Raw genomic sequence first — 57168 nt, 5'->3', positions numbered from 1 at the left:
CGACCTCACCTCCGCCTTCGGCTTCGCCGCCCCCGCCCGCAAGCCGCCCCGCCTGCCGGCCGACACCCGCGAACAACTGGCGGAGGCCCGACAGGAAGTGGCCACCCTCCCCAAGCCGGCCTTCCCCACCACCGGCCAGACCCCGCCCCGCCAGGAGCAGGGATCGCGCCGGCACCGGTGAGCAGCAGCACGGCCCGCGTCAGAGAAAGTGCCCGCTGGCGAGATACGGAGCCGGCTCCCTCATCCCCCGGACCGCGAGGTATCCCTCCTGGCCGATGTCGAGACGGGCGGCCAGACCGACGTCGACAGCCCACTCGTTGGCCGTGGTGATGCAGTTGACGAGCGTGTCGCCGCGCGACGAGGCCAGGGCCTCCCACAACAGCTGCCTCGCAGTGTCCGGGTGTGCGGCGGCCAGGAGCAGCGGACGCCCCCGGTCGTCGAGGTAGACGTACCCCGGCCTGTCCCCGGCCCGGGAGACCACCAGCCGCAAGGAACCGAGCATGTAGCGGTGATCGGGGCCGTGACCGGCTCCCCGGAGGTTCTCGTCGAGCCGGTCCATCCACTCCAGGTCGTCACCCCCGCCGTCACGCAGCCCCGTCACCGCCGGCAGCGCGGAACGGTCGACCGTACCGACCATGCGCATCTGCGGGAGCAGCGAGAAACCCGCCAGCCGGTACCGGCGGGTCGCCGCGGGATGAACGGTCGAGGAGAACAGGCCCCGGCGGCCCTCCGCGTGCACCAGGACGACGTCCAGCAGCCGTTTGCCGATGCCCTTGCCCTGGTGACCGGGCAGCACCCCGTAGGTCGCCAAGTACCAGAGCCGGCCGCGGTTCTGCGAGACCGCGAAGCCGACGACTGCGCCTGCGTCCGTCGCCACCCAGCAGCCTCCCGGATCCACGGAGAGGAAGTACCGCATCCGGTCGATCCACTGCTGCGTCCCGGACGCCGGACGGGGCTGCACCTCCGGTTCACCGGCCCTCCGGCCGAGCCGGTCCGCTTCGAGGAACGTCACTGCCGAGGCGCGCTCTGCGGCAGGGAGATCGCTCTCCTGCATCGGCCTCACCTGCACGGAGTCCATTCCGCCAACGTACCGGCCGCTCCGGCCGGTGGGCACGCGAATTTTTCCCGGCCGGAGCTGCCGAGGCGCCTCAGCTCCCCAGGTGCCCCAGCACCGAGCGCATCGCGCGCTCCACCGCGCTCCGGGCCTGCCCGGTGTGGTCGATCGTCTCGAAGCCGTGGTGCGCGTCCGGCACGTCGATCACCTCGACGCGGGCTCCGCAGTCCCCGGCGGCGGCGAGGAACTCCTCGACCGTCGCCGTGAACTCCGCCTTCTCCAGCCCCACCCGGGTCAGCACGACGGGAAGCCGCCCGGCCGTCCGCACCCCGGCCGCGGGACGGAAGCGGTCGTCGGCAAGACCCCAGCCCGGCGGCGGAGAGAACAGGGGATACGTCGCCGCCACGCACCGCAGCCACGGCGGGGGAGCGGCAAGCCACTCCGCCGACAGCAGGGCGCCGCCGGAGAAGAACCACAGGGCGACGCGGTCCGCGTCGACGCGCGGATCGGCCCGCACGAGGTCGACCGCCGCGGCGACGTCCTCGGCGGCACGCCCGTAGTCGCCGATACCGTGCAGCCGGTGGTCCACCACCGCGCCGACCGCCCCCAGATGCGCCGCGTACCGGGCGTAGCCGACGAAGGCCGGCCAGTTGCGCGGCGTCGGCTGCACGTGCTCGGACACCGGGCCGCCGTGGACGAACACCACGGCCGGGCAGGGGCGTTCCGCATCCGGCAGATGGAGATCGACGCGGCCCGTCCGCTCCCGGGGCCGACCGGGCACGTCCATGAGGAACCGCCCGAGATACGCGGGCCGTTCGGGTGCCGCCGCGGTCAGCCGGTGCCCCTCTCCGGCGGCGGCCCGCAGGAGCACGCCGGCCAGTTCGGCGGGGGCGGAGAGCATCGGCCAGTGCCCGGTGCCGAGTTCGAGGAAGCCCACCTCCGGGTCGACGAGGGCACGGAACCGGGGGTCCCCGAGCCGCACTTGTGCCTCGACCATGGTGATGCTCGACCCGTTGGCGGTGCACAGGATGCCGGTCGTCGGCAGCCCGGCCGCGGTCCCCGACAGCCGCAGCGGCTGGGTGAGCGTACGCACCGGCTGCGGTACGGCCAGGCGGGTCAGGCGCGCCAGCGCGTCCTCGGGCACGTCCGCGATGCTGCCCCAGCGCTGCCAGGCATCGGACGCGGGCGGCGGCACGGGCCGGCTGTCCCCGGCCGGCTGCTCCGCCAGCCGGTCGCGGATCGCCTGGTCGGGCACGAGCCTGACGGCCGGTGCGCCGTCCTCGGGCATCCCCGCGTCCAGGTAGACGATCCGGGCGACCCGCCCCGGGCGCCGCTCGGCGGCGCCGAGCACCGGGTGGATGCCGTAGCCGTGACCGACCAGCACCAGGTCGGGCGCCTCCGCGTGGTCGACGAGCTGCACCACGTCCTCGATGTGCGTCTCCAAGTCCGTGTCCGGACGGGCCAGATGACGGCGGTCGCCCATGCCGGTGAGGGTGGCCGGATGCACCTCCGCCCCAGACTCCCTCAGCCGGGCGGCGGTTTCCCGCCAGATCCAGCCTCCGGTGCAGATCTCCGACACCAGCACGAATGCCGTCATGGGCCTCTCCTCGTCCACTCGGTCCGCACGGCCGGCCCATCGGACCGCCCGCGTTCCCGTGCACGCTAGGAACTCCCCCTGGGGGAGATTCAAGGCACCCGCAGCCGGGGAACGAGGAGAAGGGTCATGACCGGCACCCGTCCGTGAACCGCAATGCGCAGTGCAGCGTCCGGTCCCTCTTCACACGGCACGCCCGTCGGCACCCCGGTCGACATCACCGTCGACCGGGGTGCCGACGGGCGTGCCGTCGCGCTTGTAGGTCGTCAGCAGGACGACGCGCTGCTTGACGAACGGTGCCAGGTCAGGACTCGTCGGCTCTGCCGTACGGCCATCCTGCCCGGACGGGGGAGGCTGTCCGACCCATGCGACCGCCCCGCCCCGGACGGAACCGGGGCGGGGCGGGGCGGTCGCGGGGCGGCGGATCAGGCCGTGGCGCCGATGGCGTCGCGGACCTCGCGGAACGCCGCGACCGTGCGCAGGACGTCCTCGCGGGAGTGCGCGGCGGACAGCTGGACGCGGATACGCGCCTTGCCCTTGGGCACCACCGGGTAGGAGAAGGCGATCACGTAGATGCCCTTCTCCAGCAGCTCCGCGGCCATCCGGGCGGCCAGCGCGGCGTCGCCGACCATCACGGGGGTGATCGGGTGCTCGCCGGGCAGCACCTCGAAGCCGGCCTCCGTCATCTCCTTGCGGAACAGCGTGGTGTTCTCCCGCAGCCGGATGCGCCGGTCGCCGGACTCGGCCAGCAGGTCGAGCACGCGCAGCGAGGCGCCGACGATCGACGGGGCGAGGGAGTTGGAGAACAGGTACGGGCGCGAGCGCTGCCGCAGCAGCTCCACGATCTCGGCACGCGCGGCGACGTAGCCGCCGCTGGCACCGCCGAGGGCCTTGCCGAGGGTGCCGGTGATGATGTCGACCCGCTCGGTCACCCCGAACAGCTCCGGCGTGCCGCGGCCCTCCTCGCCGACGAAGCCGACGGCGTGCGAGTCGTCGACCATGACCAGGGCGCCGTAGCGCTCGGCCAGATCGCAGATCTCGTCCAGGGGGGCGATGTAGCCGTCCATGGAGAAGACGCCGTCCGTGACGATCAGCTTGTGCCGGGCGCCGGAGGCCTCCTTCAGGCAGCGCTCCAGGTCGGCCATGTCGCGGTTGCGGTAGCGGAAGCGGGCCGCCTTCGACAGGCGGATGCCGTCGATGATGCTCGCGTGGTTGAGCTCGTCGGAGATCACCGCGTCCTCGGCGCCCAGCAGCGTCTCGAAGACGCCGCCGTTGGCGTCGAAGCACGAGCTGTAGAGGATCGTGTCCTCCATGCCGAGGAACCGGGAGATCTTCTCCTCGAGCTCCTTGTGCGGGGCCTGGGTGCCGCAGATGAACCGGACGGAGGCCATGCCGAAGCCCCAGTCGTCCAGCGCCTGCTTGGCGGCCGCGACGACCTCGGGGTGGTCGGCGAGGTCGAGGTAGTTGTTGGCGCAGAAGTTCAGGACCTTGCCGTCGCCGACGCTGATGGCCGAGGACTGCGGGCTGGTGATCACGCGCTCGGACTTGTACAGGCCCGCGTCGCGGATGTCCTGCAGCTCCTTGCGCAGGTGCTCGCGCATGCCGTCGAACATGGGGGGACTCCTCGTGTGGTCGTGCGTCAGGGGTGGCGGCGTCAGGGGGCGGTCGGCCGGGTCCAGTCGATGACGATCTTCCCGCACTGGCCGGAGCGGGCCGTCGCGAACGCCTCGGCGTGCTGCTCGAACCCGAAGCGGTGGGTTATCACCGGCGAGATGTCGAGGCCGCTGCGCAGCAGGACGGACATCGCGTACCAGGTCTCGAACATCTCGCGCCCGTAGATGCCGCGCAGGGTCAGCATGCGGGTGACGACCGTGGCCATGTCGATGCTGACGTCGCCCGTGGGCAGACCGAGGGCGGCGATGCGGCCGCCGGGCGACATGGTGGCGATCATGTCCTGCAGGGCGTCGGCGCGGCCGGACATCTCCATGCCGATGTCGAAGCCCTCGGTCATGCCGAGCTCCGGCATGACATCCGCGATGCGCCGGGCGCTGACGTCGAGGGCGACCGTGGCGCCCATCTTCTGCGCCAGGGCGAGCCGGTAGGGGCTGACGTCGGTGATCACGGTGGAGCGGGCGCCCGCGTGGGCGGCGACGGCCGCGGCCATCATGCCGATGGGGCCGGCGCCGGTGATGAGGACGTCCTCGTTGAGCACCGGGAAGGAGAGCGCGGTGTGCACCGCGTTGCCGAACGGGTCGAAGATCGCGGCGACGTCGATGTCGATCTCGTGCCGGTGGACCCAGACGTTCGACTCGGGCAGGACCACGTACTCGGCGAACGCGCCGTCGGTGTGCACCCCGAGGCCGACCGTGCGGATGCACAGGTGGCGGCGGCCGGCCATGCAGTTGCGGCAGGTGCCGCACACCAGGTGGCCCTCGCCGCTGACGATGTCGCCGACGCTCACCGCGTTCACGCCGGGGCCGGTCTCCACGACCTCGCCCGCGAACTCGTGGCCGACGACGAGGGGGGCGCGGACCACACGGGCCGCCCAGTCGTCCCAGCTGTCGATGTGCAGATCGGTACCGCAGATACCGGTGCGCAGCACCTTGATCAGAACCTGCCCGGGACCCGCCTGCGGCGTCGGTACCTCGGTCAGTTCGAGACCCGGCCCGGCCTGGGTCTTCACCAATGCCCTCATGGAACATCACTGTGCTCCGTGGACCGCTGTGAAGTCCATCAACATTTTTCCACACCACTTGTGAAGCCCCGCTTCATAGAGACGGGGGGCGAATGCCATAGTGAACGGGTGATCGACCCCCGCCGCCTGCGTGTCCTGCGCGCCCTCGCCGACCACGGCACCGTCACCGCGGCCGCCCATGCCCTCTACCTCTCGCCCTCGGCCGTCTCCCAGCAGCTGGCCGCCCTCGAGGCGGAGACCGGGCACGCGCTGCTGGAACGCCGGGGCCGCACCGTCCGCCTCACCGCCGCCGGCAGCGTCCTCGCCCGGCACGCCGACGAGATCTCCGCCCAGCTGGCGCGGGCCGAGGCCGACCTCGCCAAGTGCTCCACGGGCCTGGCGGGCGAGGTGACCGTCGCCGCCTTCGCCACCTCCATCACCGAGGTCGTCGCCCCCGCCCTGGCAGCCCTGGGCCGGCGCGCGCCCCAGGTGCGGGTCCGCGTCAAGGACGCCGAGGGCCACGCCGCCGCCCGGCTGCTCGCCGACGGGGAGGCCGACATCGCGGTCGCCGTCGAGCACCGCGACTCCCTCGCCCCGGGCGGCCGCCAGCTGCTGTACGCGCCGCTGTACGAGGAGCCCTTCGACGCCGTGCTGCCGCCCGGACACCGGCTGGCCGGCAAGTCCGAGGTGGACCTCACGGACCTGCGCGACGACCCCTGGATCACGCCCTGGCCGGGCAACCCCGTCCACGAGGCCGTCCTGCGCGCCTGCGAGGAGGCCCGCTTCCAGCCCAGCGTGGAATGCCTCTCCGACGACTTCTCCGCCGTCTGCGCCCTCGTCGCCGTCGGCGCCGGTGTCGCCCTCGTCCCGCGCTCGGCCCTGCACGGCATCCGCCCGGCCCTCACCCCCGCCGTCCGTCCCCTGCGCGGACCGGGCCCGACGCGCCGCGTCTTCACGGCCGTCCGCCGCGGCAGCGAGGGACACCCCCTGCTGAAGATCACCCTGGCCGAACTGCGCGACCGGGCAGCCGCGCTGACGGCCTGAACAGCCCATCCGTACACGCCATAGACTGCTCCCTCCCGCCAAGAGAGGCCCAACACCGTGTCCGCTGACGGCATATGGAGCATCGGAGAGCTCGCCGAGCGCGCGGGCGTCACCGTCAAGACCGTCCGTTTCTACTCCGACCGCGGCCTGCTGCCCGAAGCCGGCCGCAGCGCCGGCGGGCACCGCCGCTACGGACCCGAGGCACTCGCCCGGCTCCGCATGATCCGCTCGCTGCGCACACTCGACCTGCCCGTCCCCGACGTGGGCCGTGTCCTCGACAGCGAGGACGCCCTGGAGAACGCCATCGCCGCCCAGTTGCGCGAGCTCGGCTCCCAACTGGCCGCCCTGCGCTGGCGGGAGGCCGCCCTGCAGCTCCTGCGGGACTGCACCCCCGAGGAGCGCCCCGAACGGCTGCTCCTGGTCGGCGCGATGACCACCCCGCCCGACACGGCGCCCATGGCGCGCTTCTGGCGGCGCTGGCTGCCCGCACGGCTCCCGGCCCGGCTGGTCTCCGCCATCCTCGAACGCGCGGTTCCGGACCCGCCCGCGGATCCGGAACCGGCCGACGTGCTCGCCTTCGCCCGTATGCACGCCCTCGTCTCCGCCCCGTGCACCGGTGACGGCCGTCACCAGCCCGAAGTGCACCGGCCCGACGGCGACTACCGGCCGGCCGTGCTCTACGAAGGCCTCATCGAGGCATTCGCACTGGCAACGCCCGACCTGCGGGCCCGCCGAACACCCCACGAGGGTGAGGCACTCGACGCCTTCGTCGACGCCCACGCCCGCGCATCCGGCACGCACGACACCCCCGCCTTCCGCCGCCGGCTCAGCAGCCTGCTCGCGACCGAACCCCGCATCGACCGGTACTGGCAGCTCAAGGCCGAACTCTCCGGCCCGTCCGCGGAACCCACCCCCGGCGCCGCCCACGACTGGCTCCACGCCGCCCTGGACGGACACTCGGCCCGCGAGGCCGCCGCCTGACCAGCCTGAACAGCCTGAACAGCCTGAAAAGGCAGCCAGTTCAGCAGCCAATTCATTTGCATCTGCATGGATCCGCAGCAGACCATGGCCCGCATGTTCGCACGCAAGAAGAACCCGCCGCAGACCCCGGAAACGGCCGAGGCCCTGGAACTGATCGCGGCCGGCGACGTCCCCGGTGCACTGCGTCTGGTCCGCGGCCGGGAGGAGGAGCTGCCGATCGGTGAACTGGCCGGACTGCTGTCCCGGGCCGCGGCCGCAGCGGGGTTCGAGGACCTGGAGCAGGCGGCCGGCCGGGCAGCCGCCGACCCCGAACACCCGCAGGCGCTCTACGCATACGGGTACGCCTGCATCGAACGCGGCCTGCCGGCCGCCGCCGTGCCCGCCCTGCGGCGCGCACTGGAACTCGTTCCGGAATCAGGAGCCGTCCTGCGCGAACTGGTCGCCGCATACGAGGAGACCGGCCGCCACGACAGGGCCGCCGCGGTCCTCGAAACCCGCGAGGAGTCGCTCGCCGACTGGCCCGATCGCTACCTGCTCGCGTGGAACGCGGCCATGTCCGGCCGCCTCGACGTGGCCCGGCACCAGACGGCCCTGCTGTCCGCACCCGACGACGAGCGGTGGCAGCCCGCACACCGACGCGTGCAGGACATCGTCCGGCGTGCCGAAGTCCTGCGTGTCGCCGCCGCACCCGTGCCCACACCCCTGCTCGGCGAACAGGACCTGCGCGGCTGGCAGTTCGTCATCGCCGGAACGGTGCTGGGCACCCTTTCCCCGTACGGTTTCGACGCGGGGATGAACGGCCGCTGGGCCTGGCTCCAGGACTCGCCGGAGCAGTGCCGCGAGGGGCTGCTGCGCCTGCGCACCGCACTGTCCGCCGCGGACCTGCACCCCACCACGGTCTCGCTCCTGCCCGACCGCTCCAGCCGCATCCTGGGCCTGGCGGCGGCCGAGCTGCTGGGCCTGCCCGCCGTGCCGTTCGAGCCTGCGCGCACCGATACCGTCGTGATCGCCTACGATCTCTCCGAGGTCGACGCCGAATCGCTGATCGCCCTGCGGGATCGTACGCCCGGGCAGGTGCTGCACGAGCACGCCTCCTGCTGGACGGACACCCCGCCGATGACCCCGGACAGTGCCGCGCTCCTGGTCCAGAGCGTGGTGCCGCCGTGGGGTTCGGGCCTGCGCATGGGGGAGGACGGCGCACCGGAGCGCATGCCGGAGGACTCCCGCCCGGTCGAGGAGATCGCGGCCGATATCGTGGGGGCCGACGCCGTCCTGCCCGACGGGGACGACGAAGCACCGGAGGACGACGAGGCCTTCGTCGCCTTCGTCCGTGCTGCGGCCGCCCACTGGCTCCAGGGTGACCGCACACAGGTCCCGTCCAGCGGCCCGGTGCCCGGCGCCCGGTTCGCATGACCCGTGCGGGGGCTGCACGCCCGTAAGGCGCCGTCGGAGGCCCCGGGCGGGCGACGGACCGACGGAAAATACCCAGTGGGAAATCGTTGCCGTCTTATGGCGGGAGTACAACCGTCCGCGCCACAGACGTAAGTTGAGTCGAGTACGTACCACACGAGACTCAGGAGGCACAGATGCCCCGCAGTGCACCGGTGGACGGTTTCCAACTCGCCTACGACCGAAGGGGGCCGGGCTCCGGCGACGCCGTCGTGCTGCTGCACGGCTGGCCGGGCGACCGCACCGACTACCGAGATGTCGTCCCGCTGCTGGCCGGGACGCACGACGTCGTCGTCCCGGACCTCCGGGGATTCGGCGACTCCGACAGGCACACCGCCCACCGCCCGGAGCTGTACGACGCCGCGGCCCAGGCCCGCAGCGTGGTCGGGCTCATCGGCGAACTGGGCCTGGAACGGCCCGTCCTGGCCGGATACGACATCGGCAGCCGCATCGCGCAGGCGGTGGCCCGCACGTACCCGGAGCACGTGCGCGCCCTGGTGGTCTCGCCGCCGCTGCCCGGCATCGGCGACCGCATCCTCGACCCGCGGGCGCAGCGGGAGTTCTGGTACCAGCCGTTCCATCAGCTCGCCCTGGCCGAGCAGCTCCTCGACGGCAGACCGGAGGCGCTGCGCGAGTATCTTCGCCACTTCCGGGCGCACTGGTCCGGCCCGGCGTACACCCCCGACGAGGACACCCTGGAGCACCTCGTCGACGCCTATTCAGCTCCCGGCGCGTTCGCGGCCTCCATCGCGTGGTACCGGGCGGGCGCCGGGGCGGTGGCCCTCTCCCAGGGTGAGAAGCCCCCTGCCCGCGCGGACCGCATCGCCGTTCCGACGACCGTCCTGTGGCCGGAACACGACCCGCTGTTCCGGCGGGAGTGGTCGGACCGGCTCGGGGACTTCTTCCGCGACGTCACGCTCGAACACGTCGACGGCGTCGGCCACTTCGTACCGGTGGAGGCCCCGGACCGCTTCGCGGAGGCGATCCGCCGGACCTTCTGTACCTACTAGTATGTACGATCATGGTCGTGAGCACGGGGGGAGTGGCACGCCTCTGCCCTCGCATACCTGAAAGAGGAGTACTGGCATGCCATTTGTCCGCATCGACGCACTGGGAACCGACGCCGACCGTCTGGAGGCGCTCGGCCGGGCCGTCCACGACGCCCTGGTGGAGACGATCGGCATCCCGGCCGACGACCGCTTCCAGGTCCTGACCGGGCACGACGGTGTCAACAGCACGCTGCGCTACGAGGATTACCTCGGTATCCGCCGCGACGAAGGCGTCGTGTTCGTCGCGATCACCCTGCGCTCGGGCCGGACGCCCGAGCGGAAGCAGGCGCTGTACCGGCGCATCGCCGAGCTCGCCCAGGAATACGCGGGCACCGAACCGCGGAACGTGCTCGTCACGCTGACCGAGAACGAGACGATCGGCTGGTCGTTCGGCAACGGGGTGGCCCAGTACGCCGTTTCCTGACCAGGTGCACGACAAATCAAAGGGATATCCGCTCCGCCGCCATTAGCCTGACCGGTCAAAATGACGAGTCATTGCCGGTGATGTGAGCGTTCCGTGACAAGATCGAAGGTGGTCGGCAACGGCTCCGGCGGTAATTCCTCCGACGGGAAATCACCCCGCAATTCATGGAACCGCCGGGCCTGCCGTGGCGTTTTGTCCTTCCGAATACCGTGAACTCAGGGAGGAACGGCGTCTTGCACACCTTTGGAGCGCGTACGGAGGCAGAGCGGTGACCACCCCCGAATCGACCGGGCGTCAGGGACGCGCGCCCGAGGCAGGTGCCCCGCCTCAGGAACCGCCCACCCTTACGGCCGAACCGGCGAATACGCCACCGCCTCCGCCGGCCGCTTTCCGGCCGGCCGGAAAGCGGCCGCGGATCTGGGCGGCGTCGGCCCTCCTGCTCCTCCTCGTGGCATTGGCGGTACAGGCCCTGCGCCCCCTGCCCGCTCCGACGCTCTCGCTCTCCGCGGACGCGACGTACACCTTCGAGGGCAGCAGCCCCTCGCTGCCCTGGCCCACCGAGGGGCAGGGCTGGATGTCCGTCGCGGGCCTGGGCACCATGGACCGGTTCGGCGAGCAGAATCCCGTGCCGATCGGCTCCGTCGCAAAGGCCATGACCGCATACGTCATCCTCCGCGAACACCCGCTGCAGCCCGGTGCGGACGGCCCGTCCGTCACCGTCGACGCGAAGGCCCAGAAAGAGGGCGGTTATGACGCCGCGGGGGAGTCGACGCTCAACACGGTGAAGGAGAACGACAGACTCTCGCTGAAGGACGCCCTGTCGGCTCTCATGATTCCGTCGGCGAACAACATCGCCCGCCTGCTGGCCCGCTGGGACTCCGGATCCGAGGAGGCATTCGCCGGCAAGATGAACGCGGCGGCCAGGAGGCTCGGAATGGACCGCACCACCTACACCGATCCGTCCGGGCTGAAGGAGACCACGGTCAGCACCGCCGAGGACCAGGTGAAGCTGGGCAACGAGCTCGTGAAAATCAAGGCGTTGACGGACATCACCAGGCTGCCGCAGTGGAAAGACCCCTCGGGCAGGACCTGGCGGAATTTCAACAGCCTCGTGCCCTTCGACAATGCGATCGGCATCAAGACCGGGTCGACCACCAAGGCCGGCGGCAATCTGCTGTTCGCCGCCACCAGGAAGACCGGCCGGCAGACGGTGACGGTCGTGGGCGCCATCCTGGGCCAGCACAGGGCGCCGGTCATCGACACCGTCAACGCGGTCAGCAAGAAGGTGATGGCCGCGGCCCGGAACGCCCTGCAGGAGCGGGCGTTGATGGACAAGGGGACCGTCGTCGGCCACGTCGACGACGGCCTCGGCGGCCGGACACCGGTCGTCACGTCCGAACCCGTGTCCGTCGTCGGCTGGACCGGTCTCACCGCGAAGCTGAAACTCGGCAACGGCGGCACGGCGATTCCGCACACGGCCCCCGCCGGAAAGCGGGTCGGAGTGCTGAGCATCGGCGACGGCACCGGCAGCGCGGTCGAAGTCCCCGTCGAGCTCCGGCGCGACCTCGGGCAGCCGGGGACGGCGGCACGGCTGACCCGCCTGGGCTGAATCGCACCGAAGGATGATCGGGCGCCGCCGGACGGATGATGTGGTTCTTCCGTGGGTACCGTGCTGGCCGGAGGAGACGCGGCTTCCGCTCCGAGCGGCAATGCCGGGAACGTCAACAAGCCCCCTGTTTCCGGGAGTTCATCCATGGCACAAAAGGTGCAGGTTCTGCTGATCGACGACCTCGACGGCGGCGAGGCGCACGAAACGGTGACGTTCGCGATGGACGGCAAGAGCTACGAGATCGACCTGAGCGAGGCGAACGCCCGGAAACTACGGGAATCCCTCGCGGAGTTCATGAAAGCGGGCCGCAAGGCCGGCAGCCGGCCCGGCGGGCGGGGAAAGCCCCGCGCCGCCACGGTCGGCAGCCCCGACACCGCGAAGATTCGCGCGTGGGCCAAGGAGAACGGCTACAGCCTGAACGACCGGGGGCGCGTCCCCGCCGAAATCCGCGAGGCCTACAGCAACGCCAACGCGTGAGTCGCCGGCCGTCGCCCCCGCCGGCGGCTCGGGCACCCGCCGCCGTGGCCGCACGGCCTCACGGCCGCGGTTCCGTGGCCAGCCGGGCGAGGGCGGCGGCCTCCCGACTGCCCTCCTCGGCGCTGAACACGTGCACGACCAGGCCCGTCTCGCCGGGCGCGGCCGGCACGTGCAGCGTCTCGTAGTCCAGGGCCAGCAGGCCGGTCACCGGATGCTGCAGCCGCTTCCGCCCCGCCGCGCACGTCACGACCTCGCCACTCGCCCAGATCCGCCGGAAGTCGGCGCTGCGCGCGGACAGTTCGGTCACGAGCCCGGTCAGCTCCGCGTCGCCGGGATAGCACGCCGCCGAGACCCGCAGCATGCCCGCGGCCTCGGCGGCCCTCGCCTCCCACTCGGGGTGGACGGCCCGGGAGGCCGGGTCGAGGAAGAGGAACCTGGCCTGGTTGCGGTCGCGGCGGGCCGGACCGGCCAGGCCTCCCAGCAGCTCGGAACCGAGCCCGTTCCAGGCCACCACGTCCAGACGATGGTTCGTCGCGAAGGCCGGGAAGCCGTCCATGCCGTCCAGCATCCGCTGCAGCAGGGGGCTGACCCGAACCGTGGGTGCGGGGCAGCGTCTGTTCCCGGCCAGATTGGCGAGATGTTGCCGCTCCGCCGCATCGAGGCCGAGCGCCCTGGCGAGCGCGTCGAGCACCTCGGGCGAGGGCTGCGTGGCACGGCCCTGTTCGAGGCGCACGTAATAGTCCACGCTGATCCCGGCGAGCTGCGACAACTCCTCGCGGCGCAGCCCGCGCACCCGTCGCCGACGGCCGCCCTCGATCCCGACGTGTTCCGGCGCGACGCGCCCCCGGCGGGCGCGCAGGAAGCTGCCGAGCGCCCGCCGGTCGTCGCCGATCCCGTCGACGGGGCCGCTCCCGTCCCTGTCGCTGCCACTGGTGGTGATGCGGTCGTCTGCGCGCTCCATGCGCTCAAGTATGAGTGGCCCTCGCAGTACCAGGATCACGGATCCACCGGTTGTACAGGGTGCTGGCTGCCCGGCCGCGCCCGGGAAAGGGTGGACGGCATGAACGCAGCAGTACCGCAGCAGCGGAAGAACATCCTCGTCGTCAGCGCCCATCCGGAACCCCGATCGCTCAACGCCGCCCTCACCGCCTTCGCGGTCGGACACCTGCAGGCGGCGGGACACGAGGTGCAGGTGTCCGACCTCTACGCCATGAAGTGGAAGGCCACGGTGGACGCCGACGACTTCCCCGGCCACGCCCCGGACCGGCGCCTGGCGGTCATGGCCGCATCCCAGAGCGCCACGCTGGCCGGGCGGCTGTCGCCCGACATCGCCGCCGAGCAGGAGAAGGTGCGCTGGTCGGACGCGGTGATCCTGCAGTTCCCGCTGTGGTGGTTCTCGGTGCCCGCGATCCTGAAGGGCTGGATCGACCGGGTGTTCACCGCCGGATTCGGCTACGGCCCGGAAGTCCCCCCGCCGTACAGCGAGGGCGCGCTGGCAGGGCGGCGGGCGCTGGTGTCGGTGACCGCCGGTTCCCGGGAGACGGCGTTCTCCGACCGGGGCATACACGGTCGGCTGGCGGACGTCCTCCACCCCGTGCAGCACGGCCTGTTCTGGTACACCGGTATGGCACCGCTCGAACCGTTCGCGGTGTTCGGCTCGAACCAGCTGTCCGACGAGCTGTTCGCGGCGGCGACGCAGGAGTACGCCCGACGGCTCGACGGGCTCTTCACGGACGAACCGGTCGCGTTCCGGTCGCTCGTCGGCGGCGACTACGACCACGCCATGCGGCTCCTCCCGGGAACGGAGGAACCGGGGACGAGCGGACTGGACCTCCACGTCCGCCCTGGCCGCTGAAGCCGCCTGTGCGGCAGCCCTATGGGGCGCCGGATCGACGAGCGGACCGGAACCTCCCCTGGACGCTCCGCAGAGGACGCGGCCGCCCAGTACCTGCACCCGCCGGGGCGGTACGAACCGGCCGCGCCCTTCCACCGCATCGCTCAGGCGGCGGTGCGGTCGCGGACGTAGGGCCGCGTCATGATCTCCATGTTGTGGCCGTCCGGATCGGCAAAGTACGCCCCGCGGCCGCCGAAGAGGCGGTTGATCCGGCCGGGTTCGGTGTGGCGGGGATCGGCGTAGTAGGTGACCCCGACCGCCTCCAGGCGGGCGATCATGAGGTCGAACTGCTCGTCCGGCACGAGGAACGCGTAGTGCTGCGGCTGCACCGCTTCGTCGGTCTTGGTGTAGTAGTCGAGTGTCACGCCGTTGCCGAGATCGACGGGAAGGAACGGTCCGAACGGGGCGCCGACCTGCAGCCCGAGGATGGCGGCGATGAACTCGGCAGACAGCTGCCGGTTCTTGGCGAAGACGGCGGTGTGGTTCAACTGGACGGTGGTGACGGGTAGTTCGTTCGGCATGTGCGGTGGAAATCTCCGAGTCCGGTATCCGCTGGTGAGGCGCTGAGGAAACGGAGAAAAGGGGCGGGGCCCTGGCCCGCCTCGCGCTCACGCCGAGGCCGGGTGCCCAACTCGTGTATGGCCCATGGCCGACCCGGCAGTCACCCGGGTGAGCTTAATGATCATTACCGGCCGGGGCAAGTTGTTTCCGGGGCATCAAGGATGAGTCAAGCAGCGGGGCTTGTGCGGCGCCGTGTCGCTAGGCTCGAAACGCGAGGCCCTCGGTCGGTGAGGCCTCTTGACGGCTACGCCGTGTATGTTCCGGCGCCCGTGTGCGCCCCGGCCGGGAGGAGGCGAGAGACGTGGATGGCAGTAGTTGCAGTAGTCCGGGCCTTGGCAGGCCCCGTATCCGTGTGTCCTTGCTGACCTCCGGTACGCGGTAACTCCCTTTCGCTGCATGGCCTTTCGCCCTGTCGTGCCCGCAGGGGGATCGCTGATCGCTGTACCTGTTCTCTCCCGCTGCCCGGGGCCAGGACCCCTCACCGAACCCACCGACAATGAGGGCTCGCTCCCGTGTGCCTCCTCACTTCCCTTCCGTTCTGCCCCTGACCCTGCGCGACGGCGCCGAGCGGCTGTGCCTGCTCGCCGACGGGGCCGCACTGTCCCGCGCCTGACCGACCGCGCATGCCCTGCACCAGGCATGCCGCCTCACGGAGGTGACCTCCCATGTCCGCGCTGACCGTCTTCCCTATCCGCCACGCGCAGCCGCACATCGCCCCGGCCGTACGCGCCATGCTCCGCAGGGCCGTCGGGCGCGTCGCAACCGGCGCCATCCACAACCCCGTTCTGCAGGTCCTGGGCGCTCCGGCCCGCGCCCGCACGGCAGTCGGCCACACCACGCCCAGGCGCCGGCGCGCGGAGCGGTGATCTCCGGAACCCTGACGGGACGAGACATCATGACAGTCGAGACCATCAGCGACTTCACCCTCGGCGGAGTGCACCACATCCAGCTGTCCATACCGCCGGGCGGTGAGGGCCTGAGCCGGGTGTTCTGGGGCGACCTGCTCGGGATGACCGAACTCGAGAAGCCCCTCGAACCGGGCAGCCTCGGCGGATGCCGGTTCCGCGGCGGCGGGCTGGAGGTGCACCTGGTCGTGGAGACCGACTTCCGCCCCTTCCGCAAGGCGCACCCGGCCGTCCTGGTGCACTGCCTGGGCGACCTCGCCCGCCGCCTGGAGGACAAGGGCCACCCCGTCACCTGGGGCGAGGGCATCCCCGGCTTCGACTGCTTCCACACCTTCGACAAGGTCGGCAACCGGCTGGAGTTCCTGGAACCGCGCAACTCGTTCTGAGCTCGGCGGTTCGTTCCTCGACGGGCTGTGCGGTGCGGACCGCAGGCCATCCGGTAGGCCGTGGCTGTCGAAGCGGTCGGCAGCCGCCAGTTCCAGGGCGTTGACTGCGCCCCGTCGAGCCGACGCCAGCTTGTTTGAAACTTCAAGAAGATAGGCCTAGGGTGGGAGTCGCGAAATGCTTTAACTTTCAAGATCTTCCGTGAAGGAGTCGTCGTGAAGTCCACCCGCAAGGCATGGGCCACAGCCGTAGCCCTCGGCGTGCTCGCCGCCAGTGGAGCCACCGTCGCCGCAGCCGCCCCTTCCGCGCACCGCACCTCCACGAGTGCGGGCGAGGACGCGCAGTTGCAGAAGCTGTACAAGGACGCCGTGGCCGAGGGCGGCCGGCTGGTCGTCTATGCCGGCGGTGACAAGCCGGGACAGGCCGACTACCTCAAGAACGCGTTCGTCAAGCAGTTCCCCAAGATGAAGGTCGACACCGTCGTCGACTTCAGCAAGAACCAGGACGCGCGCCTCGACAATCAGATAGCCGAGCACAAGGTCGTCGCGGACGTCGTCCACCTGCAGACCCTCGACGACTTCCCGCGCTGGAAGAAGGAAGGCGCGCTCGAGCAGTACAAGCCGGTCGGCTGGAACAAGGTCTACGACCAGATCAAGGACAAGGACGGCTACTACACCGGCCTGTTCTTCATCGGCTTCGCCAATGTCACGGCCACCACGCTCGGCGACAACGCGCCCGTCGAGGCGAAGGACTTCCTGAAGCCCGAGTACAAGAACAAGCTCGTCTTCACCTACCCGAACGACGACGACGCCGTCCTGTACTACTTCAAGCAGCTCACGGACACATACGGCTTCGACTACCTGAAGAAGCTCAAGGCCCAGAACCCGAAGTTCGTCCGCGGCACCGCCGATGCCTCCGCCCAGGTCGGCAAGGACGGCTACGTGGCGAACTTCGGCAGCTCGGGCAGCTCCAGCGGTCTGTCGAAGACCAGCATCCCGGAGAAGTCGCCGTGGGTCGCGTGGCCGCAGACCGGCGCCATCCTCAAGGACGCGCCGCACAAGGCCGCGGCCAAGCTCTACATGAGCTGGATCCTGTCGAAGGGGTACCAGGCGACGTCGTACGGCTGGAGCGCCCGTACCGACGTACCGGCCCCGGCCGGCCGCAAGGGCATCTTCGACTACGCGAACATGAACCCGCTCGGCCTCGGCCGGTTCATGAACGACCGTGCAGCCCTCGACCGTTACAAGGCGCGCATCAGCCTCTACGTCGGTGACGTCAAGGGCGCGGACCCCGCCGACCCCGAGGGCCGGCTCGGCCTGTACCCCGTCGACCAGAACGGCACGCAGGGCTGAGCACCGGCTCCGGGGCGGGCGGTCCCGGCCGCCCACCCCGGAGCCTTGTGCAGCCGGGCCGTCAGCTGCTGCGCTGCCGCGCGCGTCGCGCCGGCAGCATCGTGCACGCACAGGCGACAGCCATGGGCGCGACCGTCATCAGCGCCACTCCGGTCACACCGAGTCCGCCGCCGGTCCCCGTTCCTCCTTCGGAGCCCAGGAGGGTTCCGGTGATCAGGAAGAGGACCATGTTGTTCCCGGCGTGGGCCAGGCTCACGGGCCAGATGCTGCGGCTGCGCGTGAACAGCCAGGCGAGCAGGGCCTCTTGGAGCAGGAAGCTCCCCGTCCACACCGCCAGGCCGATCAGGGGGCGGGCGAAGGAGATGTAGTCGGTGAGCGCCAGCGGAAAGTGCCACGACGCCCAGATGAGACCGGTGGCAGCGGTCGCCAGGAGCGGGCGCCCCGGGAACAGCCGCTGTCTGAGGTAGCCGGTCCACCCGAATTCCTCGCCCGCGTAGATCGGTGTCAGGATCGGCACCACGAGCATGAGGGTCGCGACAAAGGCCCAGGCGGGCATGCCGCCCGCGAGTTCGTCGAGCGCGGCGAGGTCCGGGCGCCACAGGCCCAGCACCGCCGCCAGCCCGCAGGAGGCCCCTGCGATGACCAGCGGGCCCAGCCAGGCGACCAGGTAGTACGGCCAGCCGCTCCTCAGGCGCAGGGCCAGGCCCGCGTCGGCGAAGCCTTCCCGCGTGATCCAGCGGCGCACCACGAACGCGGCCAGCGCCGGCATGACGCCGAACGGCAGTTGCACCAGCGGGTTGACCATCGACAGCCCGCACCCGAAGCGCGCAGTGAGGATGTAGGCCCAGCATCCTCCGAAGGCCATCGCCAAGTACCAGGCCGTTCCCTTTGTCTTCGAGTTCGTCCTCGAGTTCGTCGTCGAGCCTTCGGCCGGCAACGCCGCTTCTTGCTGATATGTCTCTGTCTCAAGCACGCTGCCAGCCTCACGCCGGCGGCATGCCCCGCACATCCCGGCCGCGGGGGAATCCGGATCTGGCTCGCACGGGGGAGGCGGCAGGACGATCTTGCTTGGGATACTTCCGTCCGTGCACGTTCCGATACGTCCTTCTCCGTCCGCGAAAACCGCGAAAACCGCGAAAACCGCGAAGCGTGCGAGCGCCTGGCGCGGCCCGCTGCACGTGCTGCTCGGCGCAGCCGTTGCGCTGCTGCTGTCGCCCGTGGCGGTCCTGGCAGCCGCAGTCGTGCCGCCCGCCTGGCGGCCGGTCGTCTTCCCCGCCGCCCTCGCCGTGCTCGTGACGGCCCTCGGCCTGCCCCGCATCGCGCGCCGGGCCTCCGTGCCGCTGGCCAACCACCTGCTCGGTACGGACCTTCCGGCCCCCGCCACCGAAGCGTCCGGCACCGGCCCCGGCCGGCCCGACCGGTTCCGTACCTCCGCCTGGCTGTTGCTGCACACCCTGACCGGCGGTGCTGCCACCGCCGTCGTGCTGCCCCTGCTGATGGTGGCCTTCGCCTTGCCCGCCGTATGGCTGCGCGGCGGCGACCGGATCACCGTTCTGGCGGACGTCGACGTGGCGGGCGGAGTGCAGGGCTCGTGGACCGTACCGGCCGCGGCCGCCCTCCTCGCGCTGGCCTGCCTCACGGGCAAGGCGGCGGCCGCGCTCCTGCGCCGGCTCGCGCCGCTGCTGCTCGGGCACCGGCCCGCCGAACGGCTTGCCGCACTCGAGGAGCAGATGCGGATGCTGGCCCAGCGCAACCGGCTCGCCCAGGAGTTGCACGACTCCATCGGCCACACCCTCACCGCGTCGACCATCCAGGCCGCCGTGGCGAGGGAGCTGATGACCAGCGACCCGGCGCGGGCGCGCCATGCGCTCGTCAGCCTGGAGGAGGTGTCGCGCGCGGCGCTGGACGACCTCGACCATGTCCTCGGCCTGCTCCGGGACGGCCGGCCGTCGACCGCCCCGCCGCTGTCCCTCGCCGAACTCCCCGCCCTGCTGGACCGCGTCCGCGGGGCCGGTACGGAACTGCATGCCGACGTCACCGGGGACTTGGCGCACGTACCGGCCACCGTCTCCCGCGAGAGCTACCGCATCGTCCAGGAAGGGCTGACCAACGCGCTGCGGCACGCCTCCCGGGCACCGGTCGCCCTGCGGGTCGCGGTCACGCGCGACCGGCTGGAACTGGAAGTCACCAATCCGCTCACCGGGCGCAGTGCCCTCGGACTCGCGGGCCGCAGACGGGGATCCGGCCTGACCGGTGCGGCCGAGCGGGTGGCGCTGCTGCGGGGCGAGTTCTCCGCGGGGCCCGTACCGCGCGGCGGCAGCTGCATCGGCGGCACCGGTGACCCCGTCGGCCTCTGCGGCGAGGCCTGTTGGCGGTTCCGCGCCCGTATCCCGCTGGGGTCCGGCGCATGACCGTGACCGTACTCGTCGCCGACGACGAAGAGATCACCCGCACCGGCCTGCGGACCCTGCTCGGGGCCCGGCCCGGCCTCGACGTGATCGGTGAGGCCGCCGACGGCCTGGCAGCCGTGACCCTGGCGGAACAGCTCCGTCCGGACGTCGTGTTGATGGACGTGCGGATGCCGGGCGCCGACGGGATCGAGGCCACCCGGCGCCTGCAGACCGCCCTGCCCGACCCGCCGAAGGTCGTGGTGATCACCACCTTCGAGAACGACGACCACGTCTACGACGCGCTGCGCGCGGGAGCGAGCGGTTTCGTCCTGAAGCGTGCGGCGATCGAACACATCGCCCACGCCGTGCAGTTGGTGGCCACGACCGACTCCGTCCTGTTCCCGGACGCCGTCCGCCGGCTCGTCGCGGCCCGCCCCGCGCAGCCCCGGCCGCCCCGGGGAGCACCCGCGCTCACCGGCCGTGAACTGGAGATCCTCCGCCTCATGGCGACGGGCCTGTCCAACCCGGGCATCGCCGGCCACCTCGTGGTCGGCCTGGAGACCGTCAAGACGCACGTCAGCAACCTCCTGGCGAAACTCGGCGCCCGCAACCGCACGCAGGCCGTGATCCTCGCCTACGAGTACGGCTTCGTGGTCCCGGGAACCGGGCCGGTCATGGAGCGAGGCGCCGGCGACCCGGGGCGTTAGCCCCGGTCCTCGCGCCTCGACTGGATCAGATCCCAGCGGTTTCCGTACAGGTCCCGGAAGACGGCGACCGTGCCGTACGGCTCGTGCCGGGGTGCTTCCTCGAAGACGACCCCGGCCGCCCGCATCCGCGCGTAGTCGCGGTCGAACGCGTCGGTGTTCAGGAACCAGCCCACCCGGCCCCCGGTCTGGTTCCCGACACGGGCCTGCTCCTCGTCTGTTGCGGCCTTGGCCAGGAGCACCGCGGTCTCCCGCGCTCCGGGCGGGGCGACGACGACCCACCGCTTGGTGTCGTCGATGCGGGTGTCCTCCACGAGGTCGAAGCCGAGTGCGTCACGGTAGAAGGCGATGGCCTCGTCGTAGTCGCGCACGACGACGGCCACCAGGCCGAGATGGTTCATGTGACGGTTGCCTTCCCCTGGATCCACAGCAGGAGCAGAGTCTCGCACGGCCGTGGTCCCACACTTGGGGGGAGGTACCCCTCGTCCTCCGCGCACGACGGCGGCCCGCCCTCCTCCCCCGTGGAAGGCGGGCCGCCGTGCATTCCCCCCGTGCGGTACCGGGCGGTGCGGGGTGGACCGCACCGCCCGGCTTCCGGGTATGACTGTGATGCGCCACATCTTCATATGCCAGGCCGTCCCGGGGAATTGGGCCATCGTGGGACGTCCCACGTCCCTGCCTGCGGAGATGCCGCCGCCGGTGACGTCGTGGTGGGACGGCCACGGCGGCGGCGCGGTGGCCGGAAGTCGCGGCTGCCACCGGGCACCTGCGGGAACCGGCGTGTGCGCATCGTCATCATGTGCGGCAGAGAGGCTCGCCGGCCTCGGGGGACCGCGACGCGTATGGGGTGGAACATGCGGCGTTGGAAAGCACTGCCCGGATCACTGGACGATCGCGTCCGCCAACTCGTCGTGGCGCTCCGCAGACTGAAGGACCGGAGCGGGCTGAGCCTTGCCGCGCTGGCGGCCAAGACCTCGTACAGCCGCTCCTCCTGGGAGCGCTGTCTCAACGGCAGGCAGCTCCCGTCGCGCGACGCGGTCGAGGAACTGGCGCGCGTGTGCGCCGTCGACCCGGCCCGGCTGCTGGTGCTGCACGAACTCGCCGCGGAGGCCTGGTCGGACAGCAGGCCCGCCCCCGTGACGGAGCCGCGCCCGGCCGGCCGCCGGGTGCCCGGGCGGCGTCGGGTGCTCGTCGCGGCCGTGGCGGTGCCGGCCGTGGTGCTGGCCGTCGCCCTGCTGCTCACCCGCCCCTGGCAGGACGACCACGCGCAGCCCGGGAATCTGCGGGCGACTGCGGGCCCGTCGCTGTTCGTCTACATGCCCCACCGTGCCCACCCCTGCAACGTCAAGCGCCAGGACGGCGAGTTGCGCGCCGGGTACAGCGCGACCCGCACCGCGCTGATGGAGACCAACAGCACGGGCTGGGAGATCGTCGAGGCGCAGTGCCTGCTGAAGTACCACGGCTACGACCCCGGTGCCACCGACGGCGCCTACGGGGAACGGTCCAAGAGCGCCGCCGAGCACTTCCAGAAGGACCACGACCTCGTGGTGGACGGCATCGTGGGGCCGGACACCTGGAAGGAACTGCGCCGATGAGCGCCGACCGCCCCCTTCCGGAGGAGTGCGCCCGACTGGCCGGGGGCCTGCGCGAGTTGCGCACCCGTACCGGGTTGAGCCTCGCCGCGCTCGCGGACCTCACCCCCTACAGCAAGTCGTCCTGGGAGCGCTACCTCAACGGCAAGAAACTGCCGCCGAGGCATGCGGTCGAGGCCCTGTGCCGGCTGGCGGACGAGCCGGCCGGGCGGCTCCTGGCCCTGTGGGAGCTCGCGGAACAGGGGTGGAGCGGCCGGGCTGCCGCGCCTGCGGGCCCGGTCGCGGAGGAGCCGGCTCCGGGCCGCACGGGGAAGGCGCCGCGCCGCTCCCGCAGGACGGTCGCCCTGTCCGGCGCCGCAGCCGTGGTGGTGGCCGTCGCCGCCGTGCAGCTGTTCCTCACGGCCGGAGGGACCGAGCCCGGCGGCCGCGCGGCGGGGAAGGCCGCGGGGACCCCCTCGTACGCACAGTCCTACGCGCCCGGTTGCACGGGCGACGAGTGCGACGGGCAGGACCCCAACCAGATGGGCTGCGGCGCGCAGGACCTCGTGGACACGCTCACGACCCACCGTGCGGCCGGCGGCCGGCGGCTCGACATCCGCTACTCCGCCCGGTGCGGGGCCGTGTGGGTGCGGGCCGTGAAACTGCACGTCGGCGACCGCGCGGAGCTGAGCCTGCCGGGCACCGAGACCAAGCAGGTCACGGCATCGAGCCGGCGCGACACGGAGGTCTACCTGTCGACGGCGATGACGGCCACGAAGGATCCCCGCACGGCACAGGCCTGCCTCGAGCCTGCCGAGGGAGGCCCGCCCGACTGCTTCACGGTGTCCGGTCCGCGGCCCGCGACGGGATTGGCAGGCGGCACGAATTCCCGTGTAATGTGTGGGTGTCGCCGGGGGAACCCGGCGGACAACAGAACAAGGGGCTATAGCTCAGTTGGTAGAGCGCCTGCATGGCATGCAGGAGGTCAGGAGTTCAATTCTCCTTAGCTCCACAGGGAGATCGGGAGGCCACCGGAAGCGGTGGCCTCCCGGTCGTTTCCGCGTGCCGTGCGGATTCATCGCGCCAGGCCGAGGGCGAGCGAAGCTCCGGCCAGCGCCAAATAGGCCCCGGGAAACGCCATGTTGTGGAAGACGCGTGCGCGGACATGGGCGACGACGGCGCCGGTGAAGAACAGGACGAGTCCGGCCGCGGCGGCAACTCCGAAGGCACGGGCCCCCAGCAGACCCAGTGCGAGACCGGCCGCCCCGGCGGCCTTCGCCGCGCCCAGCAGCGGAATCGAGGACCGCGGGACCCGGACGGCGGCCGCGTTGGCGAGGACGAACCCGGCCCCGGCGAAGTCGGCAACCGCGATTCCCGCAGTGGCCACGATCGTGAGAACGGTGACAACCGTGTAGGCGATGAGCATGGAACCCAGCCTCGTCCGGCCCCCGGCCGGGCGTCCAATACCGGTGTCCATAACCTGGCGGCATGGACGTCGACACCCGGCTGTTGCGCTGTTTCCTCGCCGTCGCCGAGGAAGGGACCGTCACCCGCGCCGCGGAACGCCTGTACGTTTCCCAGCCCGCGCTGACCAAACAGATCCGGCGACTGGAGACCCTGCTCGGTGTCCGGCTCTTCAGCCGGTCCCGGGACGGCATGACACTCACCGCATCCGGCCGGGCCCTGGCCGAACAGGCACCGGCGCTGCTGGCCGGCTGGGACCGCGCGCTGCGCGGGACCCGCAGTGCCGCCGCCCGGGAGGCCAGGGTGCTGCGCGTCGGATTCCTGGCCGGCGCCGCCAACGAGGCCACCCCGCACATCGTCGCCGCGTTCGCCCGGCACCGGCCCGGCTGGCGCGTCGACATGCGCCAGGCCGCATGGTCGGACCCGACCGCCGGCCTCGCCGCCGCGGACGTCGACGCCGCCCTGCTGCGGCTCCCCTTTCCCGGCCAGGACACCCTGCGTGTGGAAGTGCTGTTCGCCGAACCCCGCTGGGTCGCGCTCCCCGCGGCGCACCCGCTCGCCGCACGCGCGTGCATCCCCTTCCGGGACCTGTGGGACGAGCCGTTCGTGGCGGCCCCGCCCGAGACGGGCGGCTGGCGCGACCACTGGCTCGCCGCCGACGAACGCGACGGCCGCCCGGTCCGCATCGGCGCCGTCACCGACCAGCCCGACGCATGGCTCAGCGCCATCGCCAACGGCTACGGCATCGCCCTCGCCCCCGCATCCTCCGCCCGCTTCCACGCCCGCCCCGGCGTCACCTACCGGCCCGTCAGCGGTGTCGGCCCCAGCCGCGTCGGCGTCGCCTGGACACCCGCCGCCGACTCCGACCCCGTCGTCCGGGACTTCGTCCGGTGCTGCCTGGACCACAGGCCGGCGCCCGGAGAGGGCATCACCTCCTGACCGACGGGGCACGCGGCCAATGCGATCTTTGCGGGCCACGTCCCGTTACCGTTCGGAACGGGAGCCGACGCCGAGGAGTGATGATGCCGGATCCGACCAGTGACCAGCCCGAAGAGTCCCGGCTCCGGCGCTGGCGGGAACTGCTGCAGAGCGAGCGCGAAGCGGCCGCGCTCTACGAACGCCTGGCAGGGGCCGAGACCGGTGAACGGCGCGAGGTGCTGCAGGAACTCGCCGCGGTGGAGCGGCGGCACGCCGCGCACTGGGAGGACAGGCTGCGGGCCGCCGGAGCGGAGGTCCCCCCGCCCGGCAGGGTGCCGCTGCGCACCCGCCTGCTGGGCCGGATCGCGGACCACTGGTCCGTGGCGGCCGTCCTGCCGCTGGTGGAGCGGTCGGAGAAGGCCGACGCCGGCACCTACGACGCCGAGCCGGACGCCGCGCCCGGCATGGCGGGGGAGGAACGGGGGCACGCCCGTACCCTCTCCCGCCTCAACGAGAGCCGCCCCAACGCCAGGGAGGGCATCGCCCGCCGGGAGACATGGCACCGGGGCGACCGCTCCGGCGCGCTGCGGGCCGCCGTCTTCGGCGTCAGCGACGGGCTGGTGTCCAACACCGCCCTGGTCATGGGCTTCGCCGGGTCCGGCTCCTCCCGCAGCGCCATCGTGCTGGCCGGAGTGGCGGGCCTGCTGGCCGGTTCCTTCTCGATGGCGGCGGGCGAATACGTCTCGATGTCGGGGCAACGGGAGATGTACGAGCGGGAGATCGGCCTGGAGAGCCAGGAACTGGAGGAGGACCCCGAGTCCGAGCGCGAGGAACTGGTGCTGCTCTACCGCGCGAAGGGGCTGAGCAAGCAGGAGGCGGGAAAGGTCGCGGACACCATCATGGCCGACCGGGACGTCGCCCTGGACACCCTGGCCAGGGAGGAACTCGGCCTCGACCCCGATGCACTCGGGTCGCCCTGGTCGGCCGCCGGGTCGAGCATGCTCACCTTCGCCCTGGGCGCACTGGTCGTCATCCTCCCGTACCTCGTCACCGGCGGGGCGGCGGCCCTCGTCGCCGCGGTGTGCCTGTTCGTCGTCGCGCTCGCCGCCGTGGGAGCGGGCATCGGGCTGCTCAACGGCCGCTCGGCCTGGCGTTCGGCGGCCCGGCAGGTCGTCGTCGGCGCGCTCGCCGCGGCCGTCACCTTCGTCGTCGGCCGCCTCATCGGCACGTCCGTCTCATGAACGAGGCCACCACCCGCTACCTGGAACTGTGCCGCACCGACCGGAGCGGACTCGGAAGCGCCGTGGCCGGGGCCGACTTGCCGGCGGCGCTGCGCGACGCACGGCTGCTGGCCCGGCCGCTGTTCGCCGACGAACCCGCCCTGCAGGCGGCCGCCGACGATCTGCTCTCCCTGTTCGGCGTCCTGGCCTCGCTGCCCGACCGCCTCTTCGACGGCGATCTCGCCGCGTACTGGGCGGCGGTGGGAGGAGAACCGGGCCTCGTCCCCCTGCTGCGGCGCTGGGCACCGGAGCAGCCGCGGGCCCGCTTCGGACGGGCCGACCTCCACCGCGGCGAACACGGCTTCTCCCTGCTGGAGTTCAACGTCGGCGGGGGAGTCGGCGGATTCGAGCTCGGCGAACTGCCGCGCGCCCTGCTGGCCACGGAGGACTTCGCCCGCTTCGCCGCGGAACACGCCCTCCGGCACGTGCGCACCGGGGAACACGTCGCCGCGACGCTGCGCGCCGTGGCACCGCGCCCGTCCCCGGTGGTGGCGCTGGTGTGCGCACCGGGCGCCCTCGCCCGCTACCGGCGCCCGTTGGCCCCGACCATCGAGGTGCTGCGGACCCACGGACTGGACGTGCTCCTGGGCGAGTTGGGCGAGGTGAAGGAGAACGGGGGGAGGCTGTTCGTCGGCCGGGCCCGGGTCGACGTGGTGCTGCGCTACTTCGCCGTCGACGAGACGGACGGCTGCGAGGACGGCCTCGACGCGATCGTGCGCACCGAGCGGGCGGGCAACGCGGTCCTGTGGACCGGGCTCGACAGCACCCTCCTCTCCAACAAGGGCGCCCTCGCCCTGCTGTCGGACCCCCGCTGCGACGCCGTCCTGTCCGCGCAGGAACGCCGCCTGACGGACCGGATCCTGCCGTGGACCAGAATGCTGACCCCGGCACTGGTCGACCGGTGCGTGGCCGAGCGCGAACACCTCGTCCTCAAACCGTGCCGCGGATTCGCCGGCACGGGAGTCGTCGCCGGATGGACCTGCCCGGAACCGGAGTGGGCCGGCATCCTGCACCGGCACGCCGGCCGCGGGTATGTCGTGCAGCGGAGGGCCGTCCCCTGCCCCGAGCCCGTGGTCGACCCCGCGACGGGCGCGGCCGAGGACTGGATCCCGGTGTGGGGGATCTTCGTCACCCCGCACGGGTACGGCGGCAATGCCATCCGCGCGCAGCGGGCCACCGGTGACGGCGTCATCGGCTACAGCGCGGACACCGCCACCCGGGCCACCGTCGCCTTCGGCTGCCCCGCCACCGCTCAGCCGGCGCCGCCGGACTCCGCCGCCGTGGCCCCGTGCAGCAGGCTGGGGTGACCTGCCCAGTACGGGGCGCGCAGGGCGGTCTTGTCGACCTTGCCGATGGGGGTCAGCGGCAGTGCGTCGACGAACTCGAAGCTCGCGGGGAGGTAGACCGGACGCTCCAGTTCGTCCAGCACCCGCCTGCGCAGTTCCTCGGTCGGCGGGCGGTCCCCGGGGCCGGTGACGACCACGGCGTGCACGGCCTGGCCGTAGAGCGGGTGCGGAACCGGGATCACCGCGGCGGCCCGCACCGCCGGGTGGGTGGCGAGCGCGTTCTCCACCAGCGGTGAATAGATGGCGGAGCCGGACTCCCCGGTGATGATCACGTCGTTGCGGCGGTCCAGGAGGAAGAAGCAGCCCTCCTCGTCCCGGTATCCCAGGTCGCCGGTGCGCAGCCAGCCGTCCGGGTGGAACGCGGCGGCGGTGGCTTCCGGTTGGCCGACGTAGCACTCCATGACCCGCGGCCCCCGCGTGCAGACCTCGCCGGCCTGCCCCGGCGGCAGGGGCAGGCCCTGCTCGTCGCGGATGCTCACCTCCATGTCGGGGAACGGGCGGCCGGCCGAGCGCAGCAGTCTCCCGCCGTCCACGGTGTGGCCGGGCTCGTCCAGCGCGGTGATGCCGAACGCCTCGGTCATGCCGTAGAGCTGCCACAGCACCGGCCCGAAACGGTCGAGGGCCTGCCGGGCCCGGTCCGGGGTGATCGGACTGGCCCCGTACATGATCCGGCGCAGGCCCGAGCAGTCCACACCGGCCAGGCCGGGGTGGTCGAGCAGCCGGTACAGCATCGGGGGCATCAGCATCATCGCGGTGATCCGCCCGCTCGCCAGCGCCGCGGTCACGGCCTCCGGCGTGAAGCGGTCCAGCAGCAGGATCGTGCTGCCCCGGGCCAGACCGGTGAGCGCGTACAGGCCGCCGACGTGCGCAATCTGACTGGTCACCAGCAGCCGCACCGGCTCGGGCAGGAACGGATGCTCCAGGAGCGTCCGGTACATCCGGTGCCGGTGCAGTACGCACTTGGTGAGCCCGGTGGTGCCTCCGGTGCAGAGCACCGTCTCGACCTGCCCGGCCTCCGCCCACTCCGGGTCCGCGGGCGGGCGGGCCTGCCGGACGGCGGTCATCAGATCCTTCGCGGGCCCCTCGGGTCCCAGTGACCACAGCTGTGCTCCGGCAAACGCGGCCGTCACCGCCTCCGCGCACGGCGCCGAGATCCTGTCGTCCACGATCAGCACGTCGGCTGGGGCCTTCGCCGCGACGCTGGCGTACTCGGCAGGCCCCCGGTCCGCGGGCATCGGCAGGAACCGGGCCCCGGCCAGATGCGCGGCGAACGGCACGCACACCGCCTCGGCCCGGTTGCCGCTGGCCAGCGCCACCGTCCTCCCCGGGCCCAGACCCAGCGACCGGAAAACCGTGGCCATGCGCCGGACCGTCTCGCCCAGCTCCGCAAAGGTCATCCGGTGGCCGCCGTGCACCACGGCCTCCCGGTTCCCGTGACGCGGGAATTCCTCGTCCACCAGCCAGGCGGCATAGCTGCGTTCTTTCGCGTCGCCCGTGGCGCCCATGAACCGTCCTTTTCGCCGACCGAATTCACCGTTCATTCACAATCCGTGCAACGGACAACGTGTCTCATACGTGACCCGGGGAGACCGTCCGACTTTCGGATTTCCCCGGCAGGGTCACTCCGGTGGGCGATGTCCCGGTGACGTCCCGGGGCTCCCGGACCCGGTGGTACCGGCGTTACAGTCGGCGTGCGCGACTGTCGAGCGTCCCTGGTGACCCCTGGTGACCTTGGAAAAGGGACGGGAAGGACCGTGAGCCGTGACCGGACAGTCCAGAAAGACCCGGATAGGACGCCGCGGCCTGCTGAGCGGGGCACTGGCCGGGGGAGTCGCCGTGACGGCCGGGAACGTCCTGTCCGCGCAGGAGGCCCGGGCGCGCACGGGCCGGGCGGACGGCTGTCCGGTGCGCCGCCCCCGGCTCCACACCCGGGAGGAGTGGAAGGCCGTTCCGCCCACCGACCCCGGCGGCGTGAAAGTGGAACCCTTCGCACCGGCGCTCGTCGTGGTGCACCACATGGACTATCCGAACTCCATGGACTACTCGCTGGAGCACGCTTTCCAGCTGTCCAGGGACTGCCAGTACGACCACATGCACAACAACGGGTGGAACGACATAGGTCAGCAACTGACCATCAGCCGCGGCGGATTCCTCATGGAGGGCAGATACCGGTCCGCCGGAGCGATCCGGCACGGAGAGCATGTCATCGGCGCGCAGGTGGCCAACTGGAACACGGCGAGCATCGGGATAGAGAACGAGGGCACCTACATCACCGAACTCCCGCCCGCCGCACAGTGGCAGACGCTCGTCGCCACGTGCGCCTGGCTGTGCGACCGGTACGATCTCTCGCCCATGACCGCGATCGTCGGGCACCGCGACCTCAACCAGCCCGGCACCCCCCTCGCCACCGAATGCCCGGGCAACGCCCTCTACAAGAAACTCCCCGAACTGCGCGCGAACGTCGCCACGGCCATGGGACTCCCCGTCGGGGACGGCTCCGCCAACCATGTGACGGAGAACATGCCGTCCGTGCGACGGGACCGCGAGAAGGAACACGGGCCTGCGACCGGGCCGTTGGACCCCACCCGGTGAGCGACGCCGTGCCCTACCTCGTGCTGGCCGGCTGCCTCGCCGTGGTGATGGGCTTCTTCACCTGGCTCGCGGTCCTGACCCGCCGCCGTGGCGTGGCCGGTTCGGCCGTGCGCGCGGCGCTCGCCTCCTACGAGGAGGCCATGCGGATCACCGCCCACGACGCCCACCACGAGGTACGGGCCCAGGCCGACCGGCAGGCGCCGGTCCTCTCGCCGGACGGCCCGGCCCGGGGCGGCCGCCCCGTTGCCGGACCCGGTCGGCCCGTCCGGCCGGACCGTCGCCGCCCGGCCGCCGGCCGGCTTCGCCGTCTGCTCGGGCGGACGGTACGCCGCTTCCGCTGATCAGCCCCCACGCCCCAGCTCCAGCGCCAGCACCCCCGCCACCACCAGCACGATGCCGCCGATCTGCGTCCACGTCAGCCGGTCGCCGAAGCACACCGCGCCGATGACCGACACCAGCGTCACGCCGATCGCCGACCAGATGCCGTACGCCACCCCCAGGGCCAGGCCCCGGTCCAGCACCCGGGACAGGAGGCAGAACGCGGCGACGTAGCCGACGACCACGACGGCGGACGGGAGGAGTCTGCTGAAGCCCTGCGAGGCCCGCAGGGCCACGGTGGCGGTGACCTCGGCCCCGATCGCGCCCGCGAGCAGCAACCACACCATCAGCGGACCGTGAAGGTCGTGATCACCGCGGCGTGGTCCGACGGCCACACGTTCTCCGCGACGTCCGGCCAGGGACGCGGGGCACCGGTGACGAGGGTGACGGAGTCCTGTACGTCCAGGCCGCGTCCGGCGAACAGCACGTAGTCGATACGGTCCTGGGGCTCGGGCCGCCCGCTGCCGTCCTCGTGCCGGGGATGCAGCGGGGACCACGTGGTGCCCGGGTCGCGTACCGGGTCGGGGCGGGCGACCCGGTAGGAGTCGCGCAGCCCGGCCTCCTCGGCAGCCTGCGTGACCGGCCACGGGACGGGGCCGCAACCGCCGTGCAGGGAAGCCGGGTTCCGCGTCCAGTCCAGGTGCGAGGGCGTGTTGAAGTCGCCCATGAGCAGCACGGGCGTGGTGTCGCACCGGGCGAGGTCGTCCGCCATGTCCCGCAGCACCTCCGCCATTTCGGCCACCCGCCCGGAGGCCTCCTCGTGCTCGAGCAGCACCGGCACGGGCTGCCCGCCGAAGCAGGCGTCGTAGGGGCCGTAGGGCGTGTAGTTGAGGTGCGCGCTCCACACGGTGACGTCCTGCACGGCACAGTCCCGGTCGTCCCGGTCGTCCAGCCGGACGGTGACACCTGCGGCGCCGTAGCCGGACGGGGCCGGGGTGCCGAAGCGGGCGGTGACGGGATAGCGGCTGATGACGCCGAGGTTGTGACCGGCCTGGTGGTGGTCCCAGCCGAGGGCATCCGCCAGCTCCTTCGCGGAGGCACCGCCCGTCTCCTGGAGGGCCACGACGTCCACGTCGGCGTCGAGCAGCACCGTGAGCTGCTTCGCACGGTGGCCGGCGACGGGCGTGCCGCCGAGCCACAGGTTCCAGCTCATCACCCTGAGCCGGCTCACCAGGCGCTCGTCCGCCCCGACGACCGGGATGCGCACGGTGACGCACGCCCCGCCGCCGGCCGTGACGACGACCTCGTACGTGCCTGCTTCCGCCGGCGTGCCGGTGAGGGTGCCGTCGGCGCCGACCTGCACCCACTCCGGGCCCGCGGCCTTGGCGAACACCGGCCCGGCGCCGCGGAACAGCCCGGCGACAGCGGCACGGAACGGCTCGCCGGCGCGGCCGTTGCGGGTGGTGAACGCCGGGACGAGGAACGCCCCTTCGGTCACCATGGCCTCCAGCAGCGCGACATCGGCCCGCTCCAGGCTGTCGAGCACCGTCCGCCCGGGAGCCGCGGGTACGGGAGCGAGGGAGGGGACGGCGAGCACCGGGCAGCCCGCGGCCTCGGCCGAGGCCACACCGGTCGGGGTGTCCTCCACGGCGACGCACGCCGAGGGCTCGACGCCCAGGGCGCGGGCCGCCGCGAGGTACGGGTCGGGGGCGGGCTTGGTGCGCGGGGTGTCGTCGGCGGTGACGGACACCGCGAACCGCTCGGGGCCCAGGCTGCGCAGCACGATGTCCACCACGGTGCGCGGCGAGGCGGTCACCAGAGCGGTGCGGATGCCCTGCCGGTGCAGTTCGTCGAGCAGTTCGAGCGCGCCGGGCCGCGGCACGACCTCGGACTCGACCCGGGCCGCGAACTCCCGGTGCAGCTCGGCGCACAGCGCCCCGGCGGAGGCGCCGGTGACGCGCTGCAGATGGGCCGCGGTGTGCTCCACGGGACGGCCCAGCACGTCGGGCAGGTCGGCGTCCGTGAGCTCGTACTCCCGGGCGGACGCGACGTGTCGGACGGCCTGCCACCACAACTCCTCGGTGTCCACGAGGGTGCCGTCCATGTCGAACAGAACGGCCTGGAGGGGGCGGGCGTCGGCGGGGTGGTGGGACACGGGCTCTCTTCCGTAAAAGGATCCGTCAGGGGATCCGTCAGGGGACGTCGGGGTCACGCGCGGGCGGCGGCGAGCACCGGCCGGTCGGGCAGGGTCAGGGCGACCGCTGCGCCCGGGGCGAGCGCGGCGGCGTCGTGCGTGGGCACATCGGCCTTGACCGTGGTCCCGTCGGGCAGGCGGACGGTCAGGCGGGTGACGGCGCCGAGGAACGCCGTCGCGGTGATGCAGGCCTCGCCCCCGGCGTCCGCGCTCACCCGTACCGCCTCGGGGCGGACGAGCACGTCGACGTCGGGGCCGGCGGGCGCCTCGCCGTCCACGGGCAGGCGGCGGCCCAGCACCTCGACGGTGCCGGCAGCGGTGATACGGGCGGGGATGCGGCTCATCGTGCCCACGAACTCGGCGACGAAGGCGGTGGCCGGGCGCCCGTAGAGATCGGCCGGGGTGGCGCACTGCTCCATGCGGCCGGCCCGCATCACCGCGACCCGGTCGGCCATGGACAGGGCCTCCTCCTGGTCGTGGGTGACGAACACGGTGGTGATGCCCGACTCCTGCTGCACGCGCCGTATCTCCTCGCGCAGCGTGAGCCGCACCTTGGCGTCCAGCGCGGACAGCGGCTCGTCCAGCAGCAGCACCCGGGGGCGCAGGGCCAGGGCGCGGGCCAGGGCGATGCGCTGCTGCTGGCCGCCGGAGAGCTGGTGCGGGAAACGGGCGCCCTTGTCGGGCAGGCCCACCAGTTCCAGCAGTTCGGCAGCACGCGAACGCCGCTGTGCTGCGGGCACCTTGCGCATCCGCATCCCGAACGCCACGTTGTCCAGGGCGTTCAGGTGGGGGAAGAGGCTGTAGGACTGGAACACCATGCCGGCGTCGCGCCGGTGGGCCGGTACGGGCGTGATGTCGCGGCCGTCCACCAGGATCTGCCCGGAGTCGGGGTGCTCGAAGCCGGCCAGCATGCGCAGCGCGGTGGTCTTGCCGCAGCCGGACGGGCCGAGCAGGGCGAGGAGTTCACCGGGCCGGGCGGTCAGGTCGAGCCCGTCGAGGGCGACGGTCGGGCCGAACGCGCGGCGCAGGCCGCGGAGTTCGACCGAGGCCGCTCCCTCCACGGGGGCGTCGGCCGGGGCGGCGGGGGTCGCAAGGGTCGTGGAGGACATCAGGCGGAACTCTCCTGATCGGTGGTACGGGAGTCGGTGGTACGGGAGGAGGAACGGCGTCCGCCGAGGAACGCCAGCACGAGCAGCAGCACCCAGGTGATCAGCAGGCTGATGACGGACACGGCCACGGACAGCCGGGCCTGTGTGCCGCTGACGTTGACGATCCAGACCGCGAACGGCTGGAAGCCCAGGATCCTGGCCACGGTGAACTCGCCCAGGACCAGGGCGAGGGTGAGGAAGGCGGCGTTGAGCAGGGCCCCGCGCAGATTGGGCAGGACCACGCCCGCCACCGCCCGCGGCCACCCCGCGCCGCAGCTGCGGGCGGCCTCGACGAGGGTGCGCACGTCGACGGCCCGCAGCCCCGCGTCGAGCGCCCGGTACACGAAGGGCAGCGACATCACCGTGTAGACGATGACGAGCACGACGGGGAAGGAGGGGTTCTGCAGCGCCGCGAAGGTCCGGAAGAACGGGGTGTCGGCCAGGTGGTCCGGGCCCCAGCGCAGCACCGTCCCGACGCCGGCCACCAGCGCGATGGGCGGCACCACGAGCGGCAGCGAGCACACCACCTCCAGCACCGGCCGCAGCTTCGGCGCGCCCAGGCGCACGGCCAGCGCGGCCGGCACCGTCAGCAGCAGCACCAGGGCGACGGTCGCGGCGGCCAGGCCCAGCGAGAGCAGCAGGCTGGGCAGGAACCCGTCGGCGCCGACGAGTTGCCGGTAGGCGTCCGTGGTGAGTCCCTCGCCGGGCACGTCGACGGTGAAGACCACCGAGGCGGCCAGCGGGAGCAGGAAGTAGCCGCCCGCCAGGGCGAGGACCGCGGTGCCGCGGCGGCCGGGCGGCCCGGCGGCGGTGCGTGCGGTCAGTCGAACCATCGGGCACTCCGTCGTTGCAGGGGCAGGTGGACGGCCATGACCAGCCCGGCGACCACGACCATGTCGAGGCTCAGCGCGAGGGCCACGTTCTCCTGGCCGACCAGGACGTTGCCGGAGATCGCGTCGGCGATCTGCAGGGTGATCAGCGGGATGGAGCTGCCGACCATGGCCGCGGCGGTGGCGTAGGCGGCGAAGGCGCTGCCGAAGAGCAGGACGAACCCGCCGAGCAGGGACGGCGCGAGCACCGGCAGGGCGACGTGCCGCCAGTACTGCCACCGGGTGGCGCCGTTGTTCCGGGCCGCCTCGTGCCACTGGACGCGCAGGCCCTCCAGGGCGGGGGTGATGGTGAGCACCATGAGGGGGACGAGGAAGTACAGGTAGGTGAGGGTCAGGCCCCAGAAGCTGTAGAGGCTCCAGCCCGCATCGGCCAGCCCCAGATGCCGGGTCAGCACACCGGAGTTGCCGAGGGTGGCGACGAAGGCGAACGCGAGCGGCACGCCGCCGAAGTTGGCGAGCACGCCGGATCCGGTGAGCACGGCATCGCGCAGGGTCCGGGAGCCGAAGGCCACCACCGCCTGGGCGAGCAGCAGCCCGAGCACGGCGGCGAGCGCGGCCGAGACGGCGGAGAGTTCGACGCTGCCGAGCAGCGCGGTCAGATAGGGCCCGTGCAGGGACGCGGTGAGGTTGGCGAAGGAGAACGAACTCGCGCCGGTGGCCGGGTCCTTGACACTGAACGCCCCGAGGGCCATGGCGAGGACCGGGGCCCCGAAGCCGATGGCGGTGAAGGCGAGCAGCGGCACCGCGGTGAGCCCGGCCGCGGGGCGCCTCCGCCGCGCGGGTGCGGCGGAGGCGGCGGGCGGCGCGGCGTCCGCCCCGGAGGTGACGGCGGCAGTGGTCATGGAGCGCATCACCCGGAGACGGCCTGGCCCCAGCCCTGGGCCAGCGTCTGCTTGGCCGCGGCCTGCTGGGCCTCGGTCGGGAAGGACGGGGTGCCGGAGACCGGCGGCAGCTTGGCCGCGGCGTCCTTGTCCAGGGTGCCTGCCTTCGCCATGGCGTCCATCAGCGCGGGACGGGCGTGGCCCTTGAGGTAGAGGTTCTGCCCCTCGGCGCTGTAGAGGTACTCCTGCCACAGCCGGGCCGCCGCCGGGTGCGGGGCGTCCTTGTTGACCGCCTGCGAGTAGTACTGGGAGAACTTGCCGTCCTCGGGGACGGAGACCTGCCAGTCCACGCCCTTGTCCTTGAACTGCTCGGCGTAGCCGGCGTTGAGGTAGTCCCAGTCGACGGTGATCGGCGTCTCGCCCTTCTCGATGGTGGCCGAAGTGGCCTCCACGGGCGTGTAGTTGCCGTTCTGCCGAAGCTCCGCGAAGTAGTCCAGGCCCGGCTTGATGTTGTCGAACGACCCCCCGCTCGCGAGCGCGGCGGCGTAGACGGCCGCGAACGCGGCTCCGGCCTTGGTCGGGTTGCCGTTGAGGGCGACCTGGCCGCGGTACTCGGGCTTGCGCAGGTCGGCGAAGGTCTTCGGGCAGTCCTTGACGCGCTTGGCGTCGCAGCCGATGGAGATGTAGCCGCCGTAGTCGTTGTACCAGCGGGCCTGCGGGTCCTTCTGGCCCTGCGGTATGCCGTCGAAGCCGGCCACCTTGTACGGGGCGAGCAGGCCCTGCTGCGCGGCACCGAGGGCGAACGACTGGCCGAGGTCGACCACGTCGGGGGCTCGGTCCTGGCCCTTGCGGGAGGTGATGGCGCTGATCTCGTCCTGGCTGGAGCCGGTCGGGTTGTCGACGTTCACCTTGATGCCGTACTTGGCGGTGAACCCGTCGATCAGAGCACCGTAGTCGGCCCAGTCGCGCGGCAGGGCGATCGCGTTGAGCGTGCCCTCCTTCTTCGCGGCGGCGACGAGGGCGTCCATCCCGCCCAGGTCCCCGGCGGAGGCGGCCGTCGCCGCATTCTTGCCGCCCGCGGCACCGGCCTGGCCGGAGGGGGCCGCGCCGCACGCGCTCAGGACGAGCGCCGCGGTGGACAGGCCGCAGGTGAGGGCGACCGCCTTGGGGAAGGCCTCGGCGGCGCTTCTGTTCCGGATCGTGATCACTGTGTCTCCTCGAGACAACTTGTATGGACAAGTTGGCCACAGTAGGCACGGCGTCCATGACCGGAAAGTGAACGGCGGAGAAACCCCGGCACCCCGGAAGGAGGCCATCCGGCCGCGCTGACCAGGCACGTGTCACCGATGGGGACCGATCGGAAATCCGGACGACCGGTTTGCCGCACGCTCGGCTACGCTGGACCTGTCACGGACGCTGCGCACAACCGCAGCACCGCCGAACGGAGGGGGAATCCGGTGCGGGCACGGTACGAGGAGATCGCCGACGGGCTCCGGCGCGCCATCGACGCCGAGGAGTACCCCGTCGGGGCGCGCCTGCCCTCGGAATCCGAACTCGCCGCCCGCTACGGGGTCTCGCGCGGCACCGTCCGGCAGGCCATCGCCACCCTCACCTCCGAAGGAATGATCGGCTCCCGGCAAGGGGCACGCCGCGTCGTCCTGGCCGGCCGGCGCAGCCAGAGCTTCACCGAACTGCGCAGCTTCGCCCAGTGGGCACGCTCCATGGGCCACACCGCGACCGGGCAGGTCATCTCCAGCACACGCCGGCCCGCCACGGCGGAGGACCGCGCACGCCTGCACCTGACGGAAGGCGCCGACGTCCTGCACGTCCTGCGCGTCCGCAGCCTCGACGGCGAACGCGTCCTCCTCGAACGCACCGTCTACGCCGACTGGATAGCCCCGGACGTCGAACGCCTCGACCCCGCCTGCGAGTCCGTCACCCAGCAGCTCTACGAGACCACCGGCCTCGTCTTCAGCTACGGCGAACACCTCATCGACGCCGTCGCCGCCGGCACCGCGGACGCCGCACACCTCGGCGTCCGCCGCGGCAGCCCCCTGCTGCGCGTCCGGCGCGTCACCACCACCCGCACCGGCCGCCCCGTCGAATGGTCCGACGACCGCTACCGCTCGGACGCCGTCAACTTCAGCATTCACAACTCCATCGGTTCCAACCCCCTGGCCCGGCAGGCCGGACCGGGCATCGCCGGCCCGGCCTGAACGGACAGGCGGACGTATCGACGGGGCCCGACACGGTCTCCTCCGGGAACTGCCCACCCCGCACCGGACGCCGGACGGCAAGCCGTTCGGCACCTGACCGCTCAGACCCAGTGGTGGGCGAGCCCGGCGTGCGGGTCGGCGCCGGCGGGGGTGTGATCCATGTGCACGGTCGCGGCCGTCAGCCGGGGGAGGGCATGGATCAGGGCGTGCTCCGCGGCCACGGCGAGACCGTGCGCACGCACCACCGTCAGATCCGGGTCGACGACGATGTCGGCCTCGGCCCGCAGCGTGTGACCGATCCAGCGCATCCGGATCTGCCCGATGCCGCGGACACCGTCCACCGACCGCAGCGCCGCCTCCGCCGTGTCGACGAGCGCAGGATCCACGGAATCCATCAGACGCCGGCAGACCTCGCGGGCGGCGTCCCGCAGCACCATGAGGATCGCGGCCGTGACGAACAGACCGACGAGCGGGTCCGCCGGACGCCACCCCAGGGCGGCGCCGCCCGCACCGAGGAGCACGGCGAGGGAGGTGAAGCCGTCGGTACGGGCGTGCAGGCCGTCGGCGACCAGAGCGGCGGAACCGATCCGCCGGCCGGTACGGATCCGGTAGCGCGCCACCCACTCGTTGCCGAGGAACCCGGCGAACGCGGCCGCGGCCACCGCCCACAGGTGCGTGACGTCACGCGGGTGCAGCAGACGGTCGACCGCCTCGCAGGCGGCGAAGACGGAGGAGGCGGCGATGGTGAGCACGACGGCGACGCCGGCGAGGTCCTCGGCGCGCCCGTAGCCGTACGTGTAGCGCCGGTTGGCCGCCCTGCGCCCCAGCACGAAGGCGACGCCCAGCGGGACGGCCGTCAGGGCGTCCGCCGCATTGTGCACGGTGTCGCCGAGGAGCGCGACGGAGCCGGACAGGGCGACGACGACCGCCTGGACGACGGTCGTCAGCCCGAGGACGGCGAGGGAGAGCCAGAGCGTGCGCATGCCCTCGCGGGAGGCCTCCATGGCGGAGTCGACCTTGTCCATGGCCTCGTGGCCGTGCGGGACGACGAGATGGGCGAGCCGGTGGCGTATGCGCCCACGGGTGTGGTTGCCTGCCATGAGGCCACCGTGGCACACGGATTCGATTGCGGCTACCACCGTCATACGGCGGCTGACCAGCTGCAACGCAGTTGCAGGAGCGGTGCGGTCGGGCCTGCGGCAGGCGCTCGACGCGGTGGCCGCCTGCGCGGCGCGCGCACCGCGTACGATCGTCGCTGCGATGACTTCCACGCCGACCCGCGAGCCCGCCAGGGGGACGGACGATGAGCAGCGCAACAGGCCCGGAGGAACCGGACTTCCCCGCGGCCACCGCCGCCCGGCTGGACGGCCTCGGCCTCCTCGACACGGCCGTCACCACATGCCGGGCCTGCCCACGGCTGGTCGCGTGGCGCGAGGAGGCCGCGCGCGTCAGGCGCAGGGCGTACCGGGACTGGGACTACTGGGCCCGTCCGGTGCCCGGCTTCGGCCCGCCGGACGCGCCCCTCGCGCTCGTCGGACTCGCCCCCGCCGCCCACGGCGCCAACCGCACCGGCCGGATGTTCACCGGCGACCCAGCCGGCGATGTCCTCTACGCCGCCCTGCACGCCGTCGGCCTTGCCTCCCGGCCCACGTCCGTGCACCGCGGGGACGGACTGGAGCTGCACGGCGTCCGCATCACGGCCCCGGTGCACTGCGCACCGCCCGAGAACCGCCCCACCCCCGCCGAACGCGACACCTGCCGCCCCTGGCTCGCCCGCGAACTGACCCTGCTGCAGCCCGCATTGCGGGCCGTGGTGGTGCTCGGCGGCTTCGGCTGGCAGGCCCTGCTGCCGGTGCTCCGCGACGCGGGCTGGGAACTGCCGCGCCCGCAGCCGGTGTTCGGCCACGGCGCCGAGGTGACGCTGCGTCATACCGAACCGGGCCGGGAACTCCACCTGCTGGGCTGCTACCACCCGAGCCGGCGCAACACCTTCACCGGCAGGCTCACCCCGGCCATGCTGCGCGCCGTCCTGGCCCGCGGCGCCGGGCTGGCGGGGGTGCCGTGCCGGTGGCGCCCAGGAACGCCTGACACCTGACATCCGACGCCCGCCGGAAAAATACAGATGCACTGTCCGAGGGGCTCCCGTTACGGTGGTCGCATGTCTACGCCCCGAGTTTCCTAGCCGAGGACCCGCTTCCACGCCAGAAGTGTGTCCTCTTGCTTTCTCGGAGTGTCATCCCATGATCACCGTTCGCGACGTCGAACTGCGCGCCGGCGCGCGCCTGCTGCTGTCCGGCCTCTCCTTCACCGTCTCTCCCGGCGACCGCATCGGCCTGGTCGGCCGCAACGGGGCCGGCAAGACCACCCTCATGACGGCCCTCGCCGGCCGCTCGAAGCCCGCCGCCGGTGCCGTCACGCGCACCGGCCCCGTAGAGCTCCTCGCCCAGGACTCCCGCGCCGCGGACCCGGCCGTGACCGTCACCGACCGCATCCTGTCCGCCCGCGGCCTGGACCGGGCCCTGCAGCGGCTGCGCGCCGCAGAGGCCGCCATGGCCGAGGCCACCGGACCCGCCGCGCTGGAACGGGCGATGAACGCCTACGCCCGCGCCGAGGCCGCCTTCCAGGCCGGCGGCGGATACGCCGCCGAGGCCGAGGCCGCCCGGGTCGCGGCCGGGCTCGGGCTGCCCGGCCGCGTGCTGACCGAGCCCGTCGGAGCCCTCTCCGGCGGCCAGCGGCGCCGCGTCGAGCTCGCGCGCATCCTGTTCGCCGGACACGACGGCACCCTGCTGCTCGACGAGCCCACCAACCACCTCGACGCCGACTCCGTCGCCTGGCTGCGCACCTTCCTGCAGGGCCACCAGGGCGGCCTCGTCGTCATCAGCCACGACACCGGCCTCCTCGCGGACGTCGTCAACCGCGTCTTCCACCTCGACGCCACCCGCGCGACCATCGACATCCACAACACCGGCTGGCACACCTACCTCGCCCAGCGCGAGGCGGACGAGCGGCGGCGCGCCCGGGAACGGGCCAACGCCGAGCGCAAGGCCGCCTCCCTGCATGCCCAGGCGGACAGGATGAAGGCCCGCTCGGCCACCGCCGTGACGGCCAGGAGCATGGCCCGCCGCGCCGACCGCATGCTCGCCGGTCTCGAACCGGCCCGGCGCACGGAGAAGGTCGCGAAGATCCGCCTGCCGGAACCGGCGCCGTGCGGCCGCATGCCGCTGGGTGCGATCAGCCTCGCCAAGTCCTACGGCGGCCACCGGGTCCTCCAGGGAGTCGACCTCGCCGTCGACCGGGGCAGCCGCCTGGTGATCCTCGGCCTCAACGGCGCGGGAAAGACCACCCTGTTGCGCCTCCTCGCCGGCCAGGAGACCCCCGACAGCGGCCGGGTGGTGCACGGACCCGGGCTGCGCCTGGGCTACTTCGCCCAGGAACACGACACCCTCCGCACCGCACGGACCGTACGGGAGAACCTCGCCGACGCCGCGCCGCACCTCACCGACGGCGAGGTGCGGCGCGTGCTGGGCTCGTTCCTCTTCGCGGGAGACGACGCCGACAAACCCGCCGGTGTCCTGTCCGGCGGGGAGAAGACCCGCCTCGCCCTCGCCGCCCTCGTCCACTCCGGCGCGAACGTCCTGCTGCTGGACGAGCCGACCAACAACCTCGACCCCGCGTCCCGCGGTGAAGTCCTCGCGGCCGTCGGCTCCTACCCGGGCGCGATCGTGATGGTCACCCACGACGAGGGCGCCATCGACGCCCTGCGCCCCGACCGTGTCCTGCTCCTGCCGGACGCGGACGAGGACCTGTGGAGCGAGGACTACCGGGACCTGGTCGCGCTCGCCTGACCGCCCGGGAGGCCGGGGCCTGCCAGAAACCGCAGGGGATTGCGGCGCGTCATCAGGTCGACGACGTCGCCGCTCACTCCCGCGGCCCGGACCCGCGGCAGGAACGTGCGGAACAAGTACCCGTAACTCTGGCCCCCTTGACCGGCCAGGTACGTGTGGCGCGAGATGTCGCAGGAGAGCAGGATCCGGTCGGCATGCCCCGCATCGAGCAGAGCGAGCAGGAGCCGCAGCCGGGCCGCATCGTCCTGGTAGGCCGTCTTGCCGACGGTGTCGAAGGAGACGTACGCGCCCTCGGCGGCGATCCGGCGGTGCACGGCGGGGTCGTCGAGCAGGTCCTGGTGCCCGATGGCGATGCGGTGGGGTGCCAGGCCCTGGGCGGTCAGCAGGGCGAGCTGCGCGAGGCCGCCGCGGCCGAGGCGGGTGTGCGTGGCCACGGGGAGCCCGGTGCGAACGGCGGTGCGGGCGGCGGCGGTCAGCGTCCGGCGTTCCGGCGCGCCGGGCCGGTCGCCGTGGCTGCCGGCCTCGCCGATGAGCCCGGGCCGGATCCTCGCCGGTCCGATGCCGTCGACCACGTCACGGGTCAGGATCTCGACGAGCCGGCCGACGTCGGCCCGACGCACGTCGGGAGGATGGAACGGCGCGCAGTACCAGCCGGTGCCCGCCACCACCGCCACCCCCGAGGCGGCGGAGACCCGGGCCAGAGCGGCCACGTCCCGCCCCATGCCCCGGCACGTCTGCTCGACGACCAGGGACAGGCCGAACTGCTCCCGGAGCGTGGCGAGTTCGGCCACGATCGCGACTTCGTGCCGCCCGTCGAGAAAGGCCGCGGGACGGCCGGGGCGGCGCAGGTCGAGGGCCAGGTGCTCGTGGGCGAGGACCGGTCCCCGGACGGCGGACGGGCACAGCGGTCCGGAGACGGTCCGGATCGTCCCCGCAGCACCGGGAATCACCGGGCCACCGGGGTGAACAGGTGCATCCAGTACAGCACGTTGAGGAGCACCCCTCCGGCGACCACCGCGGCCGGGGCCGCCGCCACCCGCGTCACCGGCCGGCCCGTCGCCTCGTTGAACAGGTACAGTCCGCCGACGATCAGAATCCCCGGACCGCCGCCCATCGCGTTCGCCGCCGCCAGCGAGCCGAGGAGAACGGCCAGGTGCAAGGTCTCCGTGATCGCATTGCGCAGCTGCCCCGAGGCGTCGCGCACCGACGGCAGCCCGCCGAGGGCCCGGCCGGCCCAGGACAGGAGCATCACCTCGGCGGCGAACAGCAGGGCGCCCGCCGCCAGGGCGAGCCACGGGCCGGGCAGCAGGTAGCCGACCGGGTAGACGAGGGTGAACCCCGCGACGCCGTACGCGCCCGATGCCAGCGCGGTCGTCGCGATCAACGGGATGAAGCCGAGGGCACGGTAGAAGTCGACCTGGGCGGCGCCGCCGTGGTCGCCCTTCGCGATCAGGAAGCCGGAGGCCTCGCCGCCGCCGAAGACGTGTGCCTGGCACAGCAGGCACACACCCGCGCCGAGCAGCATGAGCAGGGGCAGGTGCGAACGCAGCCGGAGGGCACCGGCCCGGAACAGACCGGCCGTCGGATCCTCCTCCGCGCCCGCCGGCCGGCCCGGTCCCGTATCAGCGGTCCCGCGCCGCCCCGTGTCCCGGTGCAGGGCGAGGCCGACGAGGACGAGCACACCGGCCGCCATCGCGATCGACCCGGGAAAGATCTTCGGCCACAGCTTCAACGACATGACCGTCAGCGCCAGTTCGAGTACGCCGCACAGGGCGCCGCTCAGCCGGCCGAACTGCCGGGCGACGGCGAGCACCGGGAACAGCGCGAACAGATGGAGGATCGGCGTCGCCATCTGCTGCATGGCCGTGACGAAGTCCACCGGCAGCTTGTGCACCAGCGAGTCGGCGCCACCGACCCCGAACACCACGACCGCTCCCCAGGCCGCGCCCAGCGCGGCGGCGAGCCACCGCCTCGGCGACACCAGGCCGAGAACATCGGTCGGCAGGAACACCAGCCAGGGATTGAGCACACCCGTGGACAACGCCAACGGCGCACCCAGGCCGAAGACGAAACCGGCCGACAGCCCGAACGACACCGTGGCAGTGGCCCTGCGTGTCGACCGCCCCTGCACGAAGTCCAGCAGGAACGGCCGCACACCGTCGTGGAACACGGCCGCTGCGCGCTGCGCGACCCAGGCCGCCAGCGCACACAGCACGATGACCGTCAGCCGTTGCGCGAGCGTGAAACCCGGATGGCCACCGGCGACGGCGGCCCCGGCAATGCCGTCCGGCTGCAACCCGACTCCTCCCGGTGCACGGGACCTGAGGAAGCCAGGCCATGGTGCACGGGCGGCGCCCGATGCGCCAGAGGACGTCAACGGCCGTTGTGGCGCCTGCCGTTACGGTGCCCGCAAACCCGGTGCCCCATGCGCACCTGCCACCGCGCGGACGATGACGGGCGTCACGGCCTCGATGCGGTCGACCGCGAAGCCGAAGACCTTGACGCCTGCGGCGAGCAGCGCCGCGACCTGGTTCTCCTGCGGAACGGCGCGGCCGAAGGTGTGGCAGGCGTCGCTGCCCAGCACGCCCACGAGCACGCCCAGGGAGGCCCCGGCCCCGGTGTGGCACGTGCCGAGGTAGCAGTCGGCCCGCCCGGAGCGGAGCTCCACGGCCGCGCCCATGTCGTCGGACTCGGCGACATCGATGCCGTCCAGGCCGAGCTGCTGCACGATGCGCGCGACGTCGGTCCTGCCGAGGCCGCCGGTGAGGATCCTCGTCATACGCTCCCCTCGCTCTCCGCCGTCGTCGCGCAGGTGCGCTGTGCCAGAACGGCCAGGTGCAGCCCCAGAAAACCGATCTCCGCCTCCGGCAGCGCCGTCCCCAGCTCCGCACGCGCGCGGGCCGCCACGGCCCGCGCTTCGGACACGGCCTCGGGATACGCCCTCAGCTCGGCCGTCACCTGCGCGTCCGGGACACACTGCCCGGCCGGCCGGCCGGTGGCCAGGCGGGTCAGCGCCATCATCAGATGACTCGTCAGCATGCCGGCCGTATCCTCCGTGACACACCGCCCCGCGGCCGCCAGCGCGTGGAGCTCCTTCACGACGAACTCCACGACGGGAAGCGGGACATGGCCGCCCTCGCGGAACATACGGACCCGCTGCGCCAGCCGTTCGTCCACCTGCCCGCCTCCGGTCAGCCGGTCGTGGCCCCCACGAGCGCGGGGTTGGGGGTGAGGATACGCCCGAGGACATCCTCGACCTCGCCGCGCGTGGGGAGCCGGGTGCCGGCCAGCCCGCGCAGCGTGAGGCCGTGCAGCGCGGCCGTGGCGGCCTGCGCGGTGACGGGGTCGACGTAGGCCAGCAGGAGACCGGCCGTGGTCTCGGCGTACCGGTCCGCGAGCGGCCGCAGGGCGGGGCGCCGCAGGGCGGCGAGGTAGAGCTCGAACTGGACGACCTGCTGGTCGCGCTGGGAACCGAAGCAGCCCATGAGGGTGTCGGTGAGCAGGACGGTCAGCTGGGTCGCGGTCAACTGCGGCCGCTGGGCCGCCCATTCCTCGAGGGCGGCGGCGTATCGGTCGTAGGCGCGTTGCAGCGCGGCCTGGATGAGGTCGTCCTTGGTGGCGAAGTGGTAGGTGGTCGCCCCGAGCGGCACGTCGGCCGCCTCGGCGACCGCGCGGTGGGTCAGGCCCTCGATGCCGCGGGCGGCGATGACCCGCTCCGTGGCCGCGGCGATCTCCTCGATCCGCCGGGCGGGGTCGCGGCGGCGCCGGGCGGGCTGGTCGGCGGCCATGCTGGGCGCTCCTGTGGTCCGGGAAAGCGGTGCTGTACGCCCGTACCGTACCCGGGATTCCGGTCCCGACGGCCGCGGCGGGGGAGCGCGACCGCCACCGTGGTGCACGGCCGTGGTGTACAGACGCGGCCCCCGCGGTCATGCTGTTCACCCGGTCCGGGGCTGCGGCGAAGGAGGCGGTCTTGTCGTTGACGGTGTTCCCGTCGGTCCACATCGACGGGGGAAAGGTCGTCCACCTGGTCGAGGACCAGGTGGTGCCGGAGGCGGTGGAGACGGACCCGCTCGCCGTGGCCCTGAAGTTCCAGCGCCAGGGCGCGTCCTGGGTCCACCTCGTCGCGGTGTCGGACCACCTCGACGAGGCGGACCTCGCCACGGTCACGCGCATCGCCGGCAGCCTCCGCATCGGCGTCCAGGCGCTGTTCTGCTCCGTGACCGACGACGGCACCCTGCGCCGTGCCCTGCGCACCGGCTGCGCCCGGCTGAACCTGGGCAGCGCCGCACTGACCGACCTGGACTGGTGCGCGGCGGCCGTCGCCCGGCACGGCGACCGCATCGGGGTCAGCACCCTGGTCCGTACGACACCGCAGGGCCCCCGCGTGGCAACCGACGGCGGAGCCGGGGACGTCGGCGACCTGTGGCCGGTCATCGGCCGGCTGGACGGGGCCGGCTGCGCGCGGTGCCTGGTCACCGACATCAGCAGGGAAGGCATGCTGACGGGCCCCAACCTCTCCCTCTTCCGGGACGTCTGCGCCCGCACCGCCATGCCGGTCCTCGCCGCCGGCGGCATCCGCGGTCTCGACGACCTGCGGGCCGTCGCCGCGCTCGCCCCGCACGGGGTGACAGGCGCGGTCGTCGGCCGCGCCCTGTACACCGGGGCACTGTCCCTCCCCGAGGCCCTCGCCCTCTGACGCCTCCGAGGCCGGGTTCGCGGAGCAGGTTGGCACACATCCGCAACAACAGGCCCCGCCGGTGACACACTTTCCCCCGCTCCCCGCCGCGGTTGGCCGCACCCGGCATGCCGGGCGTAGACAGGGCCTGTCCGGAGAAAACGGCGAGGAGAGGGAGACCGGAAGTGACGTCGGACGAACAGGACTGTGTGCAGCGGCCGGTGGTGGCGACCGGCCGGGGCCGGGTGCGGGGAACGGCGGAAGGCGGGGTCGCGGCGTTCCGGGGCATCCCGTACGCGGCCTCCCCGGTCGGCGCGCTGCGCTTCGCGCCCCCGGCACGGCACCCGGGCTGGAGCGGCGTCCGGGACGCGGCCCACGCCGGGCCGTCCGCGCCGCAGGGCCCGTCCCGCCTGGAGGCGGTCATGGGGCCCCGCGTGCCGGACTGGGACGAGGACGGCTGCCTGACCCTCAACGTCTGGACCCCGGCCGGGGCGCTGCACGGCGGAGCCGGACTGCCGGTGCTGGTGTGGTTCCACGGCGGCGGCTTCAGCAGCGGCTCCGGCGGCTGGGACTGGTACGACGGCGCACGGCTCGCCGCGCTCGGGCGGATCGTCGTGGTCACCGCCAACTACCGCCTGGGCCCGCTCGGTTACCTGTACCTCCCCGAGATCGGTGCGGGCAACCTCGGTTCCCAGGACCAGGCCGCGGTGCTCGGCTGGGTCCGGGAGAACATCGCGGGCTTCGGCGGCGACCCCGACGCGGTGACGGCCGGCGGCCAGTCCGCCGGCGCCCACTCGGCCTTCTCCCTCGCCATCGACCCGCGGACCCGTGACCTGGTGCGGCGGGTGATCGCGCAGAGCGGCCCGTGGGGCCTCCCGCCGCAGGACCCGGCCGAGGCCGCCGCAACCGCCCGCGATTATCTGCACCTCCTCGGCATCACCGGAACGGACCCCGGCCCGGCCCTGCGGGAACTCCCCGTCGAACGCCTGCTCGCCGCCCACCGCCGGCTGGCCGCCGAACGGGCCCGCCCCGGCAGCATCGCCCCCGTGATGTACCCGGTGCTCGGCGGCCCCGGCCACCCCCACCCCTGGCGCCGGGCCGTCGCCGCGGGCGCGCTCGACGACAAGGACCTGCTGCTCGGCACGACCGGCGACGAGATGACCGCCTTCCACGCGCTCGGCCCCGCCGCCCCGGCCACCCGGCTCGCCGACCGGGCAGGCGACCGCGTCTTCCAGCGCGGCGTCACCGCGATCGCCACCGCCCGCGCCCGCCAGGGCCTCCCCGCCCACGTCTACCGCTTCACCCGGCGGCCGGCCCCCGACCCGCTCGGGCTCGGAGCCACGCACTGCGCCGAACTCCCCTTCCTCCACGGCACGTTCGACGCCTACCCCGACGCCCCGATGCTCGGCGCCGTGGACCCCGGCGACCACGCCCTGGCCCGCGCCTTCGGCGGCGCGCTCGCGGCCTTCGCCGCCACCGGCTCGCCCAACGGACCGGGCCTCGCCCCCTGGCGGCCGTACCGCACGCCGGCGGACGTCAGGGAGTTCGGGACCGCACGGCCCTGAGCCGGGCCGCACGCGCCCTCATGTACGGCCCTCGCGCTCCTGGACGTACTCCAGGAGCGGCTGCGGCTCCATCCACGGCGCGTGCAACACCCGGAATCCCGCGGCCTCGTAGGCGGCGCAGACCTGTTCGTCGTCGTCCACCACGGCGGTCACGCACTGCTCCTGCGCCAGCGAGCGCAGCAGTTCGGGCTTGACCGTACGGGCCGGCCTGCGGTCGCCGTCCCGGCGCATCAGCAGCGGGCCGGCGGGCAGGCCCTGCCGGGCCAGCCACTCCTCCGTCGCGCGCCGGCAGCTCTCCGGGCGGCCGGTGACGTACGCGAGGCGGCACTGCCGGGCGCAGGCCAGTGCGAGCCGGACGCCCTCGGCCAGCGGCGGGTCGGCGGGGGCGGCGGCGAAGAAGGCGTCCCAGTCGCGGGGGCGGGCCCGTACCAGATGCAGCCGGTGCCGGACGTCGGCCAGCGTGCCGTCCAGATCGAACACCACCACCGCTCGCGGCCGGGGGCCCGTGACTTCAGGCGACGGCTCCTCCGCCGGGCGCACCAGGAATCCGCCGTGCCCGTCGAGCCGCACCTCGTGCACCGCGTCGAAGCCGTCCGCCGTCCGCGGCCGGCGCAGCCTCTTCAGGGTTGCGCAGAGGCCGACTTCGGGCACCTTGGCCCGGCCCTCGCGCACGGCGTTGCGCAGCAGTGAACCGATCAGATCCGGCGGGAACCAGTACGCGACGACCGGGACGCCGTGCGAGCGCGCTGCCGCGACCAGCGGATCCCATTCGACGGGCGAGGGGTTGGTGTTGTCGACCACCACCGGCACACCCTGGGCCAATGCCTCGTCGACCAGCCGCATCTGGCGGCGCTGCCGGTGTCTGGCCCCGCGGAAGAGGTCCTTGCTGACGAGGGCGTGCGTACCGGCGAACGTCCGGGCGTAGAAGGTGGACTTGCCCGAGGCCTGCAGTCCCACCAGCACCACGAGCTCCGTCCGGGCAGCGCCTGCTTCGTTCGGCTCGGGCACGGCGGCTCCCTTCGGCGTCGTCGCTCATCGTACGCGGCGAGATCGGGCCACCTGGGGTGCGGAATGCCCGAGCCGGTGGTGGCGCAATTTCTCCCTGCCGGATCCGCCCCGCTGCTAAGTTCCGTGGCTATTGCACCTAGTGGGAGGCCTGCGGTCCGTGGGCCCTGGCGTGGCATCAGGAGGCCGGAGTGAAGGGCACCGTCCGGATATCGGTCGCCGTATGCGCGGCGCTGCTCGCGGGCCCGGCCCTGTCGGGCACGGCACAGGCCGCGCCCGCGGCACCGGCACCGGCCCCGGAGTGCGCGGTGGCCGACCACGGCGACTGGTCCCTCGGCCCGGACAAGCTGCCGGTCGCGGCTCCCGTGGGCCTGCTCGTCACGGGCTACGACAAGCTCGGGGGAGCCGACAGCGCCAAGGAATTCCTGGACGAATGGAAAGACGATAACTGGGACTGGCGCTATCCCGGCAACGACGGTTTCGCCGGCACCCCGCACCGCGTCACCGTGACCTACGACGCCCGGCACGAGGTCTACGTCGACCGATTCGGCGCGGCCACGGGCACCTTCGTCTCACCGGACGCCGAGTCCGCGCCCGCGTCCTATCGACAGCGGTCCATACCGCCGTCGAATCTGCACACATACCGGAACGACGACGGAACGTACGGTGCCGCCTGCAACTACCACGTCTACAAACTGCTTCCGGGCGCATCCTTCACCGGGTTGCAGGGCTCGATCGCCGCATGGTTCGGACAGCCCGGCGGCGGGACCCAGATCAAACTCGACAAGCCCGTCCGCGACCTGATCGCGGCCAAGGTCCTGGCCGAGGTCACCCCCGGCCGCAAGGGCAAGACGCCTCCGCATCGACGGAGCCCACGAGCCGACGAACTCGTCGGCCGCCTCGGCTGACGCGCACGAGATCGCGCCCTCGCCGCGACTCGTACAGTGACGTCCGCATCACCACTCTGCAACTGCCGTCAGGAGGACGGGTGACCCTCGCCAACCACCGGGCCCGAACAGGCCGTTCGCCCGCCGGCCGCCGCCGGCGACGGCTGCGCACGGCGATGGCAGCCGTGATGTGCACCAGTGCCCTGCTGGCCGGCGGGGCGGCCGAGCCGGCCGCCGCCGCATCCGCGACGGATCCGACCGCGGCCACGGCCGCCCACCTGGACCGCATCCGCGGGGACCGGGACAGGCTGCGGGCCTTCCTGCACGACATGCCCAAGGGCGCGGACCTGCACAACCACCTCAGCGGCGCCGCCTCCACCGAGCTGCTGATGGGCTTCGCCGCGCACGACGGCCTCTGCATCGAAGAGGGCTCGCTGCGCGCCGTCCGGCCCCCGTGCGCGCCCGGCGCCCGTCCGGCCTCCGATGCCGGCCGCGACCGGGAGTTCCGCCGCCGGATCCTCCGGGCCTGGTCCATGCAGGACTTCGTGCCCGGCCGCGAAACCGGGCACGATCATTTCTTCGCCACGTTCGGAAAGTTCGAGGCGGCGACGGCCGGCCACACCGGCGAGATGCTGAGCGAGGTGGCGGACAAGGCCGCCGCGCAGCACCAGTTCTACCTGGAGACCATGGTCTCCCCCGACGAGGACGACGTGGCCGCCCTGGCCCGCACGGCCCGCCCCGGCGACTCCCCGGAACGCCTGCTGGAGCGGATGACGGCCGGCGACGGCCTGCACCGGCTGGTGGAGCGCACCAGGAAGCAGACGGACCGGGCGATGGCCGCATTCCGCACCGCTTCACGCTGCAACACCTCCGCACCGCACCCCGGCTGCGCACTGCCCGTCCGCTTCATCACCCAGGTCGAACGTTCCGCCCCGCCCGCCCAGGTCTTCGCCCAGCTGCTGCTCGGCTTCGAACTGACCCGGCAGGACGAGCGGTTCGTGTCCGTCAACCTCGTGGCACCCGAGGACGGCCCCGTCGCACTGCGCGACTACGACCTGCACATGCGCATGCTGGAAAGCCTCCACGCGCGGTACCCCGCCACACACATCACCCTGCACGCCGGTGAACTCGCGCCGGGCCTCGTGCAGCCCGAGGACCTCCGCTTCCACATCCGCCAGGCGGTGCTCACCGGCCACGCCGAGCGCATCGGCCACGGTGTCGACGCCCGCTGGGAGGACGACCCGGAAGACCTGCAACGCACGCTGGCCGACCGGCACGTACTGGTGGAGGTGCCACTGACCAGCAACGACCAGATCCTCGACGTCTCCGGCAGCAGGCACCCGTTCGCCTTCTACCGCGCCCATCACGTGCCCGTCGCCCTCGCCACCGACGACGAGGGCGTCTCGCGCAGCGACATCACCACCGAGTACCAGAGGGCCACGACGACCTACGGCCTGGACTACCGCACCCTCAAGGACCTGGCCCGTACCTCCCTGGAGTACGCGTTCCTGCCCGGCCGGAGCCTGTGGACGAGCCGCGACGGCTTCACGCCCGTCCCGCAGTGCGCCCGCGACCTCCCGGGGGACCGGCACCCTTCCGCCGGGTGCGCGCGCCTGCTGGCCGCGAGCCCCAAGGCACAGGCGGAATGGCGGCAGGAGAAGGCCTTCACCGCCTTCGAGCGCCCCTACGCGGCGGCGCGCTCATAGCCGGATCAGGACGAGCCCCATGCTGAACCCGCTGGCCAGCCCGATGAGGGCGACGACGTCGCCGGGCATGACACGGTCGGACCGCTGCGCCAGGGCCAGTTGCAGCGGCAGGGACGCGGACGCGGCGTTGCCGTAGCGGTCCACCGTGGCCAGGAAGCGGCTCTCCGGCAGCCCGAGCAGGGCACAGGCCTCGCGGAACTGCGGCATGGAGATCTGGTGGACGGCGACGAACGCGCTCTCGCGCACCATGGCCATCTCCTGCGACGCGTGCGTCAGCACCAGACGGGCCATCTCGTGGCCCGTCCGGGACAGCTGGTTCTCGTTGAGCCGCAGGCAGTAGTGGTCGTCGCTCAGAGAGCGCGGATACATCGAGCCGCCGGACTTCACCGTGCACGCCTCCCAGGCGGAGGAGTCGGCGGCGAACATCGCGTACAGCACTCCGGGATCGTCCGGGCCGGCCGGCCCGGCGGTCAGGAGGAGAGCGGCGCCGGCGTCGGAGACGGTGTAGCCGGGCAGGTGACGCATGAACGTCTCCTGGTCGGGCGCGTGCCAGCGGGTGGTGAGTGTCGTCGTCTCCCCGCAGGCGATCAGCACGGTGCGGTGCCGGCCGGTCTCGATGAAGGCCGCCGCCGTCTCCACGGCGTTGAGGACGCTGTTGCAGGCGTTCTTCACGTCGAACACCGGGCAGAGGGCACCGAGTTTGGCCGCCACGATGTGCGCGGTGGCGGGTTCGACGAGGTCCTGCGACGTGGAGGCGAACAGCAGCAGGTCCACCTCGTGGATGCTCGTCCCCGCCATGTCCAGCGCCTCGGCGGCGGCCGCCACGGCGAGGTCGGACGCCTGCACGTCACCGGCCTTGACGTACACGCCCCGGACGCCGGTGAGGTTCTCCAGCGCTCCGGGCGGGGGGACGAAGGGACTCCCCGCCGCGATCATGCCCGCCCGGATCTGCTCCATCGTCCGGTACTGCGGCGGCAGGTGTACGGCGTTCGACAGCAGCCGGGCACGGCAGGAAGACGGCACGACAAAACCGTACGACGGCGGCCTCCGGGCGGGACCCCGCCGCCGGAGAACAACCACCAAGTGCCCATGTTTTCCGCATTATCGAGGGAGATCACCGCACAATCGGCCCGTTCCGTCCACGTTGACCGGCCCCGCACCGGGGTAGGGATGGAACCTGCGCCGGGACAGGCCGCGTTGGGGAAGCGGACGGGGGCCGACGATGGAGTGCAACGACCGTGCGGTGGCCGTCGTGGGCGTCGGCTGCCGGCTGCCCGGGGGGATCTCGGATCTGCGGGGGCTGTGGGACGCCCTGTCCGACGGCAGGGACGTGGTCGGCGAGATCCCGCCGGACCGGTTCGACAAGGCCCGCTTCGTCGACCCCGGAGGCCTGCGCGCCTGCCGGAGCTACACGGCGGCCGGCGGCTTCCTCGACGACGTGGCCGGCTTCGACGCCGCCTACTTCGGCATCGCCCCGAAAGAGGCCGAGGCCATGGACCCGCAGCAGCGGCTGGTGCTGGAAATGGCCGCGGAAGCCCTCGACGACGCCGGAATCCCCGCCGAGTCGCTGGCCGGCTCGGACACCTGCGTCTGCATCGGGGTCTCCGACCCGGCCTACGGCACGACCCAGGGCACGATCGAGGAGTACGCCAACCCCTACACGATGAGCGGTTCCACCCTGTCCATCGCCGCCAACCGTGTTTCCTACTGCTTCGACCTGCACGGCCCCAGCATGATCGTCGACACCGCCTGCTCCTCCGCACTGGTGGCCCTCGACCGCGCCTGCCGCACCCTGCTCGACGGCACCAGCCGCACCGCCCTCGCCGGCGGCATCAATGTGCTCAACAGCCCGTACTCCTTCGCAGGCTTCTCGCACGCGGGCATGCTCTCGCCCCGGGGCCGGTGCGCCGCCTTCTCCGCCGAGGCCGACGGCTTCGTCCGGGCCGAGGGCGGGGGAGTGGTCGTCCTGAAACGGCTCGCCGATGCCCAGGCCGACGGCGACCGCATCCACGCGGTGATCCTCGGCACCGGCACCAACTGCGACGGCCGCACCCGCGGCATGGCCCTGCCGAACTCCCGCATCCAGGAAGCACTTCTGCGCAGCGTGTACGAGCAGGCCCGGGTGGACCCGGACGAGCTCGTGTACTTCGAGGCCCACGGCACCGGAACCCCGGCCGGCGACCCGGCCGAGGCACAGGCCATCGGACAGGCCCTCGGCCGGCGCCGGACCGTGGGCCCGCTCCCGATCGGCTCCGTCAAGTCCAACCTGGGCCACCTCGAACCGGCCTCCGCCATGCCGAGCCTGTTCAAGGCCGTGCTCGTCCTCCGGCACGGCATCGCCCCCGCCACCCTGCACGCCCGCACCCTCAACCCCGCCATCGACTTCACCGGACTCGGCCTCGCACCCACCGTCGAACCCCTCGAACTCCCGCGCCCGGAACGGCCGGCCGTGGGCGTCAACTCCTTCGGCTTCGGCGGAGCCAACGCCCACGCCGTCCTCACCGCACCACCCGCCCCGCCCCGCCGCGAGGAGCCCCCGGCCGGCCCGCTGCCCGTCGTGATCTCCGCCCGCTCGGCCAAGGCCCTGCGCGAACTGGCCGCGCGGCTCGCCGCACACCTGCGGGAGACGCCGCCCGAGGACTTCTACGACCTCGCCCACACCACCACCCTGCGCCGCAGCGCCCACCCGCACCGCGCCGCCGTCCTGGCCGACGGGCCCCACGAGGCCGCCGACCGGCTCGACGGGCTCTTCACCGACGCACCCGCCCACGGAGCCACGGCCCGCAAGGCCGAACGGGACACGGTGGCCTACGTCTTCTCCGGCAACGCCTCCCAGTGGCCCGGCATGGCCGCCGACCTCCTGGCCGCCGACCCGGTCTTCCGCGCGGCCCTCGAAGAGGCCGACGCCGCCCTCGCCCCGCACCTCGGCTGGTCGGTGGCAGAGGAGCTGGCCGAGCCGGAAGCGGCCCGCTGGCGGCGCACCGAGATCGCCCAACCCGCCCTGTTCGCCGTGCAGACGGGCCTGGTGGCCGTGCTGGCCGCCCATGGACTGCACCCGGCCGCCGTCACCGGGCACAGCGTCGGCGAAGTGGCCGCCGCCCACGCCGCCGGGGCCCTCACCCTGCAGCAGGCCGCCCGCGTGATCGCCGAACGCAGCCGCACCCAGGGCACCACCGCGGGCACCGGACGGATGGCCGCCGTCGGCCTGTCCGAGGACGCGGCCCGGGAGGAACTCGTCCCCTACGCGGACGCGTTGGAGATCGCCGGAATCAACAGCGACCGCGCCGTCACCGTCGCAGGCGACCCGCAGGCCCTGGCCGCCCTCGGCGCCGAACTCACGGCTCGGGACGTCTTCTTCCGCGAACTCGACCTCGACTACGCCTTCCACAGCCCCGCCATGGACGCCGTCGCCGGCCCCCTGCGCACCGCACTGGCCGGACTGGAACCCGCCCCCGCCCGCATCCCCTTCCTCTCCACCGTCACCGGCACGGAACTGCCCGGCGAGGCCCTGACCGCCGACTACTGGTGGCGCAACGTCCGCGAACCGGTCCGTTTCCACGAAGCCGTCACCCGCATCCTCGACGGCCACGCCGGCATCCTCGTCGAGATCGGCCCGCACCCCGTGCTGCGCCCCTACCTGCAGCGCACCGGCGCCACGTACATCCCCACCCTGCGCCGTGACGGCGACGGCCCGCACGAGACCACCGCCGCCGTCGCCGCCCTGCTCGCCGCGGGCGCGGCCGTCGACCGGCGGACCCACTTCCCCCGCCCGGGCCGGGTCACCGACCTCCCCGCCTACCCCTGGCAGCGCGAACGCCACTGGATCGGCACCCCCCAGGACCTGGTCCTGCGCACCAGCGGCACCGGACTGCTCGACCACCCCCTCCTCGGCGAACGCCTCCCCGGACCGCACCCGCTGTGGGAAGGCGCCGTCGAGCCCCAACTGGTGCCCTGGCTCGGCGACCACAGGATCGCCGGAGCCGTGCTCATGCCCGCCGCCGCGTACGTCGAGATGGCACTGTCCGCCGGACGCCGCGCACTGGACCGGCCCGTGGAGGTACGGCACCTGGGCATCGCCAGCCCGCTCCCCATCGCCTGGCCCGACCCCGGCACCGCCCGCCTGCAGACCGCCGTCACCCCCGAGGACGGCGCGATCACCATCAGCAGCAGCGAGGGCCGCGGCACCGCCTGCCACCCCGTCGTCCGCGCCCAGGCCCGCACCCTGCTCGGCACCGCCCCCGCCCCCATCGACCCCGCAGCGATCCGCGCCCGCTGCCCCCGCACCGTCGACGGACCCGACTTCTACACGACCTGCCACAGTGTCGGCCTCGACGTCGGCCCCGCCTTCCAGCTCCTGCACCAACTGCACGTCGGCGAGACCGAGTTGCTGGCCGAGTACCGCAACGGGCACCCGGCCGAGGCCTACACCGTCCACCCCGTCCTGCTCGACGGCCCCTTCCAGGCCACCGTCGCCCTCGTCGAACAGCACATGCGGGCCGGCCGCGCCTACCTGCCGTCGACCTTCGACTCGGTCAGGGTATGGCGCACACCCTCCCCGCACGGCGTCGTCCACCTGCACCGGCGCAGCCACACCGAGACCGAGTTCTGCTGGGACGTCGCCTACGCCGACACCGACGGCACCGTCACCGCGGAGATCGAAGGGTTCCGCACCCGCCGCGCACACAACACCGACCGGACCCCGCTGACCGTCCAGCACACCGTCCTGCGCGCCGCCCCGCACCCCGCGGTCCCGGCCGCCCCCTCCCCGCTGCCGCCCCCCGCCGTCCTGGCCGACGCCGTCCGCGAACGGATCGACCGGCTGCACGACGCCCTGCAGGACACCGGCCACGACCGCTTCCGGGCCGCCGCCGACGAGACCGCCGCCCACTGCTGGGCCGCGGCCCTCGCCGGACTGCTCGACGACCCCTCCGCCCCGTTCTCCCTCCCCGACCTCCTCCACGGCGGACTGCAGCCACGCCACCGGCGGCTGGTGCTGCTGATGCTCCCGCTCCTCGCCCGGCACGGACTGGCCCGGCCCGCCGACGGAATCCGCTGGCAGCTCACCGGCACCGGACCCCGCCCCGACGCGTCCCTCAAGTCCCTGGTGGAGGACCACCCGGCCTTCGTCGCCGAAACCCTCCACCTCAACGCACACCTGCGGCACCTGCCCGCCGTCCTGCGCGACACCCCGGGCACCCGGGAACTCCTGGAGACCGGCGCCACGACGTACGAGCAGATGTACGCGGCCGCGCCCGCCCGCCGCTTCACCCACCGTGTCGCCCGGACCCTGCTCCGCGAGATCGTCCGCCACTGGCCGGAGGACCGCCCCCTGCGCGTCCTCGAACTCGGCACCGCACCCCACGCCCTCACCGAGGCCCTGCTGTCCCTGCTGCCGCCCGACCGCACCCGCTACACCTGCACCGACAGGTCCGAAACCGCCCTCGCCGCCGCCGGACACCGTTTCGCCGCCCACGACTTCGTCGACCTCCGCACCCTCGACCCGGACACCGACCCCACGGCCCAGGGCCTCTGCGACGGCGGATTCGACCTGGTCGTCGCCGACGACGCCCTGCACACCGCCGCCGACCTCGCCGGCATGCTCGGCCGCGTGCGCACCCTGCTCGCCCCCGGCGGACACCTGCTCGCCGTCGAGTCGCACGACGCCCAGCACGGGGCCCTCCTCCTCGGCGGCACCGAGGAGTTCTGGCAGCGCCACGACCGCACCCTGCGCCCCGACACCGTGCTGCTGCCCCGGGACCGGTGGCTGCCGCTCCTGGAGCAGTGCGGCTTCACCGGCACCGTACAGACCGGCACCGACGACCGCACCGTCCTCCTGGCCGCCGCCGGCCGCCTCCCCGCCGCCGAACCCGGCCCGCCCGCCCCGGAACCGGGCACCGCCTGGACCGTCGCCGCCGAGACGGCCGACGAAATCCCCGCCGCACAGGCGCTCGCCGACCTCCTGGGCACCGCGGAGACCATCACCGCCCCCGACGACACCTCCGCCTGGGCCACCGCCCTGCCCGCCGAACCCGGCGGCGTCGTCCTCCTGTTGAGCGCACCCGACGGAACCGAAGACGCCGTCGCCCGCACGACGCACCGCGCAGCCGTCCTGCGGACCCTGGCCGCCGCCTGCGCCGAACGGACCGAGGCAACCAGCCCGCAGGTGTGGCTGGTCACCCGGC

52 protein-coding genes, 1 tRNA gene and 2 pseudogenes (1 of these 55 only partly in view) are annotated in these 57168 nt (G+C 72.9%); 30 read left to right on the top strand and 25 right to left on the bottom strand.

Annotation, left to right across the window (positions count from 1 at the left end; genetic code table 11):
• Positions 1-181, top strand: the 3' end of a protein-coding gene (locus HG542_RS23490) for an alkaline phosphatase family protein (RefSeq protein WP_171084616.1). The gene continues 1265 nt to the left of window position 1, outside the view; 181 of the gene's 1446 nt are visible here — the last part of the coding sequence; its start codon lies off the left edge, out of view; its stop codon occupies positions 179-181.
• Between the two features lie 18 nt (positions 182-199).
• Here HG542_RS23490 and HG542_RS23485 read toward each other — a convergent pair whose 3' ends face one another.
• The 4 genes from HG542_RS23485 to tdh form a co-directional block, all read right to left on the bottom strand.
• On the bottom strand, positions 200-1078 hold the full coding sequence (locus HG542_RS23485; RefSeq protein ID WP_227727790.1) for a GNAT family N-acetyltransferase: 879 nt from the start codon (positions 1076-1078) through the stop codon (positions 200-202).
• 70 nt (positions 1079-1148) lie between these two features.
• Complete coding sequence (locus HG542_RS23480) at positions 1149-2651, bottom strand: alpha/beta hydrolase (RefSeq protein ID WP_171084614.1); 1503 nt, start codon at positions 2649-2651, stop codon at positions 1149-1151.
• Between the two features lie 422 nt (positions 2652-3073).
• A complete protein-coding gene (locus HG542_RS23475; RefSeq protein WP_171084612.1) occupies positions 3074-4261 on the bottom strand; it encodes a glycine C-acetyltransferase in 1188 nt (395 codons plus the stop codon).
• A 41-nt stretch (positions 4262-4302) separates the two neighbouring features.
• Positions 4303-5343 carry an L-threonine 3-dehydrogenase gene (gene tdh, locus HG542_RS23470; RefSeq protein ID WP_171084610.1) on the bottom strand — a complete coding sequence of 347 codons (1041 nt, stop codon included), beginning with the start codon at positions 5341-5343 and terminating at the stop codon, positions 4303-4305.
• A 108-nt stretch (positions 5344-5451) separates the two neighbouring features.
• On the opposite strand from tdh, the gene HG542_RS23465 reads away from it, so the two are divergent.
• The 7 genes from HG542_RS23465 (at position 5452) to HG542_RS23435 (ending at position 12355) form a co-directional block, all read left to right on the top strand.
• Positions 5452-6366 (top strand): LysR family transcriptional regulator, encoded by a 915-nt coding sequence (locus HG542_RS23465; RefSeq protein ID WP_171084608.1) that lies wholly within the window; start codon positions 5452-5454, stop codon positions 6364-6366.
• Positions 6367-6423: 57 nt separating this feature from the next.
• Positions 6424-7347 (top strand): helix-turn-helix domain-containing protein, encoded by a 924-nt coding sequence (locus tag HG542_RS23460; RefSeq protein ID WP_171084606.1) that lies wholly within the window; start codon positions 6424-6426, stop codon positions 7345-7347.
• Between the two features lie 93 nt (positions 7348-7440).
• A complete protein-coding gene (locus HG542_RS23455) occupies positions 7441-8760 on the top strand; it encodes a tetratricopeptide repeat protein (protein ID WP_171084604.1) in 1320 nt (439 codons plus the stop codon).
• A gap of 173 nt (positions 8761-8933) precedes the next feature.
• Positions 8934-9806 carry an alpha/beta fold hydrolase gene (locus HG542_RS23450; RefSeq protein WP_171084602.1) on the top strand — a complete coding sequence of 291 codons (873 nt, stop codon included), beginning with the start codon at positions 8934-8936 and terminating at the stop codon, positions 9804-9806.
• A 76-nt stretch (positions 9807-9882) separates the two neighbouring features.
• A complete protein-coding gene (locus HG542_RS23445) occupies positions 9883-10269 on the top strand; it encodes a tautomerase family protein (protein ID WP_171084600.1) in 387 nt (128 codons plus the stop codon).
• Between the two features lie 448 nt (positions 10270-10717).
• Complete coding sequence (locus tag HG542_RS23440) at positions 10718-11878, top strand: D-alanyl-D-alanine carboxypeptidase family protein (protein ID WP_373313243.1); 1161 nt, start codon at positions 10718-10720, stop codon at positions 11876-11878.
• Positions 11879-12022: 144 nt separating this feature from the next.
• Positions 12023-12355, top strand: a complete 333-nt coding sequence (locus HG542_RS23435) for a histone-like nucleoid-structuring protein Lsr2 (RefSeq protein ID WP_171084598.1) — start codon at positions 12023-12025, stop codon at positions 12353-12355.
• A gap of 58 nt (positions 12356-12413) precedes the next feature.
• On the opposite strand, the gene HG542_RS23430 is transcribed toward HG542_RS23435, so the two are convergent.
• Entirely contained in the window at positions 12414-13316 is a 903-nt protein-coding gene (locus HG542_RS23430) for a helix-turn-helix transcriptional regulator (RefSeq protein WP_171084596.1), read from the bottom strand.
• Positions 13317-13415: 99 nt separating this feature from the next.
• Here HG542_RS23430 and HG542_RS23425 point away from each other — a divergent pair, with 99 nt between their 5' ends.
• Positions 13416-14210 carry an NAD(P)H-dependent oxidoreductase gene (locus tag HG542_RS23425; protein WP_171084595.1) on the top strand — a complete coding sequence of 265 codons (795 nt, stop codon included), beginning with the start codon at positions 13416-13418 and terminating at the stop codon, positions 14208-14210.
• A gap of 143 nt (positions 14211-14353) precedes the next feature.
• Here HG542_RS23425 and HG542_RS23420 read toward each other — a convergent pair whose 3' ends face one another.
• The gene (locus HG542_RS23420) at positions 14354-14770 is read right to left on the bottom strand and encodes a VOC family protein (protein WP_171084593.1); all 417 of its coding nucleotides are present in this window, start codon (positions 14768-14770) and stop codon (positions 14354-14356) included.
• A gap of 705 nt (positions 14771-15475) precedes the next feature.
• On the opposite strand from HG542_RS23420, the gene HG542_RS23415 reads away from it, so the two are divergent.
• The 3 genes from HG542_RS23415 (at position 15476) to HG542_RS23405 (ending at position 17451) form a co-directional block, all read left to right on the top strand.
• A complete protein-coding gene (locus HG542_RS23415; protein WP_171084590.1) occupies positions 15476-15676 on the top strand; it encodes a hypothetical protein in 201 nt (66 codons plus the stop codon).
• Between the two features lie 29 nt (positions 15677-15705).
• Complete coding sequence (locus HG542_RS23410; RefSeq protein WP_171084589.1) at positions 15706-16101, top strand: VOC family protein; 396 nt, start codon at positions 15706-15708, stop codon at positions 16099-16101.
• Between the two features lie 213 nt (positions 16102-16314).
• Entirely contained in the window at positions 16315-17451 is a 1137-nt protein-coding gene (locus HG542_RS23405; protein ID WP_171084587.1) for an ABC transporter substrate-binding protein, read from the top strand.
• Positions 17452-17512: 61 nt separating this feature from the next.
• Here HG542_RS23405 and HG542_RS23400 read toward each other — a convergent pair whose 3' ends face one another.
• Positions 17513-18316: a CPBP family intramembrane glutamic endopeptidase gene (locus tag HG542_RS23400; protein WP_229922901.1), complete on the bottom strand. Its 804-nt coding sequence runs from the start codon at positions 18314-18316 to the stop codon at positions 17513-17515.
• A gap of 313 nt (positions 18317-18629) precedes the next feature.
• Between HG542_RS23400 and HG542_RS23395 the strand changes: the two genes are divergently transcribed.
• Together HG542_RS23395 and HG542_RS23390 are read left to right on the top strand one after the other, a co-directional pair.
• Positions 18630-19862, top strand: coding sequence for a sensor histidine kinase (locus HG542_RS23395; protein WP_229922900.1), 1233 nt, complete (start codon positions 18630-18632; stop codon positions 19860-19862).
• Positions 19859-20548, top strand: a complete 690-nt coding sequence (locus HG542_RS23390) for a response regulator (RefSeq protein ID WP_171084583.1) — start codon at positions 19859-19861, stop codon at positions 20546-20548. The genes HG542_RS23395 and HG542_RS23390 overlap by 4 nt, the downstream gene beginning before the upstream one ends.
• Here HG542_RS23390 and HG542_RS23385 read toward each other — a convergent pair.
• On the bottom strand, positions 20545-20946 hold the full coding sequence (locus HG542_RS23385; protein ID WP_171084581.1) for a VOC family protein: 402 nt from the start codon (positions 20944-20946) through the stop codon (positions 20545-20547). The genes HG542_RS23390 and HG542_RS23385 overlap by 4 nt on opposite strands.
• Before the next feature lie 453 nt (positions 20947-21399).
• On the opposite strand from HG542_RS23385, the gene HG542_RS23380 reads away from it, so the two are divergent.
• From HG542_RS23380 to HG542_RS23370, 3 genes and pseudogenes are all read left to right on the top strand, one after another.
• Positions 21400-22140, top strand: coding sequence for a helix-turn-helix domain-containing protein (locus HG542_RS23380; RefSeq protein ID WP_171084579.1), 741 nt, complete (start codon positions 21400-21402; stop codon positions 22138-22140).
• Positions 22137-22907, top strand: a pseudogene (locus tag HG542_RS23375) (helix-turn-helix domain-containing protein); the annotation flags it as partial. The gene HG542_RS23380 and the pseudogene HG542_RS23375, both read left to right, overlap by 4 nt.
• A 148-nt stretch (positions 22908-23055) precedes the next feature.
• A tRNA-Ala gene (locus HG542_RS23370) sits at positions 23056-23128 on the top strand.
• 63 nt (positions 23129-23191) lie between these two features.
• On the opposite strand, the gene HG542_RS23365 is transcribed toward HG542_RS23370, so the two are convergent.
• Complete coding sequence (locus HG542_RS23365) at positions 23192-23542, bottom strand: DoxX family protein (protein WP_171084577.1); 351 nt, start codon at positions 23540-23542, stop codon at positions 23192-23194.
• Positions 23543-23604: 62 nt separating this feature from the next.
• Here HG542_RS23365 and HG542_RS23360 point away from each other — a divergent pair, with 62 nt between their 5' ends.
• The 3 genes from HG542_RS23360 (at position 23605) to HG542_RS23350 (ending at position 27085) form a co-directional block, all read left to right on the top strand.
• Positions 23605-24519 (top strand): LysR family transcriptional regulator, encoded by a 915-nt coding sequence (locus tag HG542_RS23360; protein WP_171084575.1) that lies wholly within the window; start codon positions 23605-23607, stop codon positions 24517-24519.
• Positions 24520-24602: 83 nt separating this feature from the next.
• On the top strand, positions 24603-25739 hold the full coding sequence (locus tag HG542_RS23355) for a VIT1/CCC1 transporter family protein (RefSeq protein ID WP_229922899.1): 1137 nt from the start codon (positions 24603-24605) through the stop codon (positions 25737-25739).
• Positions 25736-27085, top strand: coding sequence for an amino acid adenylation domain-containing protein (locus tag HG542_RS23350; RefSeq protein WP_171084571.1), 1350 nt, complete (start codon positions 25736-25738; stop codon positions 27083-27085). Before HG542_RS23355 ends, HG542_RS23350 begins: the two co-directional genes overlap by 4 nt.
• Here the strand turns inward: HG542_RS23350 and HG542_RS23345 are convergent.
• Entirely contained in the window at positions 27031-28629 is a 1599-nt protein-coding gene (locus tag HG542_RS23345; RefSeq protein WP_171084569.1) for an AMP-binding protein, read from the bottom strand. The two genes, HG542_RS23350 and HG542_RS23345, sit on opposite strands and share 55 nt — an antisense overlap.
• Positions 28630-28885: 256 nt before the next feature.
• On the opposite strand from HG542_RS23345, the gene HG542_RS23340 reads away from it, so the two are divergent.
• Positions 28886-29716 carry a peptidoglycan recognition protein family protein gene (locus HG542_RS23340; RefSeq protein WP_171084567.1) on the top strand — a complete coding sequence of 277 codons (831 nt, stop codon included), beginning with the start codon at positions 28886-28888 and terminating at the stop codon, positions 29714-29716.
• A complete protein-coding gene (locus HG542_RS23335; RefSeq protein ID WP_171084565.1) occupies positions 29713-30057 on the top strand; it encodes a hypothetical protein in 345 nt (114 codons plus the stop codon). Before HG542_RS23340 ends, HG542_RS23335 begins: the two co-directional genes overlap by 4 nt.
• Here HG542_RS23335 and HG542_RS23330 read toward each other — a convergent pair whose 3' ends face one another.
• Genes HG542_RS23330 through HG542_RS23305 form a run of 6 tightly spaced genes read right to left on the bottom strand, consistent with a single transcriptional unit; the run spans position 30058 to position 36229 of the window.
• Entirely contained in the window at positions 30058-30381 is a 324-nt protein-coding gene (locus HG542_RS23330; RefSeq protein WP_171084563.1) for a DMT family transporter, read from the bottom strand. It lies immediately after the preceding gene.
• Positions 30381-32189: an HAD-IA family hydrolase gene (locus tag HG542_RS23325; protein ID WP_268256436.1), complete on the bottom strand. Its 1809-nt coding sequence runs from the start codon at positions 32187-32189 to the stop codon at positions 30381-30383. The genes HG542_RS23330 and HG542_RS23325 overlap by 1 nt, the downstream gene beginning before the upstream one ends.
• Positions 32190-32242: 53 nt before the next feature.
• Complete coding sequence (locus tag HG542_RS23320) at positions 32243-33337, bottom strand: ABC transporter ATP-binding protein (RefSeq protein WP_171084561.1); 1095 nt, start codon at positions 33335-33337, stop codon at positions 32243-32245.
• Positions 33337-34209 carry an ABC transporter permease gene (locus HG542_RS23315; RefSeq protein ID WP_171084559.1) on the bottom strand — a complete coding sequence of 291 codons (873 nt, stop codon included), beginning with the start codon at positions 34207-34209 and terminating at the stop codon, positions 33337-33339. Before HG542_RS23315 ends, HG542_RS23320 begins: the two co-directional genes overlap by 1 nt.
• On the bottom strand, positions 34197-35108 hold the full coding sequence (locus HG542_RS23310) for an ABC transporter permease (protein WP_306665333.1): 912 nt from the start codon (positions 35106-35108) through the stop codon (positions 34197-34199). Before HG542_RS23310 ends, HG542_RS23315 begins: the two co-directional genes overlap by 13 nt.
• An 8-nt stretch (positions 35109-35116) precedes the next feature.
• Positions 35117-36229, bottom strand: coding sequence for an ABC transporter substrate-binding protein (locus HG542_RS23305; protein WP_229922906.1), 1113 nt, complete (start codon positions 36227-36229; stop codon positions 35117-35119).
• 315 nt (positions 36230-36544) lie between these two features.
• On the opposite strand from HG542_RS23305, the gene HG542_RS23300 reads away from it, so the two are divergent.
• On the top strand, positions 36545-37303 hold the full coding sequence (locus HG542_RS23300) for a GntR family transcriptional regulator (RefSeq protein ID WP_171084556.1): 759 nt from the start codon (positions 36545-36547) through the stop codon (positions 37301-37303).
• A 101-nt stretch (positions 37304-37404) separates the two neighbouring features.
• Here HG542_RS23300 and HG542_RS23295 read toward each other — a convergent pair whose 3' ends face one another.
• Positions 37405-38403, bottom strand: coding sequence for a cation diffusion facilitator family transporter (locus HG542_RS23295; protein ID WP_229922898.1), 999 nt, complete (start codon positions 38401-38403; stop codon positions 37405-37407).
• A 203-nt stretch (positions 38404-38606) separates the two neighbouring features.
• Between HG542_RS23295 and HG542_RS23290 the strand changes: the two genes are divergently transcribed.
• Together HG542_RS23290 and HG542_RS23285 are read left to right on the top strand one after the other, a co-directional pair.
• Positions 38607-39398 carry a uracil-DNA glycosylase gene (locus HG542_RS23290; RefSeq protein WP_171084554.1) on the top strand — a complete coding sequence of 264 codons (792 nt, stop codon included), beginning with the start codon at positions 38607-38609 and terminating at the stop codon, positions 39396-39398.
• Between the two features lie 145 nt (positions 39399-39543).
• Positions 39544-41148 carry an ABC-F family ATP-binding cassette domain-containing protein gene (locus HG542_RS23285; RefSeq protein WP_171084553.1) on the top strand — a complete coding sequence of 535 codons (1605 nt, stop codon included), beginning with the start codon at positions 39544-39546 and terminating at the stop codon, positions 41146-41148.
• Here HG542_RS23285 and HG542_RS23280 read toward each other — a convergent pair.
• From HG542_RS23280 to HG542_RS23260, 5 genes are all read right to left on the bottom strand, one after another.
• A complete protein-coding gene (locus tag HG542_RS23280; protein ID WP_171084662.1) occupies positions 41121-42095 on the bottom strand; it encodes a phosphotriesterase family protein in 975 nt (324 codons plus the stop codon). The two genes, HG542_RS23285 and HG542_RS23280, sit on opposite strands and share 28 nt — an antisense overlap.
• Positions 42095-43444 (bottom strand): YhfT family protein, encoded by a 1350-nt coding sequence (locus HG542_RS23275; protein WP_229922896.1) that lies wholly within the window; start codon positions 43442-43444, stop codon positions 42095-42097. The genes HG542_RS23280 and HG542_RS23275 overlap by 1 nt, the downstream gene beginning before the upstream one ends.
• Before the next feature lie 102 nt (positions 43445-43546).
• Entirely contained in the window at positions 43547-43927 is a 381-nt protein-coding gene (locus HG542_RS23270; protein ID WP_171084552.1) for a DUF2620 family protein, read from the bottom strand.
• Positions 43924-44325, bottom strand: a complete 402-nt coding sequence (locus HG542_RS23265; RefSeq protein WP_171084551.1) for a PRD domain-containing protein — start codon at positions 44323-44325, stop codon at positions 43924-43926. Before HG542_RS23265 ends, HG542_RS23270 begins: the two co-directional genes overlap by 4 nt.
• A gap of 14 nt (positions 44326-44339) precedes the next feature.
• Complete coding sequence (locus HG542_RS23260; protein WP_171084550.1) at positions 44340-44936, bottom strand: TetR/AcrR family transcriptional regulator; 597 nt, start codon at positions 44934-44936, stop codon at positions 44340-44342.
• 182 nt (positions 44937-45118) lie between these two features.
• Between HG542_RS23260 and HG542_RS23255 the strand changes: the two genes are divergently transcribed.
• Both HG542_RS23255 and HG542_RS23250 read left to right on the top strand, forming a co-directional pair.
• Positions 45119-45844 carry a HisA/HisF-related TIM barrel protein gene (locus HG542_RS23255; protein ID WP_171084549.1) on the top strand — a complete coding sequence of 242 codons (726 nt, stop codon included), beginning with the start codon at positions 45119-45121 and terminating at the stop codon, positions 45842-45844.
• Between the two features lie 164 nt (positions 45845-46008).
• Entirely contained in the window at positions 46009-47388 is a 1380-nt protein-coding gene (locus tag HG542_RS23250; protein WP_229922895.1) for a carboxylesterase/lipase family protein, read from the top strand.
• An 18-nt stretch (positions 47389-47406) separates the two neighbouring features.
• On the opposite strand, the gene HG542_RS35370 is transcribed toward HG542_RS23250, so the two are convergent.
• The gene (locus HG542_RS35370) at positions 47407-47928 is read right to left on the bottom strand and encodes a phosphatase domain-containing protein (RefSeq protein WP_438816703.1); all 522 of its coding nucleotides are present in this window, start codon (positions 47926-47928) and stop codon (positions 47407-47409) included.
• Positions 47929-48027: 99 nt separating this feature from the next.
• Positions 48028-48345: pseudogene (locus tag HG542_RS35365) on the bottom strand (AAA family ATPase); the annotation flags it as partial.
• 239 nt (positions 48346-48584) lie between these two features.
• Between HG542_RS35365 and HG542_RS23240 the strand changes: the two are divergent.
• Entirely contained in the window at positions 48585-49301 is a 717-nt protein-coding gene (locus HG542_RS23240) for a TNT domain-containing protein (protein ID WP_171084543.1), read from the top strand.
• 80 nt (positions 49302-49381) lie between these two features.
• Positions 49382-50986 carry an adenosine deaminase family protein gene (locus HG542_RS23235; RefSeq protein ID WP_229922894.1) on the top strand — a complete coding sequence of 535 codons (1605 nt, stop codon included), beginning with the start codon at positions 49382-49384 and terminating at the stop codon, positions 50984-50986.
• Here the strand turns inward: HG542_RS23235 and HG542_RS23230 are convergent.
• The gene (locus tag HG542_RS23230) at positions 50981-52009 is read right to left on the bottom strand and encodes a 3-oxoacyl-ACP synthase III family protein (RefSeq protein WP_171084542.1); all 1029 of its coding nucleotides are present in this window, start codon (positions 52007-52009) and stop codon (positions 50981-50983) included. The two genes, HG542_RS23235 and HG542_RS23230, sit on opposite strands and share 6 nt — an antisense overlap.
• A 199-nt stretch (positions 52010-52208) precedes the next feature.
• Here HG542_RS23230 and HG542_RS23225 point away from each other — a divergent pair.
• Positions 52209-57168: type I polyketide synthase (locus tag HG542_RS23225; protein ID WP_171084540.1), on the top strand; the 4960-nt coding region annotated here is incomplete at its 3' end.

The organism is Streptomyces morookaense, from assembly GCF_013030945.1.
Lineage (GTDB): Bacteria > Actinomycetota > Actinomycetes > Streptomycetales > Streptomycetaceae > Streptomyces > Streptomyces morookaensis.
Note: the sequence above shows the minus strand (reverse complement) of the source record. Positions and strands in the feature narration are given on the sequence as shown.

Coding starts and splice junctions, on each gene's coding strand:
- HG542_RS23485 (WP_227727790.1), bottom strand. CDS start 1,078: ATGGACTCCGTGCAGGTGAGGCCGATGCAGGAGAGCGATCTCCCTGCC.
- HG542_RS23480 (WP_171084614.1), bottom strand. CDS start 2,651: ATGACGGCATTCGTGCTGGTGTCGGAGATCTGCACCGGAGGCTGGATC.
- HG542_RS23475 (WP_171084612.1), bottom strand. CDS start 4,261: ATGTTCGACGGCATGCGCGAGCACCTGCGCAAGGAGCTGCAGGACATC.
- tdh (WP_171084610.1), bottom strand. CDS start 5,343: ATGAGGGCATTGGTGAAGACCCAGGCCGGGCCGGGTCTCGAACTGACC.
- HG542_RS23455 (WP_171084604.1), top strand. CDS start 7,441: ATGTTCGCACGCAAGAAGAACCCGCCGCAGACCCCGGAAACGGCCGAG.
- HG542_RS23450 (WP_171084602.1), top strand. CDS start 8,934: ATGCCCCGCAGTGCACCGGTGGACGGTTTCCAACTCGCCTACGACCGA.
- HG542_RS23445 (WP_171084600.1), top strand. CDS start 9,883: ATGCCATTTGTCCGCATCGACGCACTGGGAACCGACGCCGACCGTCTG.
- HG542_RS23435 (WP_171084598.1), top strand. CDS start 12,023: ATGGCACAAAAGGTGCAGGTTCTGCTGATCGACGACCTCGACGGCGGC.
- HG542_RS23430 (WP_171084596.1), bottom strand. CDS start 13,316: ATGGAGCGCGCAGACGACCGCATCACCACCAGTGGCAGCGACAGGGAC.
- HG542_RS23425 (WP_171084595.1), top strand. CDS start 13,416: ATGAACGCAGCAGTACCGCAGCAGCGGAAGAACATCCTCGTCGTCAGC.
- HG542_RS23420 (WP_171084593.1), bottom strand. CDS start 14,770: ATGCCGAACGAACTACCCGTCACCACCGTCCAGTTGAACCACACCGCC.
- HG542_RS23415 (WP_171084590.1), top strand. CDS start 15,476: ATGTCCGCGCTGACCGTCTTCCCTATCCGCCACGCGCAGCCGCACATC.
- HG542_RS23410 (WP_171084589.1), top strand. CDS start 15,706: ATGACAGTCGAGACCATCAGCGACTTCACCCTCGGCGGAGTGCACCAC.
- HG542_RS23400 (WP_229922901.1), bottom strand. CDS start 18,316: ATGGCCTTCGGAGGATGCTGGGCCTACATCCTCACTGCGCGCTTCGGG.
- HG542_RS23390 (WP_171084583.1), top strand. CDS start 19,859: ATGACCGTGACCGTACTCGTCGCCGACGACGAAGAGATCACCCGCACC.
- HG542_RS23385 (WP_171084581.1), bottom strand. CDS start 20,946: ATGAACCATCTCGGCCTGGTGGCCGTCGTCGTGCGCGACTACGACGAG.
- HG542_RS23380 (WP_171084579.1), top strand. CDS start 21,400: ATGCGGCGTTGGAAAGCACTGCCCGGATCACTGGACGATCGCGTCCGC.
- HG542_RS23365 (WP_171084577.1), bottom strand. CDS start 23,542: ATGCTCATCGCCTACACGGTTGTCACCGTTCTCACGATCGTGGCCACT.
- HG542_RS23360 (WP_171084575.1), top strand. CDS start 23,605: ATGGACGTCGACACCCGGCTGTTGCGCTGTTTCCTCGCCGTCGCCGAG.
- HG542_RS23355 (WP_229922899.1), top strand. CDS start 24,603: ATGCCGGATCCGACCAGTGACCAGCCCGAAGAGTCCCGGCTCCGGCGC.
- HG542_RS23350 (WP_171084571.1), top strand. CDS start 25,736: ATGAACGAGGCCACCACCCGCTACCTGGAACTGTGCCGCACCGACCGG.
- HG542_RS23345 (WP_171084569.1), bottom strand. CDS start 28,629: ATGGGCGCCACGGGCGACGCGAAAGAACGCAGCTATGCCGCCTGGCTG.
- HG542_RS23330 (WP_171084563.1), bottom strand. CDS start 30,381: ATGGTGTGGTTGCTGCTCGCGGGCGCGATCGGGGCCGAGGTCACCGCC.
- HG542_RS23320 (WP_171084561.1), bottom strand. CDS start 33,337: ATGTCCTCCACGACCCTTGCGACCCCCGCCGCCCCGGCCGACGCCCCC.
- HG542_RS23315 (WP_171084559.1), bottom strand. CDS start 34,209: ATGGTTCGACTGACCGCACGCACCGCCGCCGGGCCGCCCGGCCGCCGC.
- HG542_RS23310 (WP_306665333.1), bottom strand. CDS start 35,108: ATGACCACTGCCGCCGTCACCTCCGGGGCGGACGCCGCGCCGCCCGCC.
- HG542_RS23295 (WP_229922898.1), bottom strand. CDS start 38,403: ATGGCAGGCAACCACACCCGTGGGCGCATACGCCACCGGCTCGCCCAT.
- HG542_RS23290 (WP_171084554.1), top strand. CDS start 38,607: ATGAGCAGCGCAACAGGCCCGGAGGAACCGGACTTCCCCGCGGCCACC.
- HG542_RS23285 (WP_171084553.1), top strand. CDS start 39,544: ATGATCACCGTTCGCGACGTCGAACTGCGCGCCGGCGCGCGCCTGCTG.
- HG542_RS23270 (WP_171084552.1), bottom strand. CDS start 43,927: ATGACGAGGATCCTCACCGGCGGCCTCGGCAGGACCGACGTCGCGCGC.
- HG542_RS23260 (WP_171084550.1), bottom strand. CDS start 44,936: ATGGCCGCCGACCAGCCCGCCCGGCGCCGCCGCGACCCCGCCCGGCGG.